Here is a 57,215-nt window from a genome sequence, read left to right on the forward strand (position 1 = left end):
ACTTCGAGGCCGGCGATGCGGCCGGCGTCCTTGGTGGCCTGGCGCTGGCTGTCGTTGAAGTAGGCCGGCACGGTGATGACCGCTTCGGTGACTTCTTCGCCGAGGTAGTCTTCGGCGGTCTTCTTCATCTTGCGCAGCACTTCGGCGGAAACCTGCGGCGGGGCGATCTTCTTGCCGCGCACTTCAACCCAGGCGTCGCCGTTGTCGGCCTTGGTGATGGTGAAGGGCATCAGGTCGATATCCTTCTGGACTTCCTTTTCCTCGAAGCGGCGGCCGATCAGGCGTTTGACCGCGTAGAGGGTGTTGCGTGCGTTGGTGACGGCCTGGCGCTTGGCCGGGGCGCCGCACAGGATCTCGCCATCGTCGGCGTAGGCGACGACGGACGGGGTGGTGCGCGCACCTTCGGAGTTTTCGATGACCTTCGGCTTGCCGCCTTCCATCACGGAAACGCAGCTGTTGGTGGTGCCGAGGTCGATGCCGATGATCTTGCCCATGAGGTTTTCCTTAAATTTGAATTCGATTTGGTGGCGGAACCGGCCCGACCGGCCCGCTGCTTGTTAGCGAATATGGGGATGCCGCAACGGCTTTCAAGCGGCCGGTTTGGCTTTCGAGACGACGACCAGTGCCGGACGCATCACGCGCTCATTGAGCAGGTAGCCCTTCTGCAGCACGTTGATCACGGTGTTGGGTTCGCCGTCCGCCTCGACGGCGCTGATGGCCTGGTGCTTGTTCGGGTCGAATTTCTCGCCCAGGGGGCTGACTTCGGTGACGTTGGCGCTCTGGAAGGCCGACACCAGCTGCTTGAGCGTGAGCTCGACGCCCTGCTTGAAGGATTCGAGGGTGGCGTTTTCGGTGGCGAGGGCGGCCTCGAGGCTGTCCTTGACCGGGAGCATCGACTGGGCGAACTTGTCGGCGGCAAACTTGCTGGCCTTGGCGATGTCGTCCTGGGCGCGGCGGCGCACGTTTTCGGTCTCGGCCTTGGCGCGCAGCCAAGCGTCGTGGTGCTCCGCGGCCTTCAGTTCGGCCTGGCGCAGCTGCTCGGCGAGGCTGGGAAGGGTGTCGGTGCCGGCCGCACTCTCGGGGCCGACAGCTTGCTCGGCGGCAGCGCTGTTGCCGACGTTCTCCACGAGCTCCGGCGTGGCCGTGTTTTCGGGGCTCTTGGGCGTGTCTTGGTCTTGCATGGGTAACGGCTCCTTTTTTTGACTCGCCTTATCTGGGGGCGGAGAATAAGATTTCAAGAGGCTGTCACCGTTGTTGCGGGAAAGCGCTGAAATGAAGTGTAAAATCGCGGCGTTCCGGCTCGGCTCCGGTCATCTTTACGGACACTTTCGCGTAAAGCAGGTATGGAAAAGGCTCCTGATAAAATCGGCAAGTACAAGCTGATCCGCGAGGTTGGGCGCGGTGCCACGGCCACGGTGTATCTGGCCGAGCATCCGCAATACCCCGATAACGTGGCGCTCAAGCTGATCCGCTTCGACGACAAGTCGAAGGACGAAGCCAAGTGGAACCGCCGCCTGCTCAAGCTGCTGCGCGCCGAGATGGACGTGTCGCGCCGCCTCGATCACCCGAACATCATCAAGATCTTCGACACCGCGGTCGACAAGGATTACGCCTACATCGTCATGGAGTATTTTCCGGGGACGACCCTGGAACACTATTGCAGCTTCCAGAGCCTGCTGCCGCTGCACCGCACCATCGGGATGATCTTCAAGTGTGCGATGGCCCTGGATTACGCCTACCGTCAGGGGGTGGTGCACCGCGACATCAAACCCGCCAACATCCTGGTCGACGACCAGGACAACGTGAAGATCACCGATTTCGGTCTTGCCCTCAACGTCAACAAGAAGAGCGCCGCCGATTCGACCTTCATCATGGGCGCCGGCTCGCCGGCCTACATGAGCCCGGAGCAGATCAAGGGCTACCCGCTCAACCAGAAGACCGACCTGTTCTCGCTGGGGGTCGTGCTCTTTCACATGCTGACCGGCCGCCTGCCGTTCCGCGCCAAAAATCCGGCCCAGCTCATCTACAAGATCATCAATACCGAGCCGCCGCTGGTCTCGCAGATCAACTCCGAGCTGCCCGAGCAGCTCGACCAGGTCATCCGCAAGGCGCTCGAGAAGGACTTGTATTCGCGCTACAAGAACGGTGCCGATTTCGCCAAGGATCTGTCGGCGGTGCGCTACAAGATCCTCGACGATTCATCGGCGCAGGAGGACACCAGCCGCTATTCCACGCTGCGCAAGATGACCTTCTTCACCGAGTTCGAGGACGTGGAGATCTGGGAAATCCTGCGCATTTCCCGCTGGCGGAGGGTTGAGTCGAATACCCTGCTGCTGCGCGAAGGCGATGCGGATCAGCGTTTCGGCATCATCATCGACGGTCGCGTCGAAGTATCGGTGGAGGGGCACCGGGTCTGCGAGCTGTCGAGCGGTGAGGTCTTCGGCGAGCTGGCCTATCTGGACGAACAAGACCACAAGCACATGCACACGGCGGTGACGACCACCGCCACGACCTATCTCGAAATCAACCCGGCCGCCTTGTCGCTGGCCACCGACGAGTGCCGAGACGCTTTTCGCAGTCAGCTCGTCACGGTGGTGTCGCGGCGGCTGGGAGCGGCCTACCGCGAACTGGCCAAGTCCGGCGCGCCGGCCGAGCGCATCACCGCCAGCGGCCTGGGGATGGAGCTCCAGCTGGTGGATAGCTGATTTCCCCTCCCGCCGGCCGTGGCGGGCGACCCGTGATCGTCAGCCGAGCTGGCCGAGCACCCAGCGACGGATGTCGTCCGCGCCCATCGCGCCCGATTGACGGGCGATTTCCCGACCCTGCCTGAACAGGATCAGCGTCGGAATGCTGCGAATCCCGAAGCGCGCTGCCAATCCTTGTTCCTCTTCGGTATTCACCTTGCCCAGGCGCAGCCGCGGTTCCAGTTGTGCCGCAGCGGCATTGAACGCCGGCGCCATGCTCCGGCACGGGCCGCACCACGGTGCCCAGAAATCCACCAGCAAAGGCAGATCGCCTCGTTCCGCGTGGGCGGCGAAGTTCGCCGCCGTCAGTGTCAGCGGCGCGCCGGTGAATAGCGTCTGCTTGCAGCGTCCGCAGGTGCCGTTGTCATGGATTTTGTCGGCCGGCACCCGGTTGAGGGCCTGGCAGTGGGGGCAGGGGACGAGAAGGGTGTCGCTCATCGGTGAATGTCCGGCGTGATGAAGGTGTTGCCGAGTAGATGGGGTGCCCTGTCTTGCTTTCAAGGGGTGGGCCGGTCGGTGCTTTGTGATCTGGACATCTAAAGTTCCGCCGGGTGAAGCCGAAATTCCCTCCTGAGACGCGATGTCGTCGCGAAATCTTGAGGAGGTGGCTTGTGAGCCGAGGTAGCACTTATGGAATCAGTCGGGTGGATAACGAAACCAGCCGCACCCACGGTTGGCTGGTGACCATTCAGCGTCGCGGAGTGATCTACCGCAAGCACTTCAGTGATGGGGTGTTCGGCGGCAAGCAGCGCTCCTTCGCGGCCGCGAAGGAGTACCGGGACGAGATCATTGCCGCCCATCCGCCCCTGTCGATGCAGGAATACTCCAACATCGTCAAGAAGAACAACCGCTCGGGCGTGGTTGGCGTGTGCCGCTACTGCGCCTCCGAGACCCGTGATCTACCGGAGGAGAAGCAGCGCTGGTTCTGGGTGGCTTCGTGGCCGCTGCCGGACGGGCGCCGCAAGCGGGTCAAGTTTTCGGTGAAGAAATACGGCGAGGAGGGCGCCTTCCAGATGGCGATGGACGCCCGTTCTTCGGCGCTGGGAAAGCTGGTTGGAGCCTTCGATCCGGGCGCGGTGCGGCGCAAGGCTACCCGCCGCCGCAGCACGCCGTCGGCGCCGGCCACCGGCGCCCACTGAGCGGCGCCGGTCGGATGGTCAGTCCTTGTCCGCCAGGGCGAGGCCGACCATCCAGGTGAGCAGGCTGTAGAGCAGCGCGCCCCAGAAGGCCGTCGCGAAGTCGGGCACGACGAAGCCCTGTACCAGCCCGGAGACGGCCCAGAACATCAGGGCATTGATCACCAGCGTGAACAGCCCGAGGGTCAGGATCGTGATGGGCAGCGTGATCAGCACCAGCAGTGGCCGGATGATCGCATTCACGAAGCCCAGCAGCACGGCACTGACCAGCGCGGCGGTGTAGCTGTCCACCTGCACCTTCGTCACCAGTTCGGGGATCAGCATCAGCGCCACTGCGTTGAGGATCCAGCGCAGGATCAGTTTCATCTTTTTCTCCAGTGATCGAATTGGCCGGCTCAACGACCCGCGCCCAGGTCGCGGGCGCGGCTGGCCTGGCGGGTGAGGGCTTCGGCGTCGACCGGTGGTATGGGAAGCCAGTTGCCGAGTTCGCGCCGGCTGACCGCTACCAGGGCGTGGATCCAGTCGTCCCGCTCGTTGAGGCACGGAATGTATTCGTAGCGCTTGCCGCCGGCGTGCAGGAAGGCTTCGCGGCACTCCATGTTGATCTCTTCGAGGGTCTCGAGGCAGTCCGAAACGAAGCCCGGACACATCACATCCACCGATCCGACGCCATTGCGTGCCATGTCCTCGAGGGTTGGCTGGGTGTAGGGCTGCAGCCACTCTGCCTTGCCGAAGCGCGACTGGAAGCTCACCACGAGGCGTTCGCGCGGCAGCTTGAGGGCGTCGCCGAGCAGGCGGGCGGTTTTCATGCACTCGCAGTGATAGGGGTCGCCCAGGTCGAGGGAGCGCCGCGGCGTGCCGTGGAAGCTCAGGACCAGGCGCTCGGCCTGGCCGTTGCGCTGCCAGTGCTCGCGTACCGATGCGGCCAGGGCGTCGATGTAGCCAGGGTGATCGGCAAAGCTGCGCACGAAGCGCACTTCCGGCAGGTTGCGCCAGTGGCGCAGGCAGTTGGCGACCTCGTCGATCACGGTGGCGGTGGTGCTGGCGGCGTACTGGGGATACAACGGCACGACGAGGATGCGCGTGCAACCTTCGGCGCGCATCGCGTCGAGCTGGCTGCGGATCGACGGCTGGCCGTAGCGCATCGCCCATCTGACGACCAGATCCCGATCACCCGCGTGGGCGAAGAAGCCGGCCACCAGTTTGGCCTGCTTTTCGGTGTGCACCTTGAGGGGCGAGCCGTCCGGCGTCCACACGCTGGCGTACTTGGCGGCGGACTTGGCAGGGCGCGTGCGCAGGATGATGCCGTGGAGGATCGGCCACCAGATCGCGCGGGGGATTTCGACCACCCGGGGATCGGACAGGAATTCGCGCAGGTAGGGGCGCAGCGCGGCGGCGGTGGGAGCGGCAGGCGTGCCGAGATTGACCAGCAGGAGGCCGGTTCGCGGCGCCTGACCATGGGAATACGCTGGCTCTTGCCAGAATCGGTTCATCGGGTGCCTTTGGGTAGGAGTTTCAGTTTTGCCCGGAGAGGGCGTTGGTGAGCAGGCGGGCGGTGACGTCGACGATCGGGATGACCCGTTCGTAGGCCATGCGGGTGGGGCCGATGACGCCGACGGAACCGACCAGTTGCCCGTCGACTTCGTAAGGCGCGGTGACGACGCTGCAGTCGTCGAGCGGGCTGAGGCCGCTCTCGCCGCCAATGAAGATCTGCACGCCCTGGGCGCGGTTCGAGATGTCGAGGAGCTGCATCAGCCCGGTCTTTTGTTCGAAGAGCTTGAACAGGTCGCGCAGGCGGGCCATGTTCGACGACAAATCCTCGGCGTCGAGCAGATTGGTTTCGCCGGAGATCACGTAGGTGCTGCGGGTTTCCTCGAGGGCTTCGCTCCCTGCCTCGACGGCGGCGCTCATCAGCTCGGTCATGTCGGAGCGCAGCTGCTTGAGTTCGTCCTGCAGGCGGTGACGGATCTCGCTGAAGGCGAGCCCGGCGAAGTGCTGGTTGAGGTAGTTGGCGGCGGTGACCAGCTCCGACGGGCTGTAGGCGCGCTTGGTGAATAGGATGCGGTTCTGCACGTCGCCGGCGGTGGTGACGAGGATCAGCAGGATGCGCGTCTCGGACAGGCTGACGAACTCGATCTGGCGGATCTTCAGGCCGTCCTGCTTGGGCGAGACGACGACGCCGGCGAAATGAGTGAGGCCCGACAGCAGCTGCGAGGCGGCGTTCAGCACGCGCTGGGGCTCGCCGGGCTGGATCTGGCCCTTGAGCTCCTGCAGCTGGCCGACGCCCAGAGGCTGCACGGTGAGCAGGCTGTCCACGAAGAAACGATAGCCGAGCGACGTGGGAATGCGGCCGGCGGAGGTGTGCGGGCTGGTGATGAAGCCGAGCTCCTCCAGGTCCGACATGACGTTGCGCACCGTGGCCGGCGACAGTTGCAGGCCCGAGAAGCGCGACAGCGCCCGCGACCCGACCGGCTGGCCGTCGGCGATATAGTGCTCCACCAGGGTCTTGAGGAGGATTTGCGAGCGTTGGTCGAGGCTGGTCATGGCTGCGATTTCGATGATTCCCGGCGATTCTAAGAGAAGCCGGCGGGTCATGAGAAGCATGAGCACGCCACAGAATGTGTGGTTTAATCAATGCATGACCTGCGAGTTCAAGACCATTGCGCTGATCGGTAAATATCAGAGCCCCGAAGTGGCCGATGCCGTGCTTCGGCTGGCCAATTATTTGCGCCATCTCGGCCTGAACGTCCTGATCGAGCAGGGGACTGCCAGTTCGACCGGGCTGACGGCCGGTTTCAGCGTCGCCAGCTACGAGGAAATCGGTGGCAACGCCGATCTTGCCGTGGTGCTCGGCGGCGATGGCACGCTGCTCAACAGCGCCTGCCGGCTCGCGGCCTACGACGTGCCGCTCGCCGGGGTCAACCAGGGTCGGCTGGGCTTCCTGACCGACATCTCCCGCGAGGTCGCGCTCGAGAAGGTCGGCGAGATCCTGCAGGGCGACTACACCGAGGAAAGCCGCATCCTGCTCGACGCCGAGGTGCTGCGCGCCGGACAGCGCGTGTTCCACACCCTGGCCCTGAACGACGTGGTGGTGAACAAGGGCGAACTGGGCCGCATGATCGAATTCGACCTGCGCATCGACGGCGAGTTCGTCTACACCCAGCGCTCCGACGGCATGATCGTCTCGACGCCCACCGGCTCGACGGCTTACGCGCTGTCCGCCAACGGTCCGATCCTCCACCCGAGCGTGGAAGGCATCGCGCTGGTGCCGATGTGTCCGCACGCCCTCACCGCCCGCCCGATCACCCTGCCCGACAGCTGCTGCATCGAGATCGTGCTGCTGCCGCCCCATGATTCCCGCGTCCACTTCGACGGCCAGACCCGCTACGACACTCGCGCCGGCGACACCGTGCGGATCACCCGCTCGCCGCACCGGGTCCGCCTTCTCCACCCCAAGGGCTACAGCTACTTCGCGATGCTGCGCGAGAAGCTGCATTGGAGCTCGACGCCCCGCCACGGCTGAACGCCGGGGTGCTTCCATTCGTTTTAGTCATGCTGCGTCATCTTTCCATTCGCGATTTCGTGATCGTCGATCGGCTCGAACTTGAGTTCGCGCCGGGCTTCGGTGCCCTGACCGGCGAAACCGGTGCCGGCAAGTCGATTCTCCTGGATGCCCTCGGGCTCGCCCTCGGTGGCAAGGCCGAGGCGGGCGTGGTGCGCAGCGGCCAGGCCCGCGCCGAGATCGTCGCCGAGTTCGATCTGCCCGCCGACGGCCCGCTGCGAGCCTGGCTGGCGGAGCAGGGTATCGAGGTCGGCGACGAGGGGGCGCTGCTGTTGCGCCGGGTCATCGAGGGTGGCGGCCGGTCGCGCGCCTGGATCAACGGTTCGCCGGTCGTGCTGGCGCAGCTGCGCGCGGCTGGCGAGTGGCTTGCCGACATCCACGGCCAGCACGCCCATCACGCCTTGCTGCGCACCGATGCCCAGCTTGCGCTGGTGGACGCCCACGGTGGTCTGACGGTGCGCGCCGCCGAGGTCGCGGAGGCGTGGCGCGCCTGGTCGGCCCTGCGCCGCGCCCGCGAAGCGGCGGAGGAGGGCGCGTCGTCCACCGAGCGCGAGCGCGAACTGCTCGGCTGGCAGGTGAGCGAGTTGCGCGAACTGGCCTTCGATGCGGACGAGTGGCTGGCCCTCAATCAGGAGCAGGCTCGCCTCGCCCACGCTGCGAGCCTCATCGAAGGTAGCGCCGAGGTGCTCGATGGCCTCGCCGACGGCGACTACGCCCTGGTCGGCCAGCTCGAAAGGCTGCTCGTCCGTGTGGCCGACATGGCCCGCCACGACGCGCAGCTCGCCGATGTGCAGGAGCTCCTCGGGGGCGCCGGCATCCAGCTCGACGAGGCGCTCCACGCCATGCGCCGCTACCGCGACCGCCTCGATCTCGATCCGAGCCGGCTGGCCGAGATCGATCAGCGCATCCAGGCCATCACCGTCGCCGCACGCAAGTATCGGGTGGCGCCGGAAGGTCTGCCCGACGTGCTGGCCGAGAGCGCCGGACGGCTCGAGCGGCTGGTGCGTCAGTCCGATCCGGCGGCATTGGCGCGCGAGGAGGCCGCCGCCCGCGAGGCCTTCCTGGCGCTGGCCCAGCCCCTGTCCGACGATCGCCGCGAGGTCGCGGCTGCATTGTCCGCTGCGGTGACCGAGGCGATGCAGTCGCTGGCGATGGGAGGGGCCAAGTTCGAGATCGCCCTGCGCCCTGCCGATGAGGGGAGCGCGAGCGGGCTGGAGGGCGTCGAGTTCCTCGTCACCGCCAATGCCAGCCAGCCCCTGCGTCCGTTGGCGCGGGTGGCGTCGGGCGGCGAGCTGTCGCGCATCGGGCTGGCGATCCAGGTCATCACCAGCCGCAACGCGGCGACGCCGACGCTGATCTTCGACGAGGTGGACGTGGGCATCGGCGGGCGGGTGGCCGAAATCGTCGGCCGCCTGCTGCGCCAACTGGGCGAGGATCGTCAGGTGTTGTGCGTGACTCACCTGCCCCAGGTGGCCGCGCAGGCCAACTGGCAGTGGTCCATCGCCAAGGAAACGCGCGACGGCGAGACGCTGTCACGGGTCACACCGCTGGACGACGCCGCGCGGATCGAGGAAATCGCCCGAATGCTGGGCGGGGTGAACATCACCGACACCACCCGCAGCCACGCTGCGGAGATGCTCGGTCTTAAGGGCTGAGCAGGCGCTCGCTCAGCCCAGGCTGGCGGCGCCGGCCATCGTCACCACGCCGGTGAGCACGAACACGCCGGCGGCAATCCAGCGGATCTTTTCCAGCGGCAGGCGGCGGGCCAGGCCTTCGCCGAGCAGTACCGCCGGGACGTTGGCGATCATCATGCCGACGGTCGTTCCGAGCACCACCCAGGCCAGGGCGTCGAAACGCGCGGCCAGGGCAACGGTGGCGAGCTGGGTCTTGTCGCCCATCTCGGCGATGAAGAACGCGATCGTGGTGGTGACGAAGGCGCCCGCGGGATGTACCTCGGCAGGCGCCTCGTCGTCGTCGAGGGTGTCGGGCTTCAAGGTCCACAGGCCGAAGGCGATGAACACCGCGCCGACGATCCACGGCAGCCAGCGTTCCGGAATGTACTGGGCCAGCCACACGCCCACCGAGCCGGCAAGGGCGTGGTTGAGAATCGTCGCGACGAAAATGCCGGCGATGATCGCCCACGGTTTGCGCAGTCGTGCGGCGAGGACGAAGGACAGCAGTTGGGTCTTGTCGCCGATTTCAGCCAGGGCGACGAGGGCGGTCGAGGTGAGGAAGGCTTCCACTGGTGCAGGGCGGCCGGAGGGCCGGAAAAGAGGTGTCGGGCGGGCGGAGGCGGTGAGCGCTCAGCGCGTGGTGGTGTCGCCGGGGTGGCCCGCGGTGGGCTTGTGGGGGCAGTCGGTCTTCTTGCAGTCGACGTAAAGATAGAGCGCGTGTTCGCGGACGCTGAAACCGCGCTCTTCGGCAACGCGGTTCTGGCGTTCCTCGATGGCGGGGTCGAAGAACTCCTCGACGTGGCCGCATTGCATGCAGACCAGGTGGTCGTGGTGGTTGCCTTCGTTGAGCTCGAACACCGCCTTGCCCGATTCGAAGTAGTGTCGCTCGAGCAGGCCGGCCTGCTCGAACTGGGTCAGGACGCGATAGACGGTGGCGAGGCCGATGTCCATGTCTTCCGCGATGAGCAGGCGGTAGACATCCTCGGCGGTCAGGTGGCGGTTTTCGACTTTCTGGAACAGGTCGAGGATCTTGAGCCGCGGAAAGGTGGCCTTGAGGCCAATGTTCTTGAGGTTCTGGGAGTTGCTGGACATGGAGGCTCCAAAAAACTGGAGGAGACGGCCGGGAGCCCGGCAAGCCCCATATGATATAGTTTCTGTCCCTCGTTGAGAATGCGGCGTCCCGGCCGCGATTCCCGTCCGTTCCTCGAAACGCCATGCGCAAACTGTCTTCTTTCGCCCTGTTGACCGCGATGGGCGCGGCCCTGTCCGGCTGCTCCGCCACCGCGGTAAGCGATTTCGTGAAGCCTTACCGGATCGACATCCGCCAGGGCAATTACGTGACCCAGGAGATGGTCGCCCAGCTCAAGCCGGGCATGACCCGCGACCAGGTGCGCTTCGTGCTCGGCACGCCCCTGCTCACCGACGTCTTTCACGCCGATCGCTGGGATTACGTCTATCGCTTCCGCCCCGGGAAGGGGGCCGATACCCAGGAGCGGCGTCTCGCCGTGATCTTTGCCGACGACCGGCTGGCCCGTGTCGAAGGCGACGTCCGGCCGGGCGAAGCCGCGGACGACGCCCGCTGAGGCGCGGCCCGTCCTCTTCATTCTGATTTCCTATCGGTGCACTCATGAATAAAGTTCGTATCGCGATTGCCGGTGCGTCCGGGCGCATGGGCCGGATGCTTCTCGAAACCGTCATCAAAGCCAGCGACGCCGAGCTCGTGGCGGCCTTCGAGCAGCCCGGCAGCCCCTTCATCGGCAAGGACGCCGGCGAGCTGGTCGGCCTGCCTGGCGGCGTGACGATCACCGCCGACGTGGCGGCGGGGCTCGCCGGCGCCGATTGCCTGATCGACTTCACCCGCCCGGAAGGCACGCTTCATCACCTCGGTCTGGCCCGCGCGGCCGGCTGCGGCATGGTGATCGGCACCACCGGCCTGTCGCCGGAGGACAAGGCGGCGATCGCCGCGGCGGCCGAGCACATTCCCGTGGTCCTGGCGCCGAACATGGCGATCGGCGTGAATGCGGTGTTCAAGCTGCTCGAAGTGGCGGCCCGCATCCTGGACGAGGGCTACGATGTCGAAGTCATCGAGGCCCATCACCGGATGAAGGTCGATGCGCCGTCGGGTACCGCCCTGCGCATGGGCGAGGTGGTTGCAAAGGTGCTCGGGCGCGATCTTGAAACCTGCGCGATCTACGGCCGCGAGGGTGTCACCGGCGAGCGCGACAGCCAGACCATCGGTTTCTCGACGATTCGCGGCGGCGACATCGTGGGCGATCACACGGTGCTCTTCGCCGGCATCGGCGAGCGCATCGAGATCACCCACAAGAGCAGCAGCCGCATGCCGTACGCGTCCGGCAGCCTGCGGGCGGCGCGTTTCATCGCCGGGCGCAAGTCCGGCCTCTTCGACATGCAGGATGTCCTCGGGCTCAAGTAGCCCGGGCGCGGCAGCAGCAACCGTCGGGCTCAAGGATGGCGACGGTATGCCGTTATCGGTGGTAGCAGTTCCCGGATAGGCGCGCCGGCTGATGCGGTGCGCTTTCTTGTTGATTGACGACTCCGATCCCTGTTGCCGAAGTGACCTGTCCTGAAGTCGATCCCGCGCCCTCCGACGCCGAACTCGGTCGAGCCTTGCGTGCCTTTCTGGCGGACAGCGTCGCCGGCGGGCGCCTGGAAATTGACCGCGCGGTCTCGGCGTTGTCGGTGCCCGAGTCCATCGACGTGTTGCGCGACGTGCTCGATGCCCGTGACGAGGCGCTGCGCAACTTCAAGGCCTCCAGCGAACGCCTCGACCTGGCGATGCAGAACACCGAAGGTGGGCTGTGGGACTGGGATCTCGTCACCGGCCGGATCGTCACCGACGGGCACTGGCGCGAGCTGCTCGATCGCTGCGAGCCCGACGCGGACTGGCGTCCGCTGATTCATCCCGACGACATCGAGGCCGCCCGCTATCACGTGATCGTCCACCTGCGTGGCGAGTTCGATCATTTCGAGACCCAGTTCCGGGTCCAGCATCGGTCCGGCGGCTGGCGCTGGGTGCAGGTGCGTGGCCGCGCCTCGAATCGTGGCGAAGACGGGCGCTGGACCCGCATGGTCGGCACCTACCGCGACGTGACGCACGCCAAGGGCGCCGAGCTCGAACTGCTCCATGCCAAGGAGCAGGCCGAGGCCGCCAATCGCGCGAAGAGCGATTTTCTCGCCAACATGAGTCACGAAATCCGCACGCCGATGAACGGGATCATCGGCATGACGGAGCTGATGCTCGACACCCAGCTCGACATCGAGCAGCGCGAATACCTCCAGACCGTCAAGAGCTCGGCCGACTCGTTGTTGCGGATCATCAACGACGTCCTCGATTTCTCCAAGATCGAGGCGGGCCACCTGACCCTGGAGCGGGTCAGCTTCTCGCTGCCGGGGTTGCTCGGCGACATGATGAAGTCCCTCGCGCTGCGGGCCTATCAGAAGGGGCTCGAGTGCTTCTACGACGTGGCGCCGGAAGTGCCCTCGGTGCTGGTCGGCGACCCGACCCGGTTGCGCCAGGTGCTGACCAACCTGGTCGGCAACGCGATCAAGTTTACCGAGGCCGGCGAAGTCGAGGTGCGCGTGCGCTTCATGGGGGAAGACGCGGGGGTCCTCACGCTCGAATTCTCGGTGCGCGATTCCGGTATCGGCATCGAGCCGGACAAGCAGGATCTGGTGTTCGGTGCGTTCTCCCAGGCTGACGAATCGACGACCCGGAAGTATGGTGGCACCGGGCTCGGGCTGGCGATCAGCCGGCGCATCGTCGAGCTGATGGGGGGCGCGATCGCCCTCGACAGCGCGCCGGGTGTCGGCAGCACCTTCCGCTTCACGGTGTGTGTCGGTGTCGGTCAGGCGCGGCCGCAGCCGCGGCAAGATTTCAGCGGGCGCAAGGTGCTCGTGGCCGGTCGCAACGCCGCGCTGCGTCAGTGCGTCGGTCGCCAATTGGCGACCGTCGGCCTCGACGTGACCGAAGGCGGTACGGGGGAGGCGGTCGAAGAGCTGCTGGCCGCGGCCCACAAGGCGAACGAGCCCTTCGACTGGCTGCTCATGGATGCCGCGATGCCGGCGCCCGGCGGTTATGCCCTTGCCGAATCGCTCATCAAGGGCTGGCCGAGGCTCGACCGGGTGGTGATGATGCTCGACGCCAATACCCAGCGCATCGACACCGTGAAGTGCGAAAACCTGAAGGTAGGCGCCCGGCTCATCAAGCCGTTCTCCCAGGCCGACCTGCTGGATGCGCTGGCGCTCAGCCTGCAGGGCGAGACGGTGGACGAGGATCGCATGGTCGCCTTCGATCCGGCGCAGACCCAGGCCTATGCGCCGCCGGTCAGTCGCGCGCCGCAGCGGTTGAAGATCCTGCTCGTGGAGGATAACCCGGTCAATCAGACGGTCGCGGTCAAGATGCTGGAGAAGGTCGGTCACAAGATTACCGTCGCTGGCAACGGTCAGGAGGCGCTCGACTACTTCGACAAGGAGCGCTTCGATCTCATTCTGATGGACGTCCAGATGCCGGTGATGGGCGGTCTGGAGGCCACCCAGGCGATCCGCAGCCGCGAAGCCCGGCGCAGCTGGGCAGCCGGCTCCCAGTGGACGTCCACGCCGATCGTCGCGATGACCGCCCACGCCATGCAGGGCGATCGCGACCGCTGTCTCGCGGCAGGCATGGACGATTACATCGCGAAGCCCATCAAGCCGGTCGAACTGCACGCGGTGATCGATCGCGTGATGGGCGATCTCAGTATCTCGGAAGACGAGCCCGACAGCGCCGAGAAGGGTTGCGTCGACGTCGGCGGCGACGCGGAGATCGCCGATCTGGGTGCCACCCGCGAGCTGCTCGACGGCGACGAGGGTGCCCTGCAGCAGCTCATCAGCATCTTCTTTGCCGATCTCGAGCGCAATCGCAAGGCCCTCGAGGAAGCCCACCGCGACGGCGACTACGCCAAGATTCGCAGCCTTGCCCACTCGATGAAGGGCTCGGCGGGCGTTTTCAACGCCGGCGCGGCGGCGGCGGCGGCCCAGCGTCTCGAAGGTGCGGCCAAGGACAGCGACGGGCCGACGGTCAAGCGAGAGCTGCCGATCCTCATGACCGAGCTCGGAAACCTCGCGGGCGTCCTGCGCCGGGCGCGGCGAACGGCCTGACGTGTCAGCGTCCTGTCAGTTTTCCTGTTCTCACGTTTGCCCGAAAGGCCCGCTCCGGGCTATAATTAGAAAGTTTCTCAGCGGGATAGCCACAGCGGCTGATCCCGTTTTTCATGTGTAGCCACTACACATGTCTGCCGCCCAATCACAAGATTTCGAGGAGTTCGCCGTGTCTGCTTTCCCGCCCGCCATTCTTGCTCTTGCCGACGGGACGGTGTTTTACGGTAAGGGTATCGGGGCGCTAGGTTCGACGGTTGGCGAGGTGGTCTTCAACACCTCCATGTCGGGATATCAGGAAATCCTCACCGACCCGAGCTACTGCCGCCAGATCGTCACGCTCACCTATCCGCACATCGGCAATACCGGTATCAACCGCGAAGACTGCGAGGCCGGCAAGGTCCACGCCGCCGGCCTGGTGATCCGCGATCTGCCGCTGGTGGCGTCCAACTGGCGCAGCGAGCAGTCGCTCGATGCCTACCTCAAGACCGAGAACATCGTCGCCATCGCCGGCATCGATACCCGCAAGCTGACCCGCATCCTGCGTGAAAAGGGAGCCCAGGCCGGTTGCATCGTCACCGCCGCCACGGCTGCCGAATTGAACGTCGAGGCTGCGCTGGCTCAGGCGCGCGGATTCCCCGGCCTCGCCGGCATGGATCTCGCAAAGGTTGTCTCGGCCACCGAGACCTATCCTTGGAGCGAGGGCGAGTGGCAACTCGACAAGGGCTACGTTGCCGCCGAGAACCCTCGTTTCCATGTCGTTGCCTACGACTACGGCGTCAAGCGCAACATCCTGCGCATGTTGGCCGAGCGCGGCTGCCGCCTGACCGTCGTGCCCGCCCAGACGCCTGCCGCCGATGTGCTGGCGCTCAATCCGGACGGTGTCTTTCTGTCCAACGGCCCCGGCGATCCGGAGCCCTGCGACTACGCGATCAAGGCGATCCAGGAAATCCTGGCGAAGGGCATCCCGACCTTCGGCATCTGTCTCGGCCACCAGCTGCTGGCCCTGGCCTCCGGCGCCAAGACGATGAAGATGAAGTTCGGCCACCACGGTGCCAATCACCCGGTCAAGGACCTCGACTCCGGTCAGGTGCTGATCACCAGCCAGAACCACGGGTTCGCCGCCGACATCGCCTCGCTGCCAGCCAATCTGCGCGTGACCCACGTCTCGCTGTTCGACGGCAGCCTGCAAGGGATGGCCCGCACCGACGTGCCGGCGTTCTCGTTCCAGGGTCACCCGGAAGCCAGCCCCGGCCCCCACGACGTGGCCTACCTGTTCGATCGATTCATTTCGCTGATGGAGGCGAAGGGCTGAGGCCGATCGCCCTGCCGGCGCGCCGTTGCGCGCCACTCCCAGGCCATCCGCAATCCAGTCGCTGAAGAACCATGCCAAAACGTACAGACATCAAGACCATCCTCATCATTGGCGCCGGCCCGATCATCATCGGCCAGGCCTGTGAATTCGACTACTCCGGCGCCCAGGCCTGCAAGGCCCTGCGCGAGGAGGGCTACAAGGTCGTGCTGGTGAACTCCAATCCGGCCACGATCATGACCGACCCGGAAACGGCCGACGTCACCTACATCGAGCCGATCACCTGGCAGGTCGTCGAGCGCATCATCGAGAAGGAACGTCCGGATGCGGTGCTGCCGACCATGGGCGGCCAGACCGCGCTCAACTGCGCCCTCGATCTCGCCAAGCACGGCGTGCTCGCCAAATACAACGTCGAACTGATCGGTGCCAAGGAAGAGGCCATCGACAAGGCCGAGGATCGCCTGAAGTTCAAGGACGCGATGACCAAGATCGGTCTCGGTTCCGCCCGCTCCGGCATTGCCCACAGCATGGAAGAGGCGCTGCAGGTGCAGGCCGACATCGGCTTCCCGGTCATCATCCGCCCGTCCTTCACGCTGGGCGGCACCGGTGGCGGCATCGCCTACAACAGCGAAGAGTTCGCCGAAATCTGCAAGCGCGGTCTCGAAGCCAGTCCGACCAACGAGCTGCTCATCGAAGAGTCGCTGATCGGTTGGAAGGAGTACGAGATGGAGGTCGTCCGGGACAAGGCCGACAACTGCATCATCGTCTGCTCCATCGAAAACCTCGACCCGATGGGTGTGCATACCGGCGACTCGATCACCGTTGCGCCCGCCCAGACGTTGACCGACAAGGAATACCAGATCCTCCGTAACGCCTCGATCGCGGTGTTGCGCGAGATCGGCGTCGATACCGGCGGCTCCAACGTCCAGTTCGCGATCAACCCGAAGGACGGTCGGATGATCGTCATCGAGATGAACCCCCGCGTGTCGCGCTCGTCGGCGCTGGCGTCCAAGGCCACCGGCTTCCCGATCGCCAAGGTCGCTGCCAAGCTGGCGGTGGGTTTCACCCTCGATGAACTGAAGAACGACATCACCGGTGGCGCGACCCCGGCGTCCTTCGAGCCGTCGATCGACTACGTCGTCACCAAGATTCCGCGTTTCGCCTTCGAGAAGTTCCCGATGGCCAACGACCGCCTGACCACCCAGATGAAGTCGGTCGGCGAGGTCATGGCGATGGGGCGCACCTTCCAGGAATCCTTCCAGAAAGCCCTGCGCGGCCTCGAGACCGGTGCCTACGGCCTCGACGAGATCGAAGCCGATCGCGACGACCTTGAGCGCGAGCTGGGCGACCCGGGTGCCCAGCGCATCTGGTATGTTGGTCAGGCCTTCCGCGAGGGCATGAGCCTCGAGCAGGTGCAAGCGCTGACCCGCATCGATCCCTGGTTCCTGATCCAGATCGAGGACATCGTCCTCACCGAAAAGTCCCTCGCCGGCCGGTCCCTGAAAGGCATCTCCGCCGCCGAACTGCGCGATCTCAAGCGCAAGGGCTTCGCCGACCGTCGCCTCGCCAAGTTGCTCGGTACCGACGAGACCGCGGTTCGCCTGCATCGCCACAGCGTCGGCGTGCGCCCTGTGTTCAAGCGCGTCGACACCTGCGCCGCCGAGTTCGCCACCGCGACCGCCTACCTCTACTCCTCCTACGAGGACGAATGCGAGGCGCAGCCGAGCGACAAGAAGAAGATCATGGTTCTCGGCGGTGGCCCGAACCGCATTGGCCAGGGGATCGAGTTCGACTACTGCTGCGTCCACGCCGCCATGGCGATGCGCGAAGACGGCTACGAGACCATCATGGTCAATTGCAATCCGGAGACCGTCTCCACCGACTACGATACGTCCGACCGTCTGTACTTTGAACCGCTGACCCTCGAGGACATCCTCGAAATCGTCGCCGTCGAGAAGCCGGTCGGCGTCATCGTGCAGTTTGGCGGCCAAACCCCGCTGAAGCGTGCCCGCGAGCTGGAAGCCAACGGCGTGCCCATCATCGGCACCAGCCCGGACATGATCGACGCCGCCGAAGATCGCGAGCGTTTCCAGAAGCTGTTGCACGAGCTGGGCCTCAAGCAACCGCCCAATCGTACCGCCCGCACGCCGGAAGATGCCGTGCGCCTGGCCGCCGAGATCGGCTATCCGCTGGTCGTCCGCCCGAGCTACGTGCTGGGCGGCCGGGCGATGGAAATCGTCCACGAGCAGAAGGATCTCGAACGCTACATGCGCGAGGCCGTCAAGGTTTCCAACGATTCTCCTGTGCTGCTCGACCGCTTCCTGAACGACGCCATCGAAGTGGACGTGGATGCCCTGTCCGACGGCAAGCGCGTGATGATCGGCGGCATCATGGAGCACATCGAACAGGCCGGCGTGCACTCTGGCGATTCGGCCTGTTCCCTGCCGCCTTACAGCCTGTCGGCCAAACTGCAGGACGAGCTGCGCCGCCAGACCGAAGCGATGGCCCGCGCCCTCAACGTGTGCGGCCTGATGAACGTCCAGTTTGCGATCCAGGGCCAGGGCGACGATGCGATCGTCTATGTCCTCGAAGTGAACCCGCGTGCATCCCGTACCGTGCCGTTCGTCTCCAAGGCCTGTAGCCTGCCGCTCGCCAAGATCGCTGCCCGCTGCATGGCGGGTCGTAGTCTCGACGATCAGGGCGTGGCCGGGGAGGTCGTGCCGCCGTATTATTCCGTCAAGGAAGCGGTCTTCCCGTTCGTCAAGTTCCCGGGCGTGGATACGATTCTCGGGCCGGAAATGAAATCCACCGGCGAAGTCATGGGGGTTGGTCGCACCTTCGCCGAGGCCTTCGTCAAGAGCCAGCTCGGCGCCGGTGTGCGCCTGCCGACTTCCGGCAAGGCCTTCATCAGCGTGAAGCATGCCGATCGGCCGAAGGCTATCGAAGTGGCACGCGAGCTGATCGACCTGGGTTTCACCGTCGTCGCCACCCGTGGCACCGCATCGGCGATCGCCGGTGCCGGCCTTGCGGTCTCCGAGGTTAATAAGGTGAATGAAGGCCGTCCGCACATCGTGGACATGATCAAGAACAACGAGATCAGCCTCGTCATCAACACCGTCGAGGAAAAGCGCCAGGCGGTGGCGGACTCACGATCGATCCGTACCAGCGCGCTGGCTGCCAAGGTGACCGTCTACACCACCATCGAGGGTGCTCGCGCGGCCTGCATGGGCATGCGTCATCTGTCCGGCCTCGAGGCTTATTCGCTGCAGGCCCTCCACGGGGAGCTGACCAAGGCATGAACAAGGTTCCGCTCACCGTGAATGGTGCCGAGAAGCTGAAGCAGGAGCTGCACCGCCTGAAAACCGTCGATCGCCCCAACGTGATTGCGGCGATCGCCGAGGCGCGCTCCCACGGGGATCTATCGGAAAACGCCGAGTACGATGCAGCCAAGGAGCGTCAGGGCTTTATCGAGGGGCGGATTCGCGAGGTCGAGGGCAAGCTGTCGAACGCGCAGATCATTGATCCCAAGCTGCTCGATGCCGATGGCCGTTGCGTGTTCGGCGCGACGGTCGAGCTCGAGGATCTGGAGACGGGCGATACCGTGACATACCAGATCGTCGGTGACGACGAGGCTGACATCAAGGAAGGCAAGATCGCGATCAGTTCGCCGATCGCCCGCGCGCTGATCGGCAAGTTCGCCGGTGATGTCGCCGAGGTGCAGGCCCCCAAAGGCGTGCGCGAACTCGAGCTGATCGACGTACGTTACGTCTGACAGGGCCGTTGCCGGAATGCATCGTTTCGCCGAGCACCTTTACGCCATCGTAATCACCCTCTGGGTGGGCGCATTGTGGGCGATCGGCTATCTGGCCGCGCCCACCTTGTTTCGTCTGCTGGATGATCGCGCATTGGCGGGCAAGCTGGCGGGTCAGCTATTTACCTATGTGGCGTGGCTCGGGATGGCGTCGGCAGCTTATCTGCTGGTGTTCGTGGCGCTGCGAAAGGATAGCGGGGCATTCCGGAACAGCGTTTTCTGGCTGGTTTTCGTGATGCTCCTCCTGACGGTGGCCGGCTATTTCGGCATTCAGCCCATCCTTGCGCAACTCAAGGCGGATTCGTTTCCGCGCGAGGTGATGGAAAGTGCCATGCGCGACCGTTTCGTGGCCTGGCATGGCGTCTCCAGCATCGTCTATCTGATTCAGAGCGTGCTTGGCCTGCTGCTGGTGGCGCTGCAAGGCCGCGGTCTGCGCTGACCGCGGCAGCTGTTTCGCTCAGCGCTCGAAATCGCCGCGCGGGCTCTTGGGCTTGGCGGCAAACCAGTGGGGCTTCTTCTGGGATTTGGGGTTGAGCGAGGCAATGCCGCGACGCGCGGACAGCGCCTTGGCCGACTTGGCCTTGGAACCCGGCTTTTTCAGCTTTTCGGCCGGCGCGGCGGACGTGGATTCTTCTTCGCGCTTTTCGCGCCAGACGACTAGCGTCTTGCCGATATGCTGAACCGAGGCGGCGCCGAGTTCGGCGCAGACGGTTGCCATGATCAGGTCGCGTTCATTGCGATCCTCGCCATACACCCGGATCTTGATCAGTTCATGGGCCTGAAGTGCGTGGTCGATTTCCTTGAGGACCGCGGGCGTCAGGCCGTTGCTGGCGACGCTGACGACAGGGTGCAGGTGGTGGGCCTGGGCACGAAAGGCCCGGCGCTCGGCGGGAGTGAGTTCAGTCACGGTCTTGGACTCGATGGTGGGCACGTTTGTACAGAAGTTGGATTTTCTCCAACTCTTTGAAAAAAGGGCGTAATTGTACCGCGATGAAGCGTACCAAGACCAGCAAATCATGGATGATGGAACACGTGAACGATCCGTTCGTTCAGCGCGCCAAGTCCGAAGGCCTGCGCGCGCGCGCGGCCTACAAGTTGATGGAGATCGACGACAAGGACAAGTTGATCCGTCCCGGCATGGTCGTCGTCGATCTGGGTGCGGCGCCAGGGTCTTGGAGTCAGGTCGCGGTTTCTCGCGTCGGCCAAGGGGGCAAGGTGTTTGCGCTCGATCTGCTGCCGATCGAACCGATCAACGGTGTCCATTTCATGCAGGGCGACTTCCACGACGCCGAGTTCGTTGAGCGCTTCGAGGCCCTGCTCGATGGCCGGCAGGTTGATCTTGTGATGTCGGACATCGCCCCCAATATCTCGGGTATTCCGACCAGCGATCAAGCCCGTTCGATCTACTTGGCAGAGTTGGCGCTGGATTTTGCCAACCAGCACCTGGGGCCGTCGGGACGTTTCCTGGTCAAGGTTTTCCAGGGGCAGGGTTTCGACGCCTTTCGCAAGCAGATGGAAGACGTGTTCCGTTCGGTTGTCGTCCGCAAGCCGCAAGCCTCGCGTGGACGGAGTGCCGAGGTCTATCTGCTCGGTTCGGGCAGGCGGATTTAGCGGGTCGGTGGGGCGATTCTCGCGAGCTATGGCGACGATCATTTGATCCACTGAACAAAGAGACATAGAATCAGTCTACTAAGCTTTGGCCCCTGCCGGGCCTTCGAGGAAATGCGTTGAACAATCTATTCAAGAATCTTGCGATCTGGCTGGTGATCGGCGTCGTGCTGATGACGGTCTTCAACCAGTTCAACAATCGCCAGACCGCCCAGAACTCGGTCGAATATTCCCAGTTCATGGAGGACGCCAAGCAGGGCAAGATCTCCAAGGCGGTGGTCGATGGCCGCACGGTTCGGGCGACGACCCAGGATGGTCGCCAGATCACCGTCTATACGCCGGGCGTGCAGGATATCTGGATGGTGGGCGATCTGATGCGCTATGGCGTCAAGGTCACGGCGGCCAAGCCCGAGGAGGAACAGTCCTTCCTGATGAACATTTTCGTCTCGTGGTTCCCGATGATCCTGCTCATCGGCGTGTGGGTTTTCTTCATGCGGCAGATGCAGGGTGGCGGGCGCGGCGGGGCGTTCTCGTTCGGCAAGTCGAAGGCCAAAATGCTCGACGAGACGGCGAATACCGTCACCTTCGCCGATGTCGCGGGTTGCGACGAAGCGAAGGAGGAAGTCGGCGAGCTGGTCGAGTTCCTGCGCGATCCGTCCAAGTTCCAGAAGCTTGGTGGTCACATCCCCAAGGGCGTACTGATGGTCGGCTCTCCCGGCACGGGTAAGACCCTGCTTGCCAAGGCCATCGCCGGCGAGGCGAAAGTACCGTTCTTCTCGATCTCCGGTTCGGATTTCGTCGAAATGTTCGTCGGTGTGGGGGCAGCCCGCGTCCGCGACATGTTCGAGCAGGCCAAGAAGCAGGCGCCATGCATCATTTTCATCGATGAAATCGACGCGGTCGGTCGTCAGCGCGGCGCGGGGCTCGGAGGCGGTAATGACGAGCGCGAGCAGACCCTCAACCAGCTGCTGGTTGAAATGGACGGTTTCGAAGGGGTGTCGGGCGTCATCGTGATTGCAGCCACGAACCGTCCCGACGTGCTTGATCCGGCGCTGCTGCGCCCCGGTCGCTTCGACCGTCAGGTGGTCGTGCCGCTGCCCGACATTCGTGGTCGCGAGCAGATTCTTCGGGTGCACATGCGCAAGGTGCCGATCGCGCCGGACGTGGATGCGCTGGTGCTGGCGCGGGGGTGCCCGGGCTTTGCCGGTGCCGATCTGGCCAACCTGGTCAATGAAGCCGCCCTGTTTGCGGCCCGTGGTAACAAGCGCCTTGTCGACATGGACGACTTCGAGCGCGCTAAGGACAAGATCATGATGGGCGCAGAGCGCCGTTCGATGGTCATGCCCGAAGAGGAGCGCCGCAACACGGCTTACCACGAGTCTGGCCACGCAGTGGTTGCGAAGTGCCTCACCAAGACCGACCCGGTTCATAAGGTCACGATCATTCCGCGCGGTCGTGCCCTGGGGGTCACGATGCAGTTGCCCGAGCAGGATCGCTACAGTCAGGATCGCGAGCGACTGCTGCAGACCATCGCGGTGCTTTTTGGTGGTCGGATTGCCGAAGAGATTTTTATGAACCAGATGACGACGGGCGCATCCAACGACTTCCAGCGTGCGACCGATCTGGCGCGCCGGATGGTGACCCAATGGGGCATGTCGGATAATCTCGGTCCGATGGTCTATGGGGAGGAAGAGGGCGAGGTGTTCCTGGGCCGTTCGGTGACGACTCACAAGAATATGTCCGAAGCCACGCTGCAGAAGGTCGATGCGGAAATCCGGCGTATTCTCGATCAGCAATACGCGCTGGCGCGTCACCTGATCGAGGAGAATCGGGACAAGGTCGAGGCCATGACGGCGGCCCTGCTCGAGATGGAGACGATCGACGCGGATCAGATCAATGACATCATGGCGGGCAAGACTCCGCGTGCGCCCAAGCCGTCTTCTCAGCCGCCGCGTCGTCCGAGCGACGATTCGCCCGGGGCTGCGCCGACTGCACCTGCGCCCGCAGCCTGACAGGTCTTGGTTTCGAATCAAGGGCCGGCTCTTCAGCCGGCCCTGTTTTTTTTGGTTGAGGTAATTCGATGAAGCAATCAATTCTGGCCTTTGGCCGTTTTCAGGTCGATCTGTCGACGCCGAAGATCATGGCCATCATCAACGTCACGACGGATTCGTTCTCGGGTGATGGGAATCCGGCGCTCGATGTCGCATTGCGTGCTGCGGAAAGGGCGCTTGAGCAGGGCGCCGACATGCTGGACATCGGTGGTGAGTCATCGCGCCCCGGATCCCTTCCTGTTCCGGAGCAGCAGGAACTCGACCGCGTCGTTCCGCTCGTCGAGGCCCTTGCTTCGTTCGGGGTGCCGTTGTCTGTGGACACGGTCAAGCCCGCCGTGATGCGCGAGTCGATTCGCGTGGGCGCCGATCTGATCAACGATATCGCGGCCTTTCGCGCGCCCGGGGCGATAGAGGCAGTGAGGGACACGGCTGCGGCGTTATGTGTCATGCACATGCAGGGCGAGCCGGGTACCATGCAGCAGGCGCCCCATTATCAGGATGTGCTGGGAGAGGTTGAGGCGTTTCTCAACGCGCGGGTACAGATCTTGCGCGCCAATGGCGTCGCGCCGGATCGTATCCTGCTGGATCCAGGTTTCGGTTTCGGCAAGACGCTCGAGCACAATCTGCTGCTGCTGCGTCAGCTCGAAGCCTTTGGGGCGCATGGCTACCCGGTGCTGGTCGGCATGTCGCGGAAAACCATGCTGGGTGCCATTACCGGACGTGAGGTTGGCGAGCGTGTCGTGGCGGGCGCCGCTGCGGCGCTGGTTGCCGTTCAGCGCGGTGCGCGCATCGTGCGCACCCATGACGTTGGCGCGACCCGTGACGTTTTGCGCTTGTGGAGCGCGCTAGAAAACATTCCTGTCGCCAATCTTGCGGCAAAATGATGGGTTCATGAACAGCGTCTTTGTGTGAGGGGAAAATGTCTAGACGGTATTTCGGTACGGATGGTGTACGCGGCTGCGTTGGCGAATCGCCCATTACGCCGGAGTTTGGCCTGCGCTTGGGCTACGCCGCGGGGAAAACGCTGGTTGCCCACGAGCATCTGCGTCCGGGCGAGCGACCGGCGGTCATCATCGGCAAGGACACCCGGATTTCCGGCTACATGCTCGAGTCGGCCCTCGAGGCTGGGTTTTCCGCCGCGGGTGTCGATGTCTATCTCGCAGGACCGCTGCCGACCCCGGCTATCGCGTATCTGACGCGCGCACTGCGTCTGCAGGTTGGTGTGGTGATCTCGGCGTCTCACAATCCGTTCCAGGATAACGGGATCAAGTTCTTCTCTGCCGCGGGGACCAAGCTGCCCGATTCGGTCGAACTCGAGATCGAGGCGCGACTCGACGAGCCGATGGGATGCGAGCCGTCTGCACGCCTGGGCAAGGCGCAGCGCATCGACGATGCGCGCGGCCGTTACGTGGAGTTTTGCAAGAACACGTTCCCGAACGAACTCGACCTGCGCGGCATGAAAATCGCACTCGATTGTGCGCACGGTGCGGCGTACATGGTTGCGCCCAAGGTTTTCCATGAGCTCGGCGCAGAGTTGGTGTTGGTTGGTGCGGAACCGAACGGGACGAACATCAATGACAAGGTGGGGGCGACGTCGCCCCAGAGCATTCGCGAAGCCGTGCTCTCCAGCGGTGCCGATCTCGGCATTGCCCTTGATGGCGATGGCGACCGGATCGTGATGGTGGACGCCAAGGGCAACATTTACGACGGCGACAAGCTGCTCTACGTGATTGCCAAGGCCGCCAAGGCCGACGGGCAGGCCAATGGCGTCGTGGGGACGCTGATGAGCAATCTGGGTTTCGAACATGCGGTGGGGCGTCTGGGGCTGCCGTTCGCCCGGGCCAAGGTCGGCGACCGCTACGTGCTTGAAATGATGCACGAGAAGGGCTGGAAGCTCGGTGGCGAGAATTCGGGCCACATCATCTGCCTGGATCGCCATACGACCGGGGACGGCATCATTGCCGGTCTGCAGGTGCTTGCGGCGCTGTGCAAGCAGAATTCGACCCTCGACGAGATGTGCGCGGACCTGGTCTTCTATCCCCAGAAGCTCGTGAATGTGCCGATCAAGGCGGGTTTTGCGTGGGCGTCGAGCCGCTCGATCAACGACGCGGTGGCGAGCGCGAATGTCGAGTTGGCGGAGCGGGGCAGGGTGCTGCTTCGTCCGTCGGGCACCGAGCCGTTGTTGCGGGTGATGGTCGAGGGTGAGGACGCCGCTCAGGTGGACCGGATCGCGCATGGTCTGGCTGAAGTCGTGCGAGCCGCTGCAGCCTAATTCGCCGCCGAATTATTGCTGCACTGCGATATGTAACAAATCTGAAATTTACAGTTCGTAGAATGAAGCCCGGTGCCAGTCTGTCTTGAGTGCAGGCTGCCACCGGGTTTGTTTTGGGTTCTTCCGCCGGATGTCCCGCGGTGCCCGCTACGATGGAGAATTTCATGCAAGGTTTCATTCGCGCCTGTACTTTTGTTGTTGCCATGAGTGGCGCTGCCGCTGCGCATGCGGTTGACATCACCGGTGCCGGGGCAACCTTCCCGTATCCGATCTATTCGAAATGGGCCGAGGTTTACAAGGCCAAGACCGGTGTTGGCCTGAATTACCAGTCGATCGGGTCCGGTGGTGGCATCAAGCAGATCAAGGCCAAGACCGTCGATTTCGGCGCTTCCGACATGCCCCTGAAGGCTGAAGACCTCGAGAAGGATGGTCTGGTCCAGTTCCCGGCCGTGATCGGTGGGGTGGTGCCGGTGGTCAACCTCGAAGGGATCGCGCCGGGGCACATGAAGATGACCGGCTCCGTGCTGGCCGACATTTACATGGGCAAGATCAAGAAGTGGAACGATCCCGCGATCGTGGCACTCAATGCCGGCCTGAAGCTGCCGGACGAGAACATCACCGTCGTGCGCCGCGCTGATGGTTCAGGCACCACTTTCCTCTTCACCAACTACCTTTCGAAGGTGAATGTCGAGTGGAAGGATAAGGTCGGTGCAGGCACCGCCGTGCAGTGGCCGGAAGGCGTGGGTGGCAAGGGCAACGAAGGGGTTGCGTCCTACGTTCAGCGTATCAAGGGTGGGATCGGCTACGTCGAATACGCTTACGCCAAGAAGAACAAGATGATTCACCTGGCGCTGAAGAACAAGGCCGGTGAGTTCGTGCAGCCCGATGACCTGACCTTCCAGGCGGCGGCGTCCTACGCCGAGTGGAACAAGGTGCCGGGTTTCGGTGAAATCCTGACCGACCAGCCGGGCAAGACCAGCTGGCCGATCACCGGCGCCAGCTTCGTGCTGATGCACAAGGTGCAGGCCGATCCGGCCAAGGGTGCCGAAGTGCTGAAGTTCTTCGACTGGGCGTTCAAGAACGGTCAGAAGATCGCCGAGGAGCTCGATTATGTCGCGCTGCCGGCCGGCCTGGTGAAGCAGATTGATGGTGCCTGGCGTACTTCCCTCAAGGATGGTTCCGGTAACCCGGTCCTGAAGTAAGTCGCTTCGTTACCCGCAGCGGGTGGGTGGGCGGCAGGGACTGCTCCCATCCATCCGCACTTGTCTTTCTTCGGTTAATCAAACGGTGAGCCGCAATGTCTTCCCATAGCTCTGTACTCGAATCGGGCTCCGCTCCCGGCGGTGGTTCGATCGGCCTGGCTGAAGCCGAGGCAGGAGTGAAGCTGCCGCAGCCGCCCCGTGATCGGATGCGGGCGCAGCGTTTTCAGGATGCGCTCTTTCATCACGTCACCCGCTTCTTCGCATTCTCCGTTCTGGCGATTCTCGTCGCGATTCTTGCTTCGCTTCTTTATGGCGCGTGGCCCGCGCTGAAGGAGTTTGGCGCAGCCTTTCCGTTCAGTGCCGAATGGAATCCGGTCACCGACCGGTTCGGTGGCCTGATTTCCGTCTACGGCACGCTGGCGACGTCGTTCATCGCCTTGCTCGTGGCGATTCCGGTGAGCTTCGGCATCGCGATCTTTCTGACCGAGCTGTGCCCGCCCACATTGCGTGGGCCGCTGGGCGTGGCGGTCGAGTTGCTCGCAGCGGTGCCCAGCATCATCTACGGTATGTGGGGCTTGTTCGTCTTTGCGCCGCTGTTCGCCGATTACATTCAGCCGCTTCTTTCGTCCACCGTTGGGCAGTTGCCCCTTGTCGGTAGCCTGTTCCAGGGGCCCCAGAACGGTATCGGCATTCTCTCGGCGGGTCTCATCCTGTCGGTCATGGTTATCCCGTTCATCGCCTCTGTGATGCGTGACGTTTTCGAGGTCGTGCCGGGCATCCTGAAGGAGTCCGCTTACGGCCTGGGGGCGACGACCTGGGAAGTGGTCTGGAATGTTGTACTGCCTTACACCCGTGTCGGTGTGATCGGTGGCGTCATGCTCGGCCTCGGTCGCGCGCTGGGTGAAACGATGGCGGTCACCTTCGTGATCGGCAACGCCCATCGCATCAGTCCGTCGCTTTACGAAGCAGGCAACAGTATCGCCTCCACGCTGGCCAACGAATTTGCCGAGGCGGCGTCGGATCTGCACGTGTCGTCGCTGATCGCCCTCGGCTTGATCCTGTTTTTTGTGACCTTCGTCGTCCTGGCACTTTCGAAAGTGCTGCTGATGCGCCTGGGCCGTAGTGAAGGGGAGAAGACCTGATGAGTGAGACGACTGCGCTTTACCGCAAGCGGGTGCGGACCAATCGACTCGCCTTGCTGCTGTCGATGTGCGCAATGGTCATCGGCATGAGCTTTCTGGCATGGATCCTGATGGTGCTGGTGTACAAGGGCTTCGGGGCGCTGAGCCTGTCGCTCTTCACCCAACCGACGCCGGCTCCGGGCTCCGAGGGTGGTTTGTTCAACGCGATCCTGGGCAGCCTGATGATGGTGGGCGTGTCCACCTTCATCGCCACGCCGATCGGGATTCTGGCGGGTGTCTATTTGTCGGAGTTCGGTCGAAAGGGCTGGCTGGCCCCGACTACCCGATTCATCAACGACATCCTGTTGTCGGCGCCTTCGATTGTTATCGGCGTTTTCATTTATGCCGTCTATGTCGCTCAGGTGCAGCACTTTTCAGGCTGGGCGGGTTCGCTGGCGCTGGCCTTGATCGCCATTCCGGTGGTGGTGCGTACCACCGAGAATATGCTCAACCTGGTGCCGGCGAGTCTGCGCGAGGCAGCCTCGGCACTCGGCGCACCGCGCTGGAAGGTCGTGCTGCAGGTGGTCCTGCGGGCGGCTCGGGCGGGTGTGCTGACCGGCATCCTGCTGGCTGTGGCCCGTGTCAGTGGCGAGACGGCGCCGCTGCTCTTCACCGCGCTCAATAATCAATTCACGAGCTACGATCTGAATGGCCCGATGGCCAACCTCCCGGTCGTGATCTTCCAGTTCGCCATGAGCCCGTACGAAAACTGGAACTCGCTGGCGTGGGGTGGGGCGATCCTCATCACCTTCGGCGTGCTCTGCCTGAACATCGTCGTTCGCACCCTGTTCCGCAAAAAGATCTAGGAAATCCATCATGCAATCTCCTGTAGCCACCAAGCGCGACATGTCCTTCACGCAATTGCGTGACGAACCGGCGGCGGTCGCCGCTGCCGGCATGGCGCCGAAGATCAAGATCCGCAACCTGGACTTCTTCTACGGCTCCTTCCAGGGCCTGAAGCATATCGACCTGGATATCAACGAAGGCATGGTGACCGCCTTCATCGGACCGTCGGGTTGTGGCAAATCGACGCTGCTGCGGACGTTGAACCGCATGTACGACCTCTACCCCGGCCAGCGCGCCACCGGCGAGATCCTGCTCAATGGCAAGAATGTGCTCGATCCCGACCAGGACGTGAATGCCCTGCGCGCCAAGGTTGGCATGGTTTTTCAGAAGCCGACGCCGTTTCCGATGTCGATCTACGAGAACATCGCCTTCGGCGTGCGCCTTTACGAAAACCTCTCGCGCGCCGATATGGACAACCGCGTGGAGTGGGCGCTGCGCAAGGCTGCGCTGTGGGACGAGGTGAAGAGCAAGCTCAATCAGAGCGGCCTTTCCCTGTCGGGCGGCCAGCAGCAGCGTCTGTGCATCGCCCGCGGCGTGGCTGTCAAGCCGGAAGTCTTGCTGCTCGACGAACCGACTTCTGCGCTGGATCCGATTTCGACCGCAAAGGTCGAGGAGCTCGTGCATGAGCTCAAGAGCGAATATACGATCGCCATCGTGACCCACAACATGCAGCAGGCTGCACGCGTTTCGGACTACACGGCTTACATGTACTTGGGCGAGCTGGTGGAGTTCGGGCTCACGGATGAGATCTTCATCAAGCCCAAGCGCAAGGAAACCGAGGACTACATCACCGGGCGTTTTGGCTGACGTGACGTGATCCGGTAGGCTGCGCGAAGAGGACTGGAGTGAAACCAGTCCTCTTTTTTTGACCCTTCGGCGCCGTCGCGGTAAAATTGAACGATTTGGCTTCGGTGCTCGTTGTGCGCAAAAAGCTTGTTGTCGGAAACTGGAAAATGAATGGCAGCCTGGCCCGCAATGCAGCGTTGCTGGGTGGTCTGAAGGCCGCAGCGGTCGGTGGCGAAGTGGAGCGGGTGGTCTGTCCGCCTTATCCTTATCTTGTTCAGGCGATCGAGTCGCTCGCCGGTGTTCCGATTGCGGTCGGAGCGCAGAATCTCAGTGCGATCAAGGAGGGGGCGCACACCGGTGAGGTCAGTGCGTCGATGTTGACGGATCTTGGTTGCAGGTGGGTGATTGTCGGCCACTCCGAGCGTCGTAATCTCTACGGTGAGGATGATGTCGCGGTGGCGGCAAAGGTTCAGGCGGCGCTGGATGCGAAGCTGATGCCGATTCTCTGTGTCGGCGAAACGCTGTCGCAGCGGGAGGCCGGCCAGGCCGAGTCGATCGTCCATCGGCAACTGGATGGTGTGGTCTCTGTCTTGGGGGCTGAGCGAGCTGGAGCGGTCGTCGTGGCCTACGAGCCGGTGTGGGCGATCGGGACGGGTCGGACGGCTAGTCCCGAGCAGGCGCAGGCGATACATGCATCCATTCGTGCCTTTCTGGCCAGTCGTGGCGTGAATGCGGCGGAAGTGCGGCTGCTGTATGGCGGTAGTGTCACTGCGGCCAATGCTGCGTCGCTGTTTGCTCAGGCGGACATCGATGGCGCACTCGTGGGGGGGGCTTCGCTTCAGGTGGAAGGTTTTTCTGAGATTTGTGTGGCTGCGGCCGCGTCTTGAGTTGTTCGATTGGAGATCGTGATGGGTGGGGTGGTTTTTTCGATTGTACTGACGATTCATGTGCTGGCTGGTCTGGGTGTCATTGGTCTTGTGTTGATGCAGCACGGCAAGGGGGCTGACATGGGGGCTGCGTTTGGTAGTGGGGCGTCCGGCAGTCTGTTTGGATCTTCCGGTTCGGCCAACTTTCTGAGTCGCACCACTGCAGCGCTTGCGGCTGTCTTTTTTGTCACTAGCTTGGGCTTGAGTTACCTCGCGGGTGCGAAGGCGCCGGCATCGAAGAGTGTCATGGAAGGTGTGGCGGTTTCCAAACCCGCGGAAGCCCCGGCAGTGGCGCCCGCGGCGCCTGCGGATGATGCTTCCAAGGCCAAGGATATCCCTCGGTAAACCCTTAAGCAAAGCTTGGCGCAGTGGGGTGATTGCCTTATAATGCGCGGCATCAAATGAACCAGCCGACGTGGTGAAATTGGTAGACACGCTATCTTGAGGGGGTAGTGGCGAAAGCCGTATGAGTTCGAGTCTCATCGTCGGCACCATAAAATAAGTCAGTCGCCCGCATTCAGCGGGCGTTTGCTTGAAAGGCAGCGCCGAACTGCCATCGTTGCGGGAGCTCAGGTTATGTTGGAATCCTACTTTCCAGTTCTTGTCTTCATCCTGTTTGCGGCCGCCTTCGGTCTTATTCCCATCGTTGCAGGCTGGGTGCTCGGTCCGAGCAAGCCCGACGCCGAAAAACTATCTCCTTTTGAATGTGGTTTTGAGCCGTTTGAAGATGCGCGCATCAAATTCGATGTCCGCTACTACCTGATGGCCATCCTGTTCATTCTCTTTGATCTCGAAATTGCATTTCTCTTCCCGTGGGCGACCATCCTAAGGGAGATTGCAGCCAATGAATCCATTCGGCTGTTTGGCTTTTTCGAAATGCTTGTCTTTCTGGGCATTCTTTTGCTCGGTTATATCTACGTGTGGAAAAAAGGGGCTCTCGACTGGGAGTAAGCCTCAGCTGCCTCTTGTGCATATAAATTGTTGGCTAAAGGGCGTCTATGAGCATCGAAGGGGTTTTCAAGGAAGGTTTTGTTACGACTTCCCTTGATACGGTAATCAACTGGACTCGTACGGGTTCGCTCTGGCCGATGACCTTCGGTCTTGCATGTTGTGCGGTCGAGATGATTCATGCGGGTTGTTCCCGTTACGACCTTGATCGTTTTGGCGTGGTGTTTCGCCCGAGTCCGCGTCAATCCGACTTGATGATCGTTGCGGGTACGCTGTGCAACAAGATGGCTCCCGCCTTGCGTAAGGTTTATGACCAGATGTCTGAGCCGCGCTGGGTGATCTCGATGGGGTCGTGTGCGAATGGTGGTGGTTATTACCATTATTCCTACTCGGTCGTGCGTGGCTGCGACAGAATTGTCCCCGTGGATGTCTATGTTCCTGGCTGCCCTCCCACTGCGGAAGCGCTGCTCTACGGCATCGTTCAATTGCAAAACAAGATCAAGCGTGAGTCCACGATTGCTCGCTGAGTGCAGAAAAGATGACTGAAAAACTTGAGCGCCTCGGCCAAATTCTGTGCGAAAAATTCGGTGAAAAGATCGATCAGCCGATCATCGCATGCGGTGAAGTCACAATCGAGGTTGAGGCCGATGATTATCTACAAGTTGCTCAGGCCTTGCGGGATGATGTCAGCTTGCGTTTCGAACAGCTGATTGATCTGAGTGGCCTCGACTATTCAACCTTTGCGTCAGAAACCCCGGTTCGCCGATTTGCGGTGTCTGTTCATCTTTTGTCGGTGAGCAATAACTACCGTTTGCGTCTTCGGACTTTTGCGGAGGATGACGATTTTCCAGTTCTGCCTTCCTTGTGTGATCTCTGGCCGAGCGCCAATTGGTTCGAGCGCGAAGCATTCGACCTATTTGGCGTGATGTTTGTCGGACATCCCGATTTGCGACGCATTCTTACTGATTACGGTTTTGTTGGATATCCATTCCGTAAAGATTTTCCTATCTCTGGGCATGTAGAGATGCGTTACGACCAGGAGCTTGGTCGGGTGGTCTATCAGCCCGTTTCCATCGAGCCTCGGGAAAACACCCCTCGGATCGTTCGTGACGAAAACTATGGAAATGTAGGCAATGGCTGAAATTCGCAATTACACGATTAACTTCGGCCCGCAGCATCCTGCTGCGCACGGCGTGCTGCGTTTGGTGCTTGAGTTGGACGGTGAGGTCGTCGAGCGCGCGGATCCGCATATCGGTCTTCTTCATCGTGGTACCGAAAAGCTTGCCGAAACTCGTACATGGGTTCAGTCGGTTCCTTATATGGATCGCCTGGATTACGTCTCGATGATGTGCAACGAGCATGCGTATTGCATGGCTATCGAACGGCTGCTCGGCCTGGATGTGCCGCTGCGTGCCCAATACATCCGGGTCATGTATGACGAAATCACCCGAATTCTAAATCACCTTCTGGCTGTCGGTACTCACGCGCTGGATATCGGTGCAATGACCATGGTCCTCTACACGTTCCGCGAGCGTGAGGATCTGATGGATGCTTACGAGGCTGTCTCGGGTGCGCGAATGCACGCGGCGTATTATCGTCCAGGTGGTGTTTATCGTGACCTGCCTGACCAGATGCCGAAGTACGAAGTGTCGAAATGGAAAAACGCGAAGACCGTGTCTGAGCTCAATGAGAACAGGCAGGGCTCGCTTCTTGATTTTCTTGAGGACTTCACGGCGCGTTTTCCGAAATATGTGGACGAATACGAGACGTTGCTGACCGACAACCGGATTTGGAAGCAGCGTACCGTTGGTATTGGTGTTGTTTCTCCGGAGAAGGCCTTGGCTCTCGGGTTCTCTGGTGTGATGTTGCGCGGGTCGGGTATCGAGTGGGATATCCGCAAAAAGCAGCCTTACGAGGTTTATGACCAGCTTGATTTCGACATTCCCGTTGGTGTTGAAGGCGACTGTTATGACCGCTATCTCTGCCGCATTGAAGAAATGAGGCAATCCAACCGAATCGTCAAGCAGTGCATTGATTGGCTCAGGAAAAATCCGGGGCCTGTGATTTCCAGCAATCACAAGGTTGCCCCGCCGTCCCGCGAGCGGATGAAGGGCAACATGGAAGAGTTGATTCACCACTTCAAGCTCTTTACCGAAGGCATTCACGTTCCAACGGGCGAGGTTTATGCGCCAGTGGAGCATCCTAAGGGTGAGTTCGGCGTATATGCGGTTTCGGATGGCGCCAACAAGCCTTATCGCCTTAAATTGCGGTCGCCTGGTTTTGCGCATTTGTCTGCGATGGATGAGATGTCCCGTGGTCATATGATTGCCGACGTTGTGGCGATTATTGGAACGATGGATATCGTGTTCGGTGACGTCGATCGCTAAGGTGCCATTAGGATCAGACGTCATCTCCTGAGAGATATTCGGATAAACAAGATAGAAAATGCTAAGCCCAGAATCCCTGAAAAAAATTGACCGCGAGATCGCCAAGTATCCCGAGGATCAAAAGCAATCGGCATCGATGTCTGCTCTTCGAATTGCGCAAGAGGAAAAGGGCTGGCTTGCAAGCGAAACTATCGAGTTTGTCGCCGAGTATCTCGATATGCCCGCGATCGCGGTCTATGAAGTCGCCAGCTTTTACAACATGTATGACTTGGCTCCGCTTGGTGCCAAGAAGATTACGGTCTGCACCAATTTGCCCTGCGCTTTGTCCGGTGGCGTACATGCCGCTGATTACCTGAAGAAAAAGCTCGGGATCGATTTCAATGAGACGACTCCGGACGGTCGCTTCACCTTGAAGGAAGGCGAGTGCATGGGAGCATGTGGAGATGCGCCAGTGTTGCTGGTTAATAACCACCGGATGTGCAGCTGGATGACCGAGGAAAAAATTGATCAACTTCTGGCTGATCTGAAAAAATGAATTCTCAAGGAATTATCCTCTCAGGGCTCGACGGTGATCGTACTTGGCGTCTCTCTGACTATATCGGTCGAGGCGGGTACGATGCGTTGAAAAAAATCATCGCGGAAAAAATTCCTGCGGATCAGATTATCAATGAAGTCAAGAAGTCTGCTCTTCGTGGTCGAGGTGGTGCGGGCTTTCCCACCGGCCTAAAGTGGAGCTTCATGCCGCGCGCGTTCCCCGGCGCAAAATATATTGCTTGTAACTCGGATGAAGGTGAGCCGGGTACTTTCAAGGACCGTGACATTCTTCGCTATAACCCTCATACCGTCATCGAGGGGATGATCATCGCGGGTTACGCGATGGGCTGTGAGCGTGGCTACAACTATATCCACGGGGAAATTTTCGAGGTCTACGAGCGTTTCGAGGAGGCGCTTCAGGAAGCCCGTGATGCCGGACTTCTCGGTAAGAACATTCTGGGCAGTGACTTCAGCTTCGATTTGTTTGCGCATCATGGTTACGGCGCTTACATTTGCGGCGAGGAAACCGCTCTACTCGAATCCATTGAAGGTAAGAAAGGGCAGCCGCGGTTCAAGCCGCCGTTTCCGGCCAGTTTCGGTCTGTACGGAAAGCCCACTACGATCAATAACACGGAGACGTTCGCATCCATTCCTTTCATCATCAGGGAAGGTGGGGATGCATTCCTTGCGCTGGGCAAGCCGAACAACGGTGGAACGAAGCTCTTCTCGGTTTCCGGCCACGTCAATAAGCCTGGTAACTACGAGATTCCGCTGGGCACGCCGTTTTCCACGCTGCTTGAGATGGCAGGTGGCATGCGTGGTGGCCGCAAGCTGAAGGGCGTGATTCCTGGTGGTTCGTCAGCGCCGGTACTCCCAGGCGCCGTGATGATGGATTGCACGATGGACTATGACTCTATCTCCAAAGCCGGTTCCATGCTCGGTTCCGGAGCGGTGATCGTCATGGATGAGACTACATGCATGGTGAAGGCGCTGGAGCGGCTTTCCTATTTTTATTTCGAGGAATCGTGCGGTCAATGCACGCCGTGCCGGGAAGGCACTGGATGGCTTTATCGCGTTGTTCATCGCATCGAAAATGGTCTGGGTCGCCCCGATGATCTTGATCTCCTGAATAGTGTCACCGCCAACATCATGGGGCGTACGATCTGTGCGCTCGGTGATGCGGCGTCTATGCCTGTTCAGAGCTTCATCAAGCATTTTGGTGACGAGTTCGCGTTCCATATTGAATACAAAAAGTGCCTCGTGCCGCTGGACGTGCAGCGCGAAGGTAGCAAGATTTACGTAGCGTAGGCTCGACATGCTAGAAATCGAAATTGACGGAAAGCAGTTACAGGTTCCTGATGGCAGCACTGTCATGGAGGCTGCTACCAAGGTCGGTGCTTATGTGCCGCATTTCTGCTACCACAAGAAGCTGTCTATTGCGGCAAATTGCCGGATGTGTCTGGTTCAGGTCGAGAAGGCACCGAAGCCGTTGCCCGCTTGTGCCACGCCGGTCACCAATGGAATGAAAGTCTGGACTCATTCCGAGCAGGCTGTCAAAGCCCAGAAGGGGGTGATGGAGTTTCTCCTGATCAACCACCCGCTGGATTGCCCTGTGTGTGACCAAGGTGGCGAATGCCAACTACAGGATCTTTCGGTCGGCTACGGTGGTGTGCAGTCCCGTTATCAAGAAGAAAAGCGCGTGGTGGGCAACAAGGATCTGGGCCCGCTGGTCGCGACTGACATGACCCGGTGCATCAATTGCACGCGTTGTGTTCGTTTTACTTCGGAAATCGCCGGCCTGATGGAGCTCGGGCAGGCTTTCCGGGGTGAGCATGCCGAGATCATGCCGTTTGTCGAGAAGACGGTCGATACCGAGCTCTCCGGGAACATCATCGATCTTTGTCCGGTGGGTGCTTTGACCTCGAAGCCGTTCCGATTCGGTGCTCGTGCTTGGGAAATGTCCCGCCGAAAGTCTATCAGCCCTCACGACTCCCTCGGCAGCAACCTGATCGTTCAAGTGAAGAACGATGTCGTGAAGCGCGTTCTCCCGCTAGAGAACGAGGCGATCAACGAATGTTGGCTGTCGGACAAGGATCGTTTCTCATACGAAGCACTCAATAGCGCGGATCGTGTCACGACGCCAATGATCAAGCAGGGCGGTCAGTGGATCGAAACTGACTGGCAGACAGCAGTCGAATACGTCGCCAATGGGTTGAATGCGATCAAGTCCGAGCATGGGGCGAGCGCCATCGGCGCGTTGGCTTCGCCTCATTCCACGCTTGAGGAACTGCATTTGTTGCAGGCGTTGGTTCGTGGCATCGGTTCTGACAATATTGATTTCCGTCTCCGTCAGAGCGATTTTTCGCTCGATGGTGTCGGCGCGAGCGTACCTTGGCTCGGAATGCCGATTACAGACATTGCCAAGCTGGATCGATTGCTGATCGTGGGTAGCTTCTTCCGGAAAGATCATCCGCTTTTGGCGCAGCGCGTCCGTCAGGCAGCCAAGCGAGGTTTGAAGGTTTCTGCGGTCAATCCTGCCTTTGATGACTGGCAACTGCCAGTTCAGAACAAGGTTTGTGTCGCTCCGAGCAAGACCGTTGCGTCGCTGGCTGCAATTGCCGCCGCGCTTGCGAAGGCCACCGAGCAGGCTGTGAGTGCCGAACTTGAGGGAGTCTGCGCTTCTGTTCAGATTACCGAAGAGGCGTCCGCGGTTGCGCAGAGTCTCGCAACTGGCCGGAAGGCGGCGATCCTGCTTGGCAATTTCGCTGCCCAACATCCCCGGTATGGTCAGATTTCCGCCCTAGCGGCCGAAATCGCACGACTCGCCCAGGCGAAATTGGGTGTGATCGGTGAAGCTGCGAATAGTGTTGGTGGCTATCTCGCAGGCGCGTTGCCGTTCGCGAAGGGGGGCCGCGGTTTGAATGCCGTCGAGATGCTTTCGCAGAATCTGAAGGCTTACCTCTTGCTGAGTGTGGATCCCGATCTCGATTTCGTTGATGGCGTTCGATCGGTTGCAGCATTGAAGCAGGCGGAGATGGTGGTCAGCCTCACTTCCTTCAAATCTGACCGGCTGCTCGAAGTGGCTGATGTCGTTCTGCCGATCGCGCCGTTTACGGAGACCGCGGGTACCTACGTCAATTGTGAGGGCAGGGCGCAGTCTTTTTATCCGGTCGTCAAGGGGCTTGGAGAGTCTCGTCCGGGTTGGAAGGTGCTTCGCGTCATTGGTACCACGCTCGGTGTAAATGGCTTCGAGCAGGAGAGGATTGAGGATGTGCGTCAGGCTGTGTTGGCCGGCACTGAAGCAACGGCGCTGCCCGCTTTCCTGCCCGCCCTGCAGCAGGCAGACTGGCGTGTCGCTCAGGTCACCGGAGGGCTTGAGAGGGTCGCCGACGTTCCGATCTACGCGGCCGATTCTGTCGTTCGGCGTGCCGCCTCCCTTCAGGTAACCGTCGACGCCTCCGTCCCGGTCGCGCGCATGAATGTTATGACCATCGGCGCCTCGGGTCTGGTGTCGGGGAGCGAAGTTCGCGTCAAGTCTGCTTCAGGTGAGATTCGAGTCAAGTTGCAGGAAGATTCCGGCGTTGCTGATGGTTGCATCCGTCTTTCTGGAGCGCATGAAGCGACTTTCTTGCTGGGGTGCTTGCATGGTGAAGTCAAAGTGGAGCAGGTGTGATGGAAGCCTTGATTGAACCGGTCTCTCAGTTTTTTGGTGGCGCTTGGCCGCTGGTTTGGGCGCTGGCTAAGATCGTCGGGATCATTGCCCCGCTTTTTCTTTGCGTTGCCTATTTGACGCTTGCCGAGCGTAAGGTCATTGGTTACATGCAGGTTCGGATTGGCCCTAACCGGGTCGGTCCGCGCGGTTTGCTGCAGCCGATTGCCGACGGCGTGAAGCTCCTGCTCAAGGAAATCATCGTTCCTTCAGGCTCAAGTAAAGCGTTGTTCATCGTAGGCCCGGTGCTTGCTTTGGGGCCCGCATTGGCAGCTTGGGCTGTCGTGCCGTTTTCCGAGGGCTGGGTGGTCGGCAACATTGATGCGGGGCTTCTCTTCCTGCTCGCGATCACCTCCATTGAAGTTTATGGCGTGATCATCGCGGCCTGGGCATCGAACTCCAAGTACGCCTTCCTTGGTGGTATGCGTGCAGCGGCGCAGATGGTGTCCTATGAAATTGCGATGGGTTTTGCGCTGGTTTGTGTCTTGATGGTCTCTTCCAGCCTGAATCTGACAGACATCGTCAACGCGCAAGGCAAAGGCCAGGGCGCTGATATGGGTCTTGGTATCCTGAGCTGGAATTGGATTCCGCTGTTGCCGATGTTCGTTGTTTACCTGATTTCCGGTATCGCTGAAACCAACCGCGCACCTTTTGACGTGGTTGAAGGTGAATCCGAGATCGTCGCCGGCCACATGATCGAATATTCGGGCATGGCTTTTGCCCTCTTCTTCCTCGGCGAATACGCGAACATGATCTTGGTTTCGGCATTGACCTCGATCCTGTTCCTCGGGGGGTGGCTGTCACCCGTTGGGTTCCTGCCTGATGGATTTGTCTGGCTGGCGCTCAAGACGTCGTTCATCCTGTTCCTGTTTCTTTGGTTCCGTGCGACTTTCCCTCGGTTCCGTTACGACCACATCATGCGACTCGGTTGGAAGGTTTTTATTCCGCTGACGTTGGTTTGGGTGGTAGTGGTTGCCGTATGGGTAATGTCGCCGTGGTCTATCTGGAAGTGAGGGCTTTCTAATGAGTTTCATGAAAGATTATGTTGGGAGCCTTTTCCTCAAAGAGCTGTTGAAGGGGATGGCGCTTACTGGTCGGCATTTATTTGCCAGGAAGATCACAGTACAGTTTCCCGAGGAAAAAACACCCCAGAGCCCTCGCTTTCGCGGACTTCATGCATTGCGTCGCTATCCGAACGGAGAGGAGCGATGTATCGCATGCAAGCTTTGCGAAGCGATCTGCCCGGCGTTGGCCATTACGATCGATTCTGAGCAAAGAGACGATGGTTCCCGTCGTACCAGCCGTTACGATATTGATCTGACCAAATGCATCTTTTGCGGCTTTTGCGAGGAGGCATGTCCGGTTGATGCGATCGTCGAAACCCGCGTATTTGAATATCACGGGGAAAAACGCGGCGATCTTTATTACACCAAGCAGATGCTGCTCGCTGTCGGTGACAAGTATGAGTCTCAGATCGCTAAGGATCGTGAAGTTGACTCTAAATACCGGTGAGCTTGCTTCGGTGGGTTGTTAATACATAACGGGATGTGCTATGGATTTCCAGACAGTCATTTTTTATTTTTTTTCGACGATATTGGTGTTGGCGTCGTTGCGCGTGATCACCGCTAGAAATCCGGTTCATGCCGCCCTTTTTCTCGTACTTGCCTTCTTTACCGCAGGCGGGATTTGGATGCTGTTGCACGCGGAATTCCTGGCGATCGCGCTTGTTCTCGTGTACGTCGGCGCGGTAATGGTCTTGTTCCTGTTTGTAGTGATGATGCTTGATATCAACCTCGAGCGCATCCGGCAGGGGTTCTGGAGCTATCTCCCGGTAGGAGCTTTGATTGGCGTTTTGATGGTCGTCGAGATGGTGATGGTGCTGGGCGGGCGTTACTTCGGACTTGAGGGCATGCCTCAGCCTAGTGACGTTCCGGCTGGTTACAGCAACACCAAGGAATTGGGGCGCCTGATCTATACGGATTATGTTTATCCCTTTGAGCTTGCTTCCATCGTGCTGCTTGTGGCCATGATTGCAGCCGTTGCTCTGACGCTTCGCAAGCGGAACAACGTCAAGAAGGTGGACCCGGCACAGCAGGTGGCGGTCAAGCGCGATGATCGTGTGCGCATCGTTCGCATGAATACTGAAAAGAATTGAGCCGCACGGGCGCTTGGAGGAATAGCACATGCTTTCGTTGTCTCACTACCTGATACTCGGCGCGATTCTTTTCGCTATCAGCGTCGTTGGTATTTTTCTGAACCGGAAGAACCTGATCGTTCTTCTTATGGCCATCGAGCTGATGCTGCTGGCGGTCAATATTAATTTCGTCGCGTTCTCTTACTATCTGGGCGACGCAGCCGGACAGATTTTCGTGTTTTTCATTCTGACGGTGGCGGCGGCCGAGTCAGCGATCGGTTTGGCGATCCTGGTGGCTCTGTTCCGCAATCTTCGAACAATTCATGTTGATGACTTGGATAGTCTTAAGGGATAAGGAAGCTTTTCGATGACTGGGATTCAGAAGCTCTATCTTTTAGTGCCGCTTGCGCCTTTGTTCGGTGCGATTGTGGCTGGATTGTTCGGGAAGGTGGTAGGACGCACGGGCGCGCATATCGTCACGATCCTCGGTGTCGCCGTTTCCTTCGCTTGCTCCGTTCTGATCTATCAGGACGTGCAGGCTGGCAATGTCTTCAACGGTACGCTTTACACGTGGGCTACATCGGGCGCGTTGAAGCTCGAGGTCGGTTTCCTCATCGATTCGCTGACGGTGATGATGATGCTGGTCGTCACGTTTGTGTCGCTCATGGTGCATATCTACACCATCGGTTATATGTCGGAGGATCCCGGCTATCAGCGCTTTTTCAGCTATATCTCATTGTTCACCTTTTCGATGTTGATGCTGGTCATGTCAAACAACTTCCTCCAGCTGTTTTTCGGCTGGGAAGCGGTTGGTTTGGTGTCGTACCTGCTCATCGGGTTCTGGTATACGCGTCCGACGGCAATTTTCGCCAACATGAAAGCGTTTCTTGTTAATCGTGTTGGTGACTTCGGCTTCCTCCTGGGCATCGGTTTGGTTGCGGCCTATGCGGGTACGCTCAACTACTACGAGGTGTTTGGTAAGGCAACTCAGCTTGCTTCGATGACGGTTCCGGAAACTGGCTGGCCTCTGATCACTGCGATCTGTATTGGTTTGTTCATCGGAGCAATGGGTAAGTCCGCGCAAGTGCCGCTCCACGTCTGGCTGCCTGATTCTATGGAAGGCCCGACTCCGATTTCCGCACTGATTCACGCGGCCACGATGGTGACCGCAGGGATTTTCATGGTTGCGCGGATGTCTCCGCTGTTCGAACTCTCTGAAGCTGCGCTGTCCTTCGTGTTGGTTATCGGCGCGACCACTGCGCTGTTTATGGGTTTCCTCGGGATCGTCCAGAACGACATCAAGCGTGTCGTGGCGTACTCGACGCTGTCGCAGCTTGGTTACATGACAGTCGCGCTTGGCGTTTCGGCGTATTCTGCTGCAGTCTTTCATCTTATGACGCACGCGTTCTTCAAGGCGCTTCTGTTCCTTGGTGCGGGTTCGGTCATCATCGGCATGCACCATGATCAGGACATGCGCAATATGGGCGGTCTGTGGAAGTACATGCCGATCACTTGGTTCACCTCGTTGATTGGCTCACTTGCTCTGATCGGTTTCCCGTTCTTCTCCGGTTTCTACTCAAAGGATTCGATCATTGAGGCTGTGGCGCTATCGCACGTTCCCGGTGCGTCCTATGCTTACTTCTGTGTCATCGCTGGCGTTTTCGTTACTGCGTTCTATTCCTTCCGAATGTATTTCCTCGTTTTCCACGGCGAGGAACGTTTCGGCAAGGCTCATGCCTCGCATGATGAACATAACGATCATCACGAGGATGATGCTCATCATGACGAGCACCACCATGGTCTCGCTCCGGGTCAAAAGCCCCATGAGTCTCCTTGGGTAGTTACATTGCCCCTCGTTCTGCTGGCGATTCCGTCCGTATTGGTTGGTTATTTCACGATCATGCCGATGCTTTTCGGTGACTGGTTTAAGGGTGTGATCTTCTTTGGTGAGAATCACCACGGTATGGCCGAGCTCGCCGAAGAGTTCCATGGGCCTGTCGCGATGGCGCTTCATGGTCTCACTTCGCTGCCCTTCGCTCTGGCGATGGGTGGGGTGATTGTCGCTTGGTTCTTCTATATGGTCGCGCCGTCGATCCCGGCTGCAATCATGAAAGCGTGCAAGCCGATCTACACGCTGCTGGAGAACAAGTACTACTTCGACAAGTTCAACGAGTTCGTGTTTGCAGGCGGGGCTCGTCTGCTGGGTCGCGGTCTCTGGAAGGTCGGCGATCAGGCGCTGATCGATGGGATGATCGTGAACGGTTCCGCGAAGGCAGTGGGCCTGATTGCCCAATTGTCGCGTCTCTTCCAGAGTGGCCATGTGTACCAGTACGCCTTCTCGATGATTATCGGTGTCTTCATCCTGCTGACCTTTTGGTTCAATCGCGGCTGAGTGATTCTCCGACCGGTTACAGTTTTGTTGGATTCATGATTTAGGACTTGTGCGCGTAGTTCGGCGCATAGAACGGAAAGTAGAGATGACGGGTAATCCTATTCCATTCCTCAGCCTCGCGATTTGGGTTCCGATCGTTGGCGGTATCCTGGTGCTTGCATCGGGCTCCGATCGCAACGCACAGGCGGCGCGCTTCATGGCGTTGGCTTTTGCGCTGGCTGGCCTCGCGGTGAGTGTCCCGCTTTACACATCCTTTGATGTAAGCACCAGCGCGATGCAATTCGTCGAGTCCTATCCCTGGATTCCGCGCTTCAACATCAACTACACGCTTGGCGTGGATGGCATCTCGATGCTGTTCGTGCTCCTGAACAGCTTCATCACATTGATCGTTGTTATCGCGGGCTGGGAGGTGATTCAGGAAAAAGTCGCACAGTACATGGCGGCCTTCCTGATTATGTCTGGCTTGATTAACGGTATCTTCAGTGCATTGGACGGGGTGCTCTTCTATGTCTTTTTTGAGGCGTCGTTGATTCCGCTGTTCATCATCATTGGTGTCTGGGGTGGTCCGAATCGGGTTTATGCAGCGATCAAGTTCTTCCTTTACACGCTGGCGGGTTCCCTGCTGATGCTGATCGCGCTCCTGTATCTGTTCATGGAGTCTGGTGGTAGCTTCAGCATTCTCGATTGGCACCAGCTGAAGCTCGGCATGGACGTGCAGACACTCATCTTCTGGGCTTTCCTGGTGTCGTTCGCAGTCAAGGTGCCGATGTTCCCGGTACATACCTGGCTGCCAGATGCGCACGTCGAGGCGCCCACCGGTGGCTCCATCGTACTGGCGGCGATTGGTTTGAAGCTCGGTGCATACGGCTTTCTGCGGTTTTCGCTACCGATCGCACCGGATGCCAGCCATGCCTTTGCTCCGATGATGATCACCTTGTCTCTGATTGCAGTCATCTATATCGGTTTTGTGGCGCTTGTGCAGACCGACATGAAGAAGCTTGTTGCCTACTCCTCGATTTCCCACATGGGTTTCGTGACGCTCGGCTTCTTCATTTTCAACCCGCTGGGTATAGAGGGTGCGCTGGTTCAGATGATTTCTCACGGCTTCGTCTCTGGTGCGATGTTTGCCTGTATCGGCGTTCTTTACGACCGCATGCATTCGCGTCAGATTGCTGATTACGGCGGTGTTGTGAATGTCATGCCCAAGTTTGCAGCGTTGTTCATGCTCTTTGCGATGGCGAATTCCGGTTTGCCTGCGACGTCCGGTTTTGTGGGTGAGTTCATGGTTGCGCTGGGCGCCGTCCAGCACAATTTCTGGGTGGGCTTCGCTGCCGCCACGACGCTGATTGTTGGTGCTGCTTACACGTTGTGGATGTACAAGCGTGTTGTGTTCGGCGAGGTCGCCAATGACCATGTTGCCGAATTGACAGATATCAACAATCGGGAATTCGTCTTCCTGGTTGTTCTGGCGGTTTGTGTGCTGGCGATGGGTATCTACCCGTTCCCTGTTACAGAGGTTATGCATGCTTCTGTCAATGATCTGCTGAAGCATGTGGCGGTGAGCAAGCTTTAACTGGCTGACCGATACGAATACCTTCTGATTGTGGCCTTGATATGAACTTTGTTATCCCGGATTTTTACCCTGCAGCAGCTGAGCTGTTTGTGGTGGCAATGTCGTTTGTGGTTCTTATGGCAGGAACGTTTGTCAAAGAATCGCGATCGCTGGTCTACTACTTGACCCAGCTCACCTTGTTCGGTGCGGCGGGCATCACCTTGGTATTCATGGACGGTCAGGTGAGCTTCACGTTCAGCAACATGTACGTGGATGACTTGATGGGCGACTTCCTGAAGTTGATGCTTTATTTCGCGGTGGCTATCGTGCTGTTGTATTCGCGCGGTTACATGCGGGATCGGAAGATCGAGACCACCGAGTACTACGTGCTCGCCATTTATGCCACCCTGGGGATGATGGTGATGATCGCCGCCAATCATTTCCTTACGTTGTATTTGGGTCTCGAGCTGCTCTCGCTGTCGTTGTACGCAATGGTTGCACTTCAGCGGGATTCTGCGCGGGCAACCGAGGCGGCGATGAAGTATTTTGTGCTTGGCGCACTGGCATCGGGTTTGCTGCTGTACGGCATTTCTATGCTTTACGGTGCAACCGGTACGCTGGAGATCTCCGGTGTGGCGCAGTCGATCTACCATCAGGCCGGTAACAAGACTGTTCTGATGTTCGGCCTCGTTTTCGTTGTCGCAGGGCTGGCGTTCAAGCTAGGTGTCGTGCCGTTCCACATGTGGATTCCTGACGTCTATCATGGCGCTCCGACTTCGATCACGCTGATGATCGCGTCGGCGCCGAAGCTGGCTGCGTTTGCTATGGCCATGCGACTGTTGGTGAACGGCCTGTTCGAACTGGCAGATCAGTGGCAATCGATGTTGATGTTCCTTGCCGTGTTGTCGATCGTCTTGGGCAATCTGGCTGCCATTGCTCAGTCGAACATCAAGCGTATGCTCGGTTACTCCGGCATTTCCCATATGGGCTTCATGCTGCTCGGTCTGATGTCCGGTGTGGTGGGTGGTGATCGGCACTTTGCGCTAAATGCCTACAGCTCTTCAATGTTCTATGTCGTTTCGTACGTGTTGATGAGTCTCGCGTCGTTCGGCGTCCTCATTCTGTTGTCGCGTTCCGGCGTCGAGGTCGAAACCCTCGACGATCTCAAAGGCTTGAACAAGCGCAGTTCGTGGTTTGCGGGTGTGATGGCGATGGTGATGTTCTCTATGGCGGGCATCCCGTTCTTCATCGGTTTCTTTGCGAAGTTCTCGGTGCTGCAGGCGGTCGTCGCAGCGGGTTATATCTGGGTCGCGATTCTCGCTGTGGTGATGTCGCTGATTGGTGCGTTCTATTACCTCCGTGTGGTCAAGGTGATGTTTTTCGACGAGCCGGTGGACACTACCCCGATCGTCGCTCCGGCTGAAATGCGCGTTCTGCTGTCGATCAACGGGGTTGCGATTGCGGCTCTTGGCCTGATGCCGCAAGCGTTGATGTCGCTTTGCGCATATTCTCTGCTCGGATCTCTTTGAGATTCGACTCGGTCGTGAGCTTTATTGCAGTCGTCTTTTTTGCTGTGATGGTGCTGGCAAACCTCGTGTTTGCCAGCAATCGACTGTTCGGTGTTCTAGCGTTATCAGGCGGGAAAAGTCTTGCGCTGCGGGTTCTGGAGCTTAGTGTCTGTTACCTCGCTGTGATGGGAGGTCTACGGATTTCGGAGGCTCGCCTTCACGGCAGCAGTTATGCTCAGGGTTGGGAGTTTTACGCCATTTCTATATGCCTGGCGTTGGTGATGGTTTTTCCGGGTTTCGTGTATCGATATCTGTGGAAGAAGTCCGCCTGAGCGTGTTGCCGATGCCCGGGTTGTCCGGGCATTGTTTTGTTTGGGATCTTTTTAGACAATTCGGTCAGTGTTTTTCGTAGAGGCAGGGCTGGCGTCTTCCGTGGATGTTGTAGTTATGGCGGATTGCGGTGAATGAAGTCGTCCTGCGTGTTGAGTGTCACTTCTTCCGTAATTGCCCATGATTCTAAAAGTTGAAAACTTTGTGATTGTCGGTCGCACCAGCGACGGCAAGACGTTTCGACCCAGCGATTGGGCGGATCGGTTGTGCGGGATCATGTCCGTCTTCGGGTCAGACAATCGGATGACGTATTCCCCGTTTGTACGGCCGGCGTGCAATCTGAAAGGGGACAAGACGGTGCTCGTGGATGCGCGGATTCACGATATCGAGCCGTTGGCTTACAACTTCCTCCGTAATTTTGCGAAGGACAACGATCTTCAGGTCGAGCCCTTACCCGATGCTTATTTCGAGTAGTGAGTTTAGATTTCGTGCGATTGAAAAAAGGGAGCTGAGCTCCCTTTCTTGTTTTTCAGACCAGCACTTCGACGAGATCGGGATGGCTTAGAAAGCCACGTGGACTGGCCGTTGCACCGTAAGCGCCGGACTGGAACACCACGACCAGATTGCCGGGTTCGGCATCAGGCAGGGTTGATTTGTCGGCGATGATGTCGAGCGGCGTGCAGAGTGGGCCGACGATTGAAACGTGATGTATGGCGGGTTGATCCATGCGATCACCGATCACGACGGGGTAATTCTTGCGGATGACTTGCCCAAAATTGCCGGAGGCGGAGAGGTGGTGGTGCAGCCCGCCGTCGGTGACCAGAAAGCAGTGATCGCGGGAGACCTTCTTGTCGATGATGCTGCAGACGTAAACGCCGGCCTCTCCGACCAGATATCGCCCGAGTTCGAGGACGATGCGCGCGCCGGGTAGTTTTTCTGCTGCTTCCTTCTGGATTTCGGCGAGATTCTTGGAGATCGGGCTCAAGTCGAGGCGACGTTCTCCGGGGAAATACGGGATTCCAAATCCGCCGCCGAGATTGAGGAAGCGGACCTCGGACGGCGCGTAGGCGGCCAGCGTGACGGCGAGATCGAAGCACTTTCGCTGGGCTTCGACGATGGCCTCCGGGCGAAGGTTCTGCGAGCCGGCGAAAAGATGAAAGCCTTCGAAGGCGAGCCCGGCCGTGGCGATTTCGGCGAGGAGTGCGGGCACCTGCTCGGCATCGACGCCGAACTGCTTCGGGCCGCCGCCCATTTTCATGCCGGAACTCTTCAGTTCGAAGTCCGGATTGACGCGCACCGCGACCCGGACTTGCCAGCCGGTTGCCTGCCGGATGGCGGCGAGTTCGCGCACTTCGCGAAAGGATTCGATGTTGATCAGGATGCCGGCTGCGACGGCCTGGCGGAGTTCGTCGTGACGCTTGCCGGGGCCGGCGAAACTGATTTCGAAGGGATCGGCCCCACTGTCGAGGGCGACCTGGAGTTCTTTCGCAGAAGCGACGTCGATGCCATCGACGAGCCGGGCCATGTGGTCGACGACGGCGGGCATCGGATTCGCCTTCATGGCGTAATGGAGCTTGATGCCGGTTGGCAGACTCTCTCGGAGTTCGGCAACCCGTTGTGACAGAAGTCTTCGGTCGTAGGCGTAGAAGGGTGTTTGCCCGACACGCGCCGCGAGGCGCCGCAGTGGCAGGTTGCCGACGATCAGCTCGCCGTTCTGGACGTGGAATTGCTCCATCGGCGCGTGGGTCGGCTTTTCGCGGGAGATTTCGCTCATGCTTGTACCTTGAGAGCGCTTTCGAATGCGCTGGAGAGGGTCTTGCGATCTATCTTGCCGTTGGGGTTACGGGGCAGAGGGCCGTCGCGGACTTCGATGGTGGAGGGAATCATGTAGGCCGGCATGCGCTGACGGCATTCAGCAAGAAGGGCGGCGGCGTCGAGGGGCTGCGTGTCCTTGCCGGTGGCGATGACGCAGATCGCCTGCCCCAGCGCCGGGTGGGGGACCCCGAAGGCCACGCACTCGCCAACCTGCCCGGTGGCGTAGAGAATTTCCTCCACTTCGGTTGGGCTCACGCGGTAGCCGGAGGTTTTCATCATCTCGTCCCGGCGGCCGATGAAATACAGGTAGCCGTCTTCGTCCCGTCGGACGGTGTCGCCGGAGAACACGGCGATTTCGGGCAGCACGAGCCCGCTTTGCCGGCCGGGGGCGCCAGAGGGCAGTGGCTTGAAGCGCTCTGCCGTTTTTTCGGGGTCGTTCCAGTAGCCCAGCGCCACCAGGGCGCCGCGTTGGACGAGTTCGCCGGGTTCGTTGGCGGCGCATTCGGTGCCGTCCTCGCGCAGCACCAGCACTTCTGCGTTGGGAATCGCCTTGCCGATCGAGTCGGGTCGGATGTCGGCCTGCTCGGGCGGCAGGTAGGTGGCCCGGAAGGCTTCGGTCAGGCCGTACATCAGAAAAGGTCTGGCCCGGGGAAGGTGGGCGCGAAGCGCCTTCAAGGTGTCATGGGGCATGCGTCCGCCGGTGTTGGCGAAGTAGCGCAGGTGGTCGTCGATGTGCTCGGGCCATTTCAGTTGGGCGAGCTGGATGTAAAGCGGAGGGACAGCGGTGAGCCCCGTCACCCTTTCCCGAACGATGGTCTTGAGCACGTCCTGGGGCAGCAGGTAGTTGAGCAGGACGACGCGCGCGCCGCTGTGAAAGGCCGTGGTGAGCTGCGAGAAGCCTGCGTCGAAGGACAGCGGCAGCGCCGCGAGCAGGGTGTCGTCGGCGTGGTTGCCGAGATAGCTGGCAACGCTTTGGGCGCCGGCAACCATGTTGCGATGCGACAGTACGACACCTTTAGGTCGGCCGGTGCTGCCGGACGTGTACAGGATCGACAGCATGTCGGTATCGATGACTCGATGGCAGGCGCCGATCGGGGTGGCAACGAGATCCGACCACTGGACGACGTGGAGGGCCGGTAGCTCGACGGATTTGGCGAGTGGCGCGGTGAGGATGACGTGACGCAAATCGTGGCAGTGGGCGAGGGCGTCGGCGAGGAAGGGCAGGCGTTCGGGCGACGTGACGAGTACGCGGGCGTTGCAATCGCGCAGGATGTGCCCTACCTGCTCGGGCTTGAGGATTGGATTGACCGGCACGAAGGCGCCACCCGCGCGGGCTGCCGCGAAGCTGGAAACGACGGTCTCGATGCGCTTGTCGAGGAAGATGCCGACGCGCTCGCCACGCTCGAGACCTAGGGCGACCAGACCGCTGGCGATGTGCGCGACCTGCGCGTCCAGATCGCGATAGGCGACGGTGGTGGTGCCCGCGGTGAGCGCGGGGGCGTCGGGCGCGCGCTCGGCGGACACGCCGATGAGTTCGTGGAGGAGGGTGGCGTTGGGCATCGGTGTGGCGGCGGTTCGTCGGTTTGCGTTGCAGGGTGAAGGCCCGTGGGGCGGCCCGATTTGGGTTGCGTGCTGCGTCGGCGCCCAGGGCGGGGGCGTGGTACGACTTAGATCACGGTTCCGAATGTGGCCTTGTCGCTTATAATGATAAAGGCTTGCTGTTGCAAGGTCGCATGGCTCGGCGTGGGAGTTTCGCCCGGTTTTGCGTTTGGTTTCCCGGACTGGAGTGACTTTTGGATACGAAGAAGGAAGTGCTGTCGATTCTCGACGAGGTTCTGAGCCTGGGCGGCGCTGCAGCCCAGTTTGATCTCGACACGCCGCTGCTGGGCGCGCTGCCGGATCTGGACTCGATGGCGGTGGTGGGATTGATCAACATCCTCGAAGAGCATTTTGGTTTCGTCATCGAGGATGACGAGATCGACGGTTCAACCTTCGCATCCGTGGGTTCGCTGGTCGACTTCGTCGATGGCAAGCTCGGTAAGACGGGCTGAGTCACCGCGTGTGCGGCATCATGACTGCGCGGGCCTCTCGCGCCGGGAGATGTCGCCGACGGTCGGATGGATGATGTAGTGTGGACAAGATGAAAACGCCGGGCTGGCAAGCCCGGCGTTTTCTTTTGGCCGTTCGACCGCTGATGTCGGTTCGTGCTGTGCGGGGTGCGTGGGCTCAGGTCGCGACGCCCTGCCGCAGGCGTTTGAGCTCCGGCACGCAGGAGCCGCAATTGGTGCCGCAGCGGGTGCGGGCCTGCAACGCTTCGAGGGATTCCCCTGCCCGGAAGGCGGCAACGATGTCGTCCTCGGCGACGTCGAAGCAGTTGCAGACGACTTTGCCCCGGGCCGCCTGGCCGGCCGGCGGCTGAGTCAGCGGGGCCAGCAGCCACGGGCGCACCGCGGCCGCGGAATGGCCTTGCACCATCATGTCGGCGAGCCATTCGGCGGCACGGGTTTCGCCGGCCAGACGCACGGCTGCGAGGGAGTCGCCTTCGACCCGCGCGCGCTTGGCGATGTCCTTGCGGCTGTCCTGGTAGGAGAGTACGCGCGTGGGGTCGTCGAGGGCCAGTTCGCGGTCGAGGGCGTCGAGGACGTCGGGCGGCAGTTCGTCGCCCCGGGCCTTGAACACGACGACGGGCGCGGTGCGTCCGGCGAGGGTCAGGCTGGCGTAGGGGAAGCGGGGAAGCCACCGGCGCAGGCGTTCCATCACGGCCAGCGGATTCGGCTGCAGGCGTCCTTCGGCGTCGGCCTCGCTGCGTCGAAGGACGACGAGGGCCTGACCGGCGGTGTATTTCTCGACCTGTACGGCGGCGTGCTTGAGTTCGGGCTGCTTCGAATGGGGATCGAACGCGGCGGGTAGGAGCACGTTGATGCCCTGGCCGCCCATCGCGTTGGCGCCCCAGTGCATCGGCACGAAGCACTGGCCGGGCCGCAGCGTGGCCGACGGGGCGACTTTCAGTACCACTTCGCCGCGCCGGCTTTTTACCGTCACGAGATCGCCGTCGCGAAGCTGGCGCCGCGTCATGTCGTCGGCGTGCATGTGCAGCAGCGGTTCGGCTTCGTGGCTGAACAGGCGGGCGACGAGCCCGGTTCGGCTCATGCCGTGCCACTGGTCGCGCAGACGGCCGGTATTCAAGTGCAGCGGGTAGCGCGCGCTGGGCGATTCGGCGGTGATGCGGTGTTCGGTGGCGACGAAACGGGCGCGGCCGCTGGGGGTGGGGAAGACGCCGTCCTCGTAGAGTCGGGTCTTGCCGCGGCGCGCGCCCGGCGGGAAAGGCCATTGCTGTGGGCCTTCGTTCTCGAGCAGGGCGTAGCTGAGGCCGGTGATGTCCAGATCGCGGCCGCGGGTGGACGCGCGGTGCTCGTTCCAGACGGCTTCGGGCGTGGCGTACGGGAACATCCGCGCGGCAAGGGCTTCCTTGCCGAGGCGGATGCCCAGACGCCGGGCGAAATCCACCACGATCGCCCAATCGTGGCGGGCCTCGCCCGGCGGGGGCACGGCGGCTCGGACGCGGCTGATGGTGCGTTCCGAGTTGGTGACGGTGCCATCCTTCTCGCCCCAGGTGCTGGCCGGGAGCAGGAGGTCGGCGTAGGTGCAGGTTTCGGTGTGCCCAAAGGCTTCCTGGACGACGACGAATTCGGCGCTGCGCAGGGCTTCGTGGACCAGTGTCTGGTCGGGCATCGACTGGGCCGGGTTGGTACAGGCGATCCACACCGCCTTCACTTCGCCCGACCTGAGTGCCTGAAACAGCTCGACGGCGCTCTTGCCCGGTGTCGCGGGCACGCTGTCCACGCCCCACAAGGCGGCGACTTCGGCGCGATGGTCGGGATTGGCCATGTCGCGGTGGGCCGAGAGCAGGTTGGCGAGCCCGCCGACTTCGCGCCCGCCCATGGCGTTGGGCTGCCCGGTGAGCGAGAACGGGCCGGCACCCGGTCGGCCGATCTGGCCGGTGGCGAGGTGCAGGTTGATGAGCGCCGAATTGTTGTGGGTGCCGAAGGAGAACTGGTTGAGCCCCTGGCAGTACATCGACAAGGTGGCCGGCGACGTGGCGAAGAGCTGGGCCGCCTGCTCGATGGCTTTACGGTCGAGCCCGCAGATCGAAGCAGCCATGGCCGGCGAATATTCGCGAACGATCTTCTTGAGGGCGTCGAAGCCTTCGGTGTGGGCCTCGATGTAGTCGCGATTCACCCAGCCTTCCCACAGCATGACGTGGAGCATGGCGTTGTACAGGGCGATGTCGGTGCCCGGCAGCAGCGCCAGGTGCAGGTCGGCGGCTTCGGCGGTGTCGGTGCGGCGGGGGTCGATGACCACCAGCTTCATGTCGGGGTTGGCCTTGCGGGCGTCCTCGATACGGCGAAACGCGATCGGGTGGGCGAAGGCGGTGTTGCTGCCGGCAATGAACAGGGCCCGGGTGTGGGCGATGTCGTCGTAGCTGCACGGGGGCGCGTCGGCTCCCAGGCTCAGTTTGTAGCCTGCGACGGCGCTCGACATGCACAGCCGGGAGTTGGTGTCGAGGTTGTTCGTGCCGATCAGGCCCTTCACCAGCTTGTTGAAGACGTAATAATCCTCGGTGAGGAGCTGGCCGGCGCCATACACGGCCACGGCGTCGGGGCCGTGTATGGCGATGATCGCGGCGAAACGCTCGGCGGCGGTGTCGAGGGCGACGTCCCAGCTCACCCGTTGGCGGGCGTCGGCGCGGCTCGGGCGCAGTTCGGGGTAGAGGGCGCGGGCGGCGAGGGTTTCGGGCGCGGCAGACAGGTGCAGGGTGGCGCCCTTGGTGCACAGGCGGCCGAAATTGGCAGGGTGATCCGGGTCGCCTTTCACGCCGACGATGCGGCCCGCTTCGTGTTCGATGATGACGCCGCAGCCTACGCCGCAGTAACAGCAGGTGGATTTCGTTTCGGCCATGGCAGCTCCATTTGATGCGTGTTGCAAAGCAAACCATGTGCCATGGGAGGAAACACGTCATTTGCCCGTTCCGGTGGGGCCGCGGCACCGGAACGGGGGGCGGGCAAGGCCCAAGGCGGTGCGTCAGCCGGGCGTCGTCGCCGGACTCGCACCATTTGTGGGCGCGCCCGGGCCGCCATCGCGAGGGGGCGGGATTTCTTCGCCGAGGGTGACGATGAGTTCGTCCAGCACCTGGATTCGCCGGGCGTCCGGGGCGCTCGCGTCGCCGGCGAGGCTCTTGACGCGGCAGCGCAGCAGTCCGGCCAGGATGCGGAGCTGGGCGATGACGGAATCGAGCTCGCGCCGGCTGCGGGTCAATCCGCGCATCGCGTCGTTGTAGGCGCAGGCGAGTCGCTGGACGTCGCCCTCGCCGGTGTGGAGCCAGCGGGCGACTTCGGCGTCGGCGGGCATCACCGCGTCGAAGAACGCATAGCTGCGGCCGAAGCGCGCGTTGGCGGCCTCGGCGCACTGCGCGAGGGCGTCGGCGAGGTCGGCCGGGCAGGTGCCCAGCAGCGCGTCGAGCTGGATCTGATTGAGGTAGTTGTACGGGTTCCAGTCGGCGCTGCCCGTCATCTGGCCGGCGCTGCGGGCGTAGGCGTCGCGTGCCAGGGCGAGCTCGGCCGCCACAGCCTGCCAGGGTTGTTCGGCGTGAGCGAGGACGATTGCCTTGCGTTTGTAGGCGCTGCCCAGAATGGCGAGGCGCTCGGTGTTGACGCGGTCGGTGGCCGCGCTGCCGGCCGGATCGGCAGGCTTGTCGGCGGAGAGCGCCAGCAGGGCTTGCAGGCGGGCGATGGCGTCGTCCACGTGGGCCATCGCGGCGTCGGTTTGCCCCTTTTCGCCCAGGCGCTGGGCCTGGCGGGCTTCGAGGTTGGCGAGCTGTTCGATCGCCGCGATGGGTACCAGCCCGCGGCTGGAGTCGTCGCTGATGGCGCGCAGGTAGGCGGCGCGGGCGGCGGCGAAGCCCTCGGCGCCGAACTCGGCATGGAGCCGGCCGAGCGCTTCGTTGATCTCCGGCATGTCGAGCCACGCGGTGGGGACGTGCTTCAGGCGTCGGCGCAGGCGCTGCTCGAGTTCCTTGTAACTGGGGTCGCGGGGGCTGCGGCCGGTGGTCGGGCGCGCGGCAGCGGTGTGGATGAGCTGGCTGTCGAGCCGGCGCTGTTCGATCCAGTCGAGCAGTTCGTCGGGGGCCCGCAGCGCCCGGTCGTCGGGCTCGGGGCCGCGCTGGACCTTGAGCTGGAAGGCGGGGTCGCCGTAGGCCTGATAGGCGCCCCAGGTGTTGCGCTCGGGGTGGGCGGCGAAGGTGGCGCGGCGTGCTTCGCGCAGGGCGTCGCCGAAGCCGGCGTTGCGGTTCGCCATCTGGTCGAAGAACACCTCGGTGAAGGTGTGGGCTGCCGTGTCGTCCACCTCCCAGCCGGCGGCCACGACGCAGCGCACGCCCATGTCGATGAGTTCGCGGGCAAGACTGTAGGCGAGCCGGTTGCTGCCGGTGCCGGCCTCGGGGCCGATCTTGCCCAGATGGCAGCAGTTCAGGAAGACCAGGTCGGGGACGTTCTCCATCAGGCCGATCTCGCTGGCCGAGAGCAGCAAGCCGTCGGAGAGCACCACGCCGCTGCGGTAGCTGCCGTCGGCGGCCTGGAGTGCGTGGATGCCGTGGGCGGAGATCATCAGGATGCGGTACGGCCGGGCGAACAGGCGGGCGAACACGTCGCCGGCGCTGGCGCCCGGCGGCACGGGGGTGACGGCGTAGCCCGCCTCGCCGAGCACGCGCTGGACCACCTGCCCTTCGGCGGTGGCGCCCGGCAGGTCGCGCAGGCAGTCCGGTTCGGGGCTGCCGTCCGGCTTGTTGCGCGGTGTCCAGCCGGGGCCGCCAAACTGGGCGTGGAAGCCGTCGGTGCTCGGGTTGCTGATGACGCAGGCGGTCAGGGTGTCGGTGCGCACCACCTGGTGGCGGAAGCGGGCGGTGACGAACTGGCGCACCACCCGGGTGGACAGCACCATCGGCTTGCCATCCACTTCGAGCATCTCCCAGGGCAGATTGGCGCTGGCCCCGTCCACCATCAGGATCAGATTGCCGGTCTGGCGTGCGGCGGCCTTGAACTCCACCGGCACGAGCAGCTGGAACAAGGTGTTGCCGAAGCTCAGGGCGGGCAGGTAGCGGGTTGGGTCGCCCCCTTCGAAGGCTTTCTGGCACAGGGTTTCGACGGCGCCCGGCTGGCGTAGCGGGACGACGCTCTCGGCGCGGGCCTTGTCGCTCATGTAGATGAACTTCAGGCGGTTGGCGATGCTCGGCGAGGGCGCGTCGTCGAGCCCGGTGGGCACCGGCAGGCGGCGGCCGGCGAGCGTGTCGCCGCAGCCGTAGAGGCGCAGGATCTGGCGCAGCGTGTCGGGCGGAATCGGCGACTGGAAGCGCGGCGTGTAGCACTCGGGGCTGCAGCCGGTCTCGTCCCGGTCGGCGTCGCACACCACCAGCCGCGGCCAGTAGTCGGAGAAGGGCGAGACGCTGAGGCGCCGGCGCACGCCCTGGCCGAAGGCGAGCTGGTCGGCGAGGTCGAGCTGCTGGTCGAGGCCCGGCAGTTCGGTAGCCAGCGCCGTGTCGAGCTGGCTCACCGCATTGGCGGCGGAGATCGCGCTGTCGCGGAACACCTCGATGAACTGCAGCTCGGCAACCCGCGCGCGACGCGGAGGCGGGCTCCCGTCGCCGGACTTGCCGCCGGCAAAGTCGTGGTTGGCCATCAGCACGCCGAGGGTGACCGCCTTGACGGCGTCGGCGACGTCGAGCTGAAGGGCCGAGTTGGAGCCGATCAACAGGCTGGCGAGCTTGAGGGGCAGGGGCTGGTTCGGGTCCAGGGCGGGAACGCCGCGGCGCGTCGGCGTGAATTGTTCGTCGCCGTGGCGGTCGGTGGCGTGGAGCAGATAGCGCAGCACGCCGCCACGCACGGTTTCGGTGATGCCGGCGGCGGACAGTTTCCCCATCTCGCCGAGCCCGACGACGATGGCGCCGCGGCCGGTGCCGCGCCAGCGTTCTTCGGGCGTGCGCGGCATCAGCACGATGCTGGCGTTGCCCAGCTCGCCCGAATGGATGCCGAGGCGCTGGCGTTGGGCGAGGGCGCCGTCCACGAGGTTGCGGTCGATGATGCGTTCGGCGCCGGCGATGGGGTCACCCCGGTAATGGCCGCACAGCACCGGCACCTGGACGAAGCGCAGATCCATCGCGATCACCGAGACCCGCAGCCGCGCCTTGCCGCGCGGCGGCCCGCGGCGCACCCGGCCACCGAGCGCGGTGGCGGTGGCTTCGGCCTCGCTGGGGAAGCCGGGCGGCGGCGCGGCGCGGTAGTTGATGACGGTGGCGGCGGTGGCTTCGCCGCGGCTCGTCGGCAGCTTGCCGAGCTTGCGGGGGACGCCCCCGGTCAGCAGGGCGGTGATGTCGTCGAAGAATTCGGGCGTACTGGTGAGGCCCATGTGGTCGGCCGGCATGAGCCATTGGCGCTCGTCCGGCAGGCCCGCCAGGCGGCCCGAGGCCCAGGTCACCGAGCCGTCGCCGTCCGGCGTGCCGCGCAGGACGATGCCGATGGCGTTGCCGTCGCCATCCACCTGCTTGAGGATGCCGCAGGGCGTGTTGTCGCGCTGGCCGAAGACGTAGGCGATGCGGTCGGTGGCGGTGCCGACCCAGCGGGTGTCGCTCACCGTGTTCCAGAACGTCTTGGCATCCGCCAGGCGCTTTTCGGAGGGCTTGCCGCCGAGCTGTTTGCCGAACCAGAAATCGTCGTTGACGGCGGCGAGCGCGTCCCAGGTGGAACGCTCGTAGTAGGCGTGCTGCTGGCTGTCGCCGGTGTCGATGAAGCCCGGGGCGGGCAGGAGCTGGACCGCCCCGGGGAAGGCAGCGACGATGTCGAGGATCTGCTGCAGGCGGTGGCGCTGATCGAATCCGGCGAGGGTGCGGATGGTGTCGGATTGGCCGAGCAGCGTCTCGACGAACAGGTGGGAGCCACGGTTGGGCGTGCCGAGCATCAGCAGCGCGCTGTCGGGGTGGGCGGCGATGTCCTGCCACAGGGTCTCGTCCTGGGCGAAGGCGGCGCGCACCACGAGGCCGCCCATGCTGTGGGCGAGGATGTGCACGGGGCGTTTCGATGGGTCGGGCACCCGCTCGCGCAGCCGTCTGGCGAGCGCCTTGCCCAGGTCGAGGATCGGCTGGCGCCAGTCGTAATCGAAGCATTCCAGCACGTGGGTCCGGCCCAGATGGGCGTAGAGATCGCCGTAGGCCATGCCGATGAGGCCGTCCACGGTGACCTTCGCCTTGGTGTTCATGGCGATCTGGCTGATGCCGCCCAAGGCCAGGCGCTGCGGCGCGAGCCAGACGCGGGCGCCGTCGGCGTTGAGCTTGCTGCCCATGATGCCGGGCAGGAAGACCAGCAGCGGCGCCGATTCGGGTGCCACGCCGCGAGCCAGGCTCGGCGCCTCGGGCGGCCGGACGGCTTCGCGGTCGTCGGGGAGCGCCGGGGTGATCCACTCGGCGAGTGCCAGCGGCGCGGCGTCGGTCAGCCAGCGGAGCTGGGCGGCGGGCAGCGGGTGGCCGTCGGCGGTGGTGGTGTCGTCGCGGAAGTAGCGGAAATGGCTGACCCCGGGGCCTTGCACGAAGATCGCGCG

51 protein-coding genes and 1 tRNA gene (1 of these 52 running past the window's edge) are annotated in these 57,215 nt (G+C 61.9%); 39 read left to right on the top strand and 13 right to left on the bottom strand.

The window, feature by feature from the left end; translation table 11 throughout:
* Positions 1–494, bottom strand: a 494-nt coding sequence (locus ACE3P2_RS16715) for an Hsp70 family protein (RefSeq protein WP_374266525.1), incomplete at its 3' end; no start/stop codon positions are given.
* 93 nt (positions 495–587) lie between these two features.
* Positions 588–1,181, bottom strand: a complete 594-nt coding sequence (gene grpE / locus ACE3P2_RS16720; protein ID WP_374266527.1) for a nucleotide exchange factor GrpE — start codon at positions 1,179–1,181, stop codon at positions 588–590.
* 162 nt (positions 1,182–1,343) lie between these two features.
* On the opposite strand from grpE, the gene ACE3P2_RS16725 reads away from it, so the two are divergent.
* Positions 1,344–2,705 (top strand): serine/threonine-protein kinase, encoded by a 1,362-nt coding sequence (locus ACE3P2_RS16725; RefSeq protein ID WP_374266529.1) that lies wholly within the window; start codon positions 1,344–1,346, stop codon positions 2,703–2,705.
* A gap of 39 nt (positions 2,706–2,744) precedes the next feature.
* Here ACE3P2_RS16725 and trxC read toward each other — a convergent pair whose 3' ends face one another.
* The gene (gene trxC / locus ACE3P2_RS16730; RefSeq protein ID WP_374266531.1) at positions 2,745–3,182 is read right to left on the bottom strand and encodes a thioredoxin TrxC; all 438 of its coding nucleotides are present in this window, start codon (positions 3,180–3,182) and stop codon (positions 2,745–2,747) included.
* 206 nt (positions 3,183–3,388) lie between these two features.
* Here trxC and ACE3P2_RS16735 point away from each other — a divergent pair, with 206 nt between their 5' ends.
* Positions 3,389–3,883: an AP2 domain-containing protein gene (locus ACE3P2_RS16735; RefSeq protein WP_374266533.1), complete on the top strand. Its 495-nt coding sequence runs from the start codon at positions 3,389–3,391 to the stop codon at positions 3,881–3,883.
* Positions 3,884–3,901: 18 nt separating this feature from the next.
* On the opposite strand, the gene ACE3P2_RS16740 is transcribed toward ACE3P2_RS16735, so the two are convergent.
* Genes ACE3P2_RS16740 through hrcA form a run of 3 tightly spaced genes read right to left on the bottom strand, consistent with a single transcriptional unit; the run spans position 3,902 to position 6,424 of the window.
* Positions 3,902–4,246 (bottom strand): phage holin family protein, encoded by a 345-nt coding sequence (locus ACE3P2_RS16740; protein WP_374266535.1) that lies wholly within the window; start codon positions 4,244–4,246, stop codon positions 3,902–3,904.
* Between the two features lie 29 nt (positions 4,247–4,275).
* Complete coding sequence (gene hemH / locus ACE3P2_RS16745; RefSeq protein WP_374266537.1) at positions 4,276–5,373, bottom strand: ferrochelatase; 1,098 nt, start codon at positions 5,371–5,373, stop codon at positions 4,276–4,278.
* 22 nt (positions 5,374–5,395) lie between these two features.
* On the bottom strand, positions 5,396–6,424 hold the full coding sequence (gene hrcA / locus ACE3P2_RS16750) for a heat-inducible transcriptional repressor HrcA (protein WP_374266539.1): 1,029 nt from the start codon (positions 6,422–6,424) through the stop codon (positions 5,396–5,398).
* Between the two features lie 94 nt (positions 6,425–6,518).
* On the opposite strand from hrcA, the gene ACE3P2_RS16755 reads away from it, so the two are divergent.
* A complete protein-coding gene (locus ACE3P2_RS16755) occupies positions 6,519–7,403 on the top strand; it encodes an NAD kinase (protein ID WP_374266643.1) in 885 nt (294 codons plus the stop codon).
* 29 nt (positions 7,404–7,432) lie between these two features.
* A complete protein-coding gene (gene recN / locus ACE3P2_RS16760) occupies positions 7,433–9,097 on the top strand; it encodes a DNA repair protein RecN (RefSeq protein ID WP_374266541.1) in 1,665 nt (554 codons plus the stop codon).
* 12 nt (positions 9,098–9,109) lie between these two features.
* On the opposite strand, the gene ACE3P2_RS16765 is transcribed toward recN, so the two are convergent.
* Positions 9,110–9,685 carry a TMEM165/GDT1 family protein gene (locus tag ACE3P2_RS16765; protein ID WP_374266543.1) on the bottom strand — a complete coding sequence of 192 codons (576 nt, stop codon included), beginning with the start codon at positions 9,683–9,685 and terminating at the stop codon, positions 9,110–9,112.
* Between the two features lie 60 nt (positions 9,686–9,745).
* Complete coding sequence (fur, locus tag ACE3P2_RS16770; protein WP_374266545.1) at positions 9,746–10,207, bottom strand: ferric iron uptake transcriptional regulator; 462 nt, start codon at positions 10,205–10,207, stop codon at positions 9,746–9,748.
* A 122-nt stretch (positions 10,208–10,329) separates the two neighbouring features.
* Here fur and ACE3P2_RS16775 point away from each other — a divergent pair, with 122 nt between their 5' ends.
* From ACE3P2_RS16775 to ACE3P2_RS16805, 7 genes are all read left to right on the top strand, one after another.
* A complete protein-coding gene (locus tag ACE3P2_RS16775; RefSeq protein ID WP_374266547.1) occupies positions 10,330–10,698 on the top strand; it encodes an outer membrane protein assembly factor BamE in 369 nt (122 codons plus the stop codon).
* 44 nt (positions 10,699–10,742) lie between these two features.
* Complete coding sequence (gene dapB / locus ACE3P2_RS16780; RefSeq protein WP_374266549.1) at positions 10,743–11,549, top strand: 4-hydroxy-tetrahydrodipicolinate reductase; 807 nt, start codon at positions 10,743–10,745, stop codon at positions 11,547–11,549.
* Positions 11,550–11,689: 140 nt separating this feature from the next.
* Positions 11,690–14,272 (top strand): response regulator, encoded by a 2,583-nt coding sequence (locus tag ACE3P2_RS16785; RefSeq protein WP_374266551.1) that lies wholly within the window; start codon positions 11,690–11,692, stop codon positions 14,270–14,272.
* 169 nt (positions 14,273–14,441) lie between these two features.
* Positions 14,442–15,584: a glutamine-hydrolyzing carbamoyl-phosphate synthase small subunit gene (carA, locus tag ACE3P2_RS16790; protein ID WP_374266553.1), complete on the top strand. Its 1,143-nt coding sequence runs from the start codon at positions 14,442–14,444 to the stop codon at positions 15,582–15,584.
* Between the two features lie 71 nt (positions 15,585–15,655).
* Complete coding sequence (gene carB, locus ACE3P2_RS16795; protein WP_374266555.1) at positions 15,656–18,880, top strand: carbamoyl-phosphate synthase large subunit; 3,225 nt, start codon at positions 15,656–15,658, stop codon at positions 18,878–18,880.
* Positions 18,877–19,353, top strand: coding sequence for a transcription elongation factor GreA (gene greA, locus ACE3P2_RS16800; RefSeq protein ID WP_374266557.1), 477 nt, complete (start codon positions 18,877–18,879; stop codon positions 19,351–19,353). Before carB ends, greA begins: the two co-directional genes overlap by 4 nt.
* Before the next feature lie 16 nt (positions 19,354–19,369).
* Entirely contained in the window at positions 19,370–19,831 is a 462-nt protein-coding gene (locus ACE3P2_RS16805; protein WP_374266559.1) for a DUF4149 domain-containing protein, read from the top strand.
* A gap of 18 nt (positions 19,832–19,849) precedes the next feature.
* On the opposite strand, the gene yhbY is transcribed toward ACE3P2_RS16805, so the two are convergent.
* Positions 19,850–20,299 carry a ribosome assembly RNA-binding protein YhbY gene (gene yhbY, locus ACE3P2_RS16810; RefSeq protein ID WP_374266561.1) on the bottom strand — a complete coding sequence of 150 codons (450 nt, stop codon included), beginning with the start codon at positions 20,297–20,299 and terminating at the stop codon, positions 19,850–19,852.
* An 83-nt stretch (positions 20,300–20,382) separates the two neighbouring features.
* Between yhbY and ACE3P2_RS16815 the strand changes: the two genes are divergently transcribed.
* The 27 genes from ACE3P2_RS16815 to ACE3P2_RS16945 all read left to right on the top strand — a co-directional run bounded on the left by ACE3P2_RS16815 (position 20,383) and on the right by ACE3P2_RS16945 (position 46,232).
* Entirely contained in the window at positions 20,383–21,003 is a 621-nt protein-coding gene (locus tag ACE3P2_RS16815) for an RlmE family RNA methyltransferase (protein WP_374266563.1), read from the top strand.
* A gap of 116 nt (positions 21,004–21,119) precedes the next feature.
* Entirely contained in the window at positions 21,120–23,012 is a 1,893-nt protein-coding gene (ftsH, locus tag ACE3P2_RS16820; protein WP_374266565.1) for an ATP-dependent zinc metalloprotease FtsH, read from the top strand.
* Between the two features lie 68 nt (positions 23,013–23,080).
* Entirely contained in the window at positions 23,081–23,935 is an 855-nt protein-coding gene (gene folP, locus ACE3P2_RS16825) for a dihydropteroate synthase (protein ID WP_374266567.1), read from the top strand.
* Positions 23,936–23,970: 35 nt separating this feature from the next.
* Positions 23,971–25,323 (top strand): phosphoglucosamine mutase, encoded by a 1,353-nt coding sequence (gene glmM, locus ACE3P2_RS16830; RefSeq protein ID WP_374266569.1) that lies wholly within the window; start codon positions 23,971–23,973, stop codon positions 25,321–25,323.
* 164 nt (positions 25,324–25,487) lie between these two features.
* The gene (gene pstS / locus ACE3P2_RS16835; RefSeq protein ID WP_374266571.1) at positions 25,488–26,525 is read left to right on the top strand and encodes a phosphate ABC transporter substrate-binding protein PstS; all 1,038 of its coding nucleotides are present in this window, start codon (positions 25,488–25,490) and stop codon (positions 26,523–26,525) included.
* A gap of 95 nt (positions 26,526–26,620) precedes the next feature.
* The gene (gene pstC / locus ACE3P2_RS16840; protein WP_374266573.1) at positions 26,621–27,667 is read left to right on the top strand and encodes a phosphate ABC transporter permease subunit PstC; all 1,047 of its coding nucleotides are present in this window, start codon (positions 26,621–26,623) and stop codon (positions 27,665–27,667) included.
* Complete coding sequence (gene pstA, locus ACE3P2_RS16845) at positions 27,667–28,512, top strand: phosphate ABC transporter permease PstA (RefSeq protein ID WP_374266575.1); 846 nt, start codon at positions 27,667–27,669, stop codon at positions 28,510–28,512. Before pstC ends, pstA begins: the two co-directional genes overlap by 1 nt.
* A gap of 91 nt (positions 28,513–28,603) precedes the next feature.
* A complete protein-coding gene (gene pstB, locus ACE3P2_RS16850) occupies positions 28,604–29,359 on the top strand; it encodes a phosphate ABC transporter ATP-binding protein PstB (RefSeq protein WP_374266645.1) in 756 nt (251 codons plus the stop codon).
* An 86-nt stretch (positions 29,360–29,445) separates the two neighbouring features.
* Positions 29,446–30,225, top strand: a complete 780-nt coding sequence (gene tpiA, locus ACE3P2_RS16855) for a triose-phosphate isomerase (RefSeq protein ID WP_374266577.1) — start codon at positions 29,446–29,448, stop codon at positions 30,223–30,225.
* Between the two features lie 21 nt (positions 30,226–30,246).
* Positions 30,247–30,609: a preprotein translocase subunit SecG gene (gene secG / locus ACE3P2_RS16860; RefSeq protein ID WP_374266647.1), complete on the top strand. Its 363-nt coding sequence runs from the start codon at positions 30,247–30,249 to the stop codon at positions 30,607–30,609.
* Between the two features lie 64 nt (positions 30,610–30,673).
* A tRNA-Leu gene (locus tag ACE3P2_RS16865) sits at positions 30,674–30,758 on the top strand.
* Between the two features lie 82 nt (positions 30,759–30,840).
* Positions 30,841–31,215 (top strand): NADH-quinone oxidoreductase subunit A, encoded by a 375-nt coding sequence (gene ndhC / locus ACE3P2_RS16870; protein WP_374266579.1) that lies wholly within the window; start codon positions 30,841–30,843, stop codon positions 31,213–31,215.
* Between the two features lie 47 nt (positions 31,216–31,262).
* Positions 31,263–31,739: an NADH-quinone oxidoreductase subunit B family protein gene (locus ACE3P2_RS16875; protein WP_374266581.1), complete on the top strand. Its 477-nt coding sequence runs from the start codon at positions 31,263–31,265 to the stop codon at positions 31,737–31,739.
* 11 nt (positions 31,740–31,750) lie between these two features.
* Positions 31,751–32,353: an NADH-quinone oxidoreductase subunit C gene (locus tag ACE3P2_RS16880; RefSeq protein WP_374266583.1), complete on the top strand. Its 603-nt coding sequence runs from the start codon at positions 31,751–31,753 to the stop codon at positions 32,351–32,353.
* Entirely contained in the window at positions 32,346–33,599 is a 1,254-nt protein-coding gene (locus ACE3P2_RS16885; RefSeq protein ID WP_374266585.1) for an NADH-quinone oxidoreductase subunit D, read from the top strand. The genes ACE3P2_RS16880 and ACE3P2_RS16885 overlap by 8 nt, the downstream gene beginning before the upstream one ends.
* Positions 33,600–33,657: 58 nt before the next feature.
* Positions 33,658–34,134: an NADH-quinone oxidoreductase subunit NuoE gene (gene nuoE / locus ACE3P2_RS16890; protein WP_374266587.1), complete on the top strand. Its 477-nt coding sequence runs from the start codon at positions 33,658–33,660 to the stop codon at positions 34,132–34,134.
* Positions 34,131–35,441, top strand: coding sequence for an NADH-quinone oxidoreductase subunit NuoF (nuoF, locus tag ACE3P2_RS16895; RefSeq protein WP_374266589.1), 1,311 nt, complete (start codon positions 34,131–34,133; stop codon positions 35,439–35,441). Before nuoE ends, nuoF begins: the two co-directional genes overlap by 4 nt.
* A gap of 7 nt (positions 35,442–35,448) precedes the next feature.
* Positions 35,449–37,806, top strand: a complete 2,358-nt coding sequence (nuoG, locus tag ACE3P2_RS16900; protein WP_374266591.1) for an NADH-quinone oxidoreductase subunit NuoG — start codon at positions 35,449–35,451, stop codon at positions 37,804–37,806.
* A complete protein-coding gene (gene nuoH / locus ACE3P2_RS16905; RefSeq protein ID WP_374266593.1) occupies positions 37,806–38,855 on the top strand; it encodes an NADH-quinone oxidoreductase subunit NuoH in 1,050 nt (349 codons plus the stop codon). Before nuoG ends, nuoH begins: the two co-directional genes overlap by 1 nt.
* 10 nt (positions 38,856–38,865) lie before the next feature.
* Positions 38,866–39,354, top strand: coding sequence for an NADH-quinone oxidoreductase subunit NuoI (gene nuoI, locus ACE3P2_RS16910; RefSeq protein WP_374266595.1), 489 nt, complete (start codon positions 38,866–38,868; stop codon positions 39,352–39,354).
* A gap of 40 nt (positions 39,355–39,394) precedes the next feature.
* Positions 39,395–39,997 (top strand): NADH-quinone oxidoreductase subunit J, encoded by a 603-nt coding sequence (locus ACE3P2_RS16915; RefSeq protein ID WP_374266597.1) that lies wholly within the window; start codon positions 39,395–39,397, stop codon positions 39,995–39,997.
* Between the two features lie 28 nt (positions 39,998–40,025).
* Positions 40,026–40,331, top strand: a complete 306-nt coding sequence (gene nuoK / locus ACE3P2_RS16920; protein WP_374266599.1) for an NADH-quinone oxidoreductase subunit NuoK — start codon at positions 40,026–40,028, stop codon at positions 40,329–40,331.
* Positions 40,332–40,343: 12 nt separating this feature from the next.
* The gene (gene nuoL / locus ACE3P2_RS16925) at positions 40,344–42,368 is read left to right on the top strand and encodes an NADH-quinone oxidoreductase subunit L (RefSeq protein WP_374266601.1); all 2,025 of its coding nucleotides are present in this window, start codon (positions 40,344–40,346) and stop codon (positions 42,366–42,368) included.
* An 85-nt stretch (positions 42,369–42,453) separates the two neighbouring features.
* On the top strand, positions 42,454–43,941 hold the full coding sequence (locus ACE3P2_RS16930) for an NADH-quinone oxidoreductase subunit M (protein ID WP_374266603.1): 1,488 nt from the start codon (positions 42,454–42,456) through the stop codon (positions 43,939–43,941).
* Between the two features lie 41 nt (positions 43,942–43,982).
* A complete protein-coding gene (gene nuoN, locus ACE3P2_RS16935; protein ID WP_374266605.1) occupies positions 43,983–45,449 on the top strand; it encodes an NADH-quinone oxidoreductase subunit NuoN in 1,467 nt (488 codons plus the stop codon).
* 14 nt (positions 45,450–45,463) lie between these two features.
* On the top strand, positions 45,464–45,760 hold the full coding sequence (locus ACE3P2_RS16940; protein ID WP_374266607.1) for a DUF2818 family protein: 297 nt from the start codon (positions 45,464–45,466) through the stop codon (positions 45,758–45,760).
* A 178-nt stretch (positions 45,761–45,938) separates the two neighbouring features.
* Positions 45,939–46,232: a DUF3579 domain-containing protein gene (locus ACE3P2_RS16945; protein ID WP_374266609.1), complete on the top strand. Its 294-nt coding sequence runs from the start codon at positions 45,939–45,941 to the stop codon at positions 46,230–46,232.
* Between the two features lie 55 nt (positions 46,233–46,287).
* Here the strand turns inward: ACE3P2_RS16945 and ACE3P2_RS16950 are convergent, their stop codons facing one another.
* Both ACE3P2_RS16950 and ACE3P2_RS16955 read right to left on the bottom strand, forming a co-directional pair.
* Positions 46,288–47,493, bottom strand: coding sequence for a pyridoxal-dependent decarboxylase, exosortase A system-associated (locus ACE3P2_RS16950; protein WP_374266611.1), 1,206 nt, complete (start codon positions 47,491–47,493; stop codon positions 46,288–46,290).
* A 35-nt stretch (positions 47,494–47,528) separates the two neighbouring features.
* On the bottom strand, positions 47,529–49,133 hold the full coding sequence (locus tag ACE3P2_RS16955) for an acyl-CoA ligase (AMP-forming), exosortase A system-associated (protein WP_374266613.1): 1,605 nt from the start codon (positions 49,131–49,133) through the stop codon (positions 47,529–47,531).
* Positions 49,134–49,366: 233 nt separating this feature from the next.
* Between ACE3P2_RS16955 and ACE3P2_RS16960 the strand changes: the two genes are divergently transcribed.
* Positions 49,367–49,624, top strand: a complete 258-nt coding sequence (locus ACE3P2_RS16960) for an acyl carrier protein (RefSeq protein WP_374266615.1) — start codon at positions 49,367–49,369, stop codon at positions 49,622–49,624.
* Between the two features lie 175 nt (positions 49,625–49,799).
* Here ACE3P2_RS16960 and ACE3P2_RS16965 read toward each other — a convergent pair whose 3' ends face one another.
* Both ACE3P2_RS16965 and ACE3P2_RS16970 read right to left on the bottom strand, forming a co-directional pair.
* Complete coding sequence (locus ACE3P2_RS16965; protein WP_374266617.1) at positions 49,800–52,532, bottom strand: molybdopterin-dependent oxidoreductase; 2,733 nt, start codon at positions 52,530–52,532, stop codon at positions 49,800–49,802.
* A gap of 123 nt (positions 52,533–52,655) precedes the next feature.
* A protein-coding gene (locus tag ACE3P2_RS16970; protein WP_374266619.1) for a CHAT domain-containing protein crosses the window boundary here: on the bottom strand, positions 52,656–57,215 show its 3' portion. It continues 1,596 nt past the right edge of the window; only the last 4,560 of its 6,156 coding nucleotides appear in the window; the start codon falls outside the window, past its right edge; its stop codon occupies positions 52,656–52,658.

Source organism: Zoogloea sp. (genome assembly GCF_041911615.1).
In the GTDB taxonomy this organism is placed as follows: Bacteria; Pseudomonadota; Gammaproteobacteria; order Burkholderiales; family Rhodocyclaceae; genus Zoogloea.

Excerpts from the sequence above, each read along its gene's own strand:
- grpE (WP_374266527.1), bottom strand. The coding sequence starts at position 1,181 with ATGCAAGACCAAGACACGCCCAAGAGCCCCGAAAACACGGCCACGCCG.
- ACE3P2_RS16725 (WP_374266529.1), top strand. The coding sequence starts at position 1,344 with ATGGAAAAGGCTCCTGATAAAATCGGCAAGTACAAGCTGATCCGCGAG.
- trxC (WP_374266531.1), bottom strand. The coding sequence starts at position 3,182 with ATGAGCGACACCCTTCTCGTCCCCTGCCCCCACTGCCAGGCCCTCAAC.
- ACE3P2_RS16740 (WP_374266535.1), bottom strand. The coding sequence starts at position 4,246 with ATGAAACTGATCCTGCGCTGGATCCTCAACGCAGTGGCGCTGATGCTG.
- hemH (WP_374266537.1), bottom strand. The coding sequence starts at position 5,373 with ATGAACCGATTCTGGCAAGAGCCAGCGTATTCCCATGGTCAGGCGCCG.
- hrcA (WP_374266539.1), bottom strand. The coding sequence starts at position 6,424 with ATGACCAGCCTCGACCAACGCTCGCAAATCCTCCTCAAGACCCTGGTG.
- ACE3P2_RS16755 (WP_374266643.1), top strand. The coding sequence starts at position 6,519 with ATGACCTGCGAGTTCAAGACCATTGCGCTGATCGGTAAATATCAGAGC.
- recN (WP_374266541.1), top strand. The coding sequence starts at position 7,433 with ATGCTGCGTCATCTTTCCATTCGCGATTTCGTGATCGTCGATCGGCTC.
- fur (WP_374266545.1), bottom strand. The coding sequence starts at position 10,207 with ATGTCCAGCAACTCCCAGAACCTCAAGAACATTGGCCTCAAGGCCACC.
- ACE3P2_RS16775 (WP_374266547.1), top strand. The coding sequence starts at position 10,330 with ATGCGCAAACTGTCTTCTTTCGCCCTGTTGACCGCGATGGGCGCGGCC.
- dapB (WP_374266549.1), top strand. The coding sequence starts at position 10,743 with ATGAATAAAGTTCGTATCGCGATTGCCGGTGCGTCCGGGCGCATGGGC.
- carB (WP_374266555.1), top strand. The coding sequence starts at position 15,656 with ATGCCAAAACGTACAGACATCAAGACCATCCTCATCATTGGCGCCGGC.
- greA (WP_374266557.1), top strand. The coding sequence starts at position 18,877 with ATGAACAAGGTTCCGCTCACCGTGAATGGTGCCGAGAAGCTGAAGCAG.
- ACE3P2_RS16805 (WP_374266559.1), top strand. The coding sequence starts at position 19,370 with ATGCATCGTTTCGCCGAGCACCTTTACGCCATCGTAATCACCCTCTGG.
- ACE3P2_RS16815 (WP_374266563.1), top strand. The coding sequence starts at position 20,383 with ATGAAGCGTACCAAGACCAGCAAATCATGGATGATGGAACACGTGAAC.
- folP (WP_374266567.1), top strand. The coding sequence starts at position 23,081 with ATGAAGCAATCAATTCTGGCCTTTGGCCGTTTTCAGGTCGATCTGTCG.
- glmM (WP_374266569.1), top strand. The coding sequence starts at position 23,971 with ATGTCTAGACGGTATTTCGGTACGGATGGTGTACGCGGCTGCGTTGGC.
- pstS (WP_374266571.1), top strand. The coding sequence starts at position 25,488 with ATGCAAGGTTTCATTCGCGCCTGTACTTTTGTTGTTGCCATGAGTGGC.
- pstC (WP_374266573.1), top strand. The coding sequence starts at position 26,621 with ATGTCTTCCCATAGCTCTGTACTCGAATCGGGCTCCGCTCCCGGCGGT.
- pstA (WP_374266575.1), top strand. The coding sequence starts at position 27,667 with ATGAGTGAGACGACTGCGCTTTACCGCAAGCGGGTGCGGACCAATCGA.
- pstB (WP_374266645.1), top strand. The coding sequence starts at position 28,604 with ATGGCGCCGAAGATCAAGATCCGCAACCTGGACTTCTTCTACGGCTCC.
- secG (WP_374266647.1), top strand. The coding sequence starts at position 30,247 with ATGGGTGGGGTGGTTTTTTCGATTGTACTGACGATTCATGTGCTGGCT.
- ndhC (WP_374266579.1), top strand. The coding sequence starts at position 30,841 with ATGTTGGAATCCTACTTTCCAGTTCTTGTCTTCATCCTGTTTGCGGCC.
- ACE3P2_RS16875 (WP_374266581.1), top strand. The coding sequence starts at position 31,263 with ATGAGCATCGAAGGGGTTTTCAAGGAAGGTTTTGTTACGACTTCCCTT.
- ACE3P2_RS16880 (WP_374266583.1), top strand. The coding sequence starts at position 31,751 with ATGACTGAAAAACTTGAGCGCCTCGGCCAAATTCTGTGCGAAAAATTC.
- ACE3P2_RS16885 (WP_374266585.1), top strand. The coding sequence starts at position 32,346 with ATGGCTGAAATTCGCAATTACACGATTAACTTCGGCCCGCAGCATCCT.
- nuoE (WP_374266587.1), top strand. The coding sequence starts at position 33,658 with ATGCTAAGCCCAGAATCCCTGAAAAAAATTGACCGCGAGATCGCCAAG.
- nuoF (WP_374266589.1), top strand. The coding sequence starts at position 34,131 with ATGAATTCTCAAGGAATTATCCTCTCAGGGCTCGACGGTGATCGTACT.
- nuoG (WP_374266591.1), top strand. The coding sequence starts at position 35,449 with ATGCTAGAAATCGAAATTGACGGAAAGCAGTTACAGGTTCCTGATGGC.
- nuoH (WP_374266593.1), top strand. The coding sequence starts at position 37,806 with ATGGAAGCCTTGATTGAACCGGTCTCTCAGTTTTTTGGTGGCGCTTGG.
- nuoI (WP_374266595.1), top strand. The coding sequence starts at position 38,866 with ATGAGTTTCATGAAAGATTATGTTGGGAGCCTTTTCCTCAAAGAGCTG.
- ACE3P2_RS16915 (WP_374266597.1), top strand. The coding sequence starts at position 39,395 with ATGGATTTCCAGACAGTCATTTTTTATTTTTTTTCGACGATATTGGTG.
- nuoK (WP_374266599.1), top strand. The coding sequence starts at position 40,026 with ATGCTTTCGTTGTCTCACTACCTGATACTCGGCGCGATTCTTTTCGCT.
- nuoL (WP_374266601.1), top strand. The coding sequence starts at position 40,344 with ATGACTGGGATTCAGAAGCTCTATCTTTTAGTGCCGCTTGCGCCTTTG.
- ACE3P2_RS16930 (WP_374266603.1), top strand. The coding sequence starts at position 42,454 with ATGACGGGTAATCCTATTCCATTCCTCAGCCTCGCGATTTGGGTTCCG.
- nuoN (WP_374266605.1), top strand. The coding sequence starts at position 43,983 with ATGAACTTTGTTATCCCGGATTTTTACCCTGCAGCAGCTGAGCTGTTT.
- ACE3P2_RS16945 (WP_374266609.1), top strand. The coding sequence starts at position 45,939 with ATGATTCTAAAAGTTGAAAACTTTGTGATTGTCGGTCGCACCAGCGAC.
- ACE3P2_RS16950 (WP_374266611.1), bottom strand. The coding sequence starts at position 47,493 with ATGGAGCAATTCCACGTCCAGAACGGCGAGCTGATCGTCGGCAACCTG.
- ACE3P2_RS16955 (WP_374266613.1), bottom strand. The coding sequence starts at position 49,133 with ATGCCCAACGCCACCCTCCTCCACGAACTCATCGGCGTGTCCGCCGAG.
- ACE3P2_RS16965 (WP_374266617.1), bottom strand. The coding sequence starts at position 52,532 with ATGGCCGAAACGAAATCCACCTGCTGTTACTGCGGCGTAGGCTGCGGC.